The sequence below is a fragment of the Wocania ichthyoenteri Th78 genome (genome assembly GCF_000789235.1).
In the GTDB taxonomy this organism is placed as follows: Bacteria; Bacteroidota; Bacteroidia; order Flavobacteriales; family Flavobacteriaceae; genus Wocania_A; species Wocania_A ichthyoenteri.
In genome coordinates, this window is the sequence record NZ_KN525716.1 from 2,276,100 (window position 1) to 2,333,770 (window position 57,671).

Genomic DNA, 57,671 nt, shown 5'->3' on the forward strand with positions numbered 1-57,671 from the left:
TGGTACACCAATGGCCGCTACATTTTGCGAAAATAATTTAGTTGCAAATTCGCCTTTAGATTTATTAGGACAATTGACCGGAGAAGATGCAGGAGGAACATGGACAGATGATAATACATCAGGAGCTTTATCAGGAAGCGATGTTGATTTAACACTACTAACTATTGGTTCTTACAATTTCACTTATAGTATTACTGATGCAAACGGATGCTCAAATAGTAGCACCGTTACTGTTATAGTTGAAGATGCACCAGAATCAGGTACCGCTAACACACCAGCAGAATATTGCGAAGGTTCAGCACCAGCAAACTTTGATTTATTTACTTTATTAGAAGGAGAAGATCAGACTGGAACATGGAATGATGATGATGCTTCTGGAGCATTAACAGGTAATACAGTTGATTTATCAGGGTTAACACCAGCAACTTATAACTTTACATTTGATGTAGATGCTATAGGGAGTTGTGATGATGTTTTGGTTACAGTAAGCATAACAATAAATCCATTACCTATAACTGGTACACCTACGTCAGCCCCGTTTTGTGAAAATGATTTAGTAGCAAATTCGCCTTTAGACTTATTTGGACAATTGACCGGAGAAGATTCAGGTGGAACTTGGATAGATGATGATAGCACAGGAGCTTTATCAGGAAGCGATGTTGATTTAACATTATTAACTATTGGTTCTTATAACTATACATATAGTATCACTGATGCAAATGGATGCTCAAATAGTAGTACGGTTGCAGTTATTGTAGAAGATGCTCCAGAATCTGGGACACCTAACACACCAGTTGAATTTTGCTTAGCAGATGTAACCACGGCTCAAACTTATAATTTATTTGATTTATTAACAGGTGAAGACCAAACAGGAACTTGGAATGACGATGATGCAACAGGAGCAGTATCAGGAAACATAGTGACTTTAGATGGTCTTACAGATGGAACATACAATTTTACTTTTGATGTAGATGCTATTGGAACTTGTGATGACGTGGACGTAACAGTTAGTGTTATTATTAACGATACGCCTGCTCCAACAGCTTCATCTCCACAAGAATTTTGCGATACAGCTACTGTGGCAGATTTAGTTGCTACCGGAACTACTATACAATGGTATGATGTTGCAACAGGAGGAACTCCTTTAGCAGGAACAACAGCTTTGGTAGACGCGCAAATTTATTATGCAACTCAAACAGATGCTATAACTACCTGTGAATCTTCAGTGAGAACAGCAGTAACTGCTACAATTTATATATCACCAAATGCAGGAGAGCTTAATGGAACACCTATTATTGCTTGTAATGACAATAATAATATTGATTTATTTACAGGATTAGATGGTTCACAAGATTCGGGAGGAACATGGCAAGATAATGACGGAACAGGTGCTTTAGCAGGTAACATTTTTGATGGAGCAGCAGTTTTAGCAGGAACATATCAGTTTACATATTTAGTAACTGCGTCAGCACCTTGTATTGATGATAGTGAAACCATAACAGTAACCATTGAAGAACCATTAAATGCTGGGACAGATAATGTTCTAGATGTTTGTAGCAATAATGGGACAACAGATTTATTCACACTAATAGGAAGCGCTGATACAGGCGGAACTTGGTCACCAGCTTTAACAAGTGGTACAGGAGTTTTTGATCCGTTGGTAGACCCAGATGGAACATATACTTATACATTAACAAACGCCTGTGGAACATTTACTAGTGACGTTGATGTTACAGTTACTTTAGCTCCATATGCAGGTTCAGATAATACCGTTCCATTATGTATCATAGATGCTTCAACAGATTTATTTGTTTCATTAGGAGCAGGTGCTCAAAGTGGTGGAACTTGGTCACCAGCATTAACTAGTGGTACAGGGTTTTTTGATCCAGCTGTAGATACGGCAGGGATTTACACGTATACTGTTACTGCAGTGTCACCGTGTTCACCAGATTCAACTGCAGATATAACAGTTACTGTTGATGATACACCAACACCAACAGTTACAAATGACAGTCCTGAATTTTGCTTAGTTGATACTCCTATCGTTTCAGATTTAGACAGTACAATTAGCTCAACAGGAACAATTAACTGGTATGAAGATGCAGCTTTAACATTACCATTAACAGGTATAGAAGCTTTAGTAGATGGAGAAGATTATTATGCAACACAAACCAACAGTTCAGGTTGTGAATCTTCAACTTCAGCTCAAATTGATGTAACGGTGAACGATACTCCTACACCAACATTATTAGATGCTTCAGAAGAATATTGTATTAACGATGATCCAACAATTAATGATTTATCATTAAATATCACAGAGTATAATGCATCATCAAATAATGTAATATGGTACGATGCTTCAACTGGTGGTTCAACTATTTCAAGTAGTACTCCTTTAACAAATACAACTTATTATGCTATTTTAATAGACCCGGTAACAGGTTGTGAAAGTAGTGTGCGTTTAGAATTGACGCCAAATGTAACAGCCTGTGGCAAATTACAAATCCCTGATGGTTTTTCACCTAATAGAGATGGTATTAATGACACGTTTGATGTTGACAACCTAGCCATATTATATCCTAATTTCGAAATGGAAATATATAATAGAAACGGCAACATTGTTTACAAAGGAAACGCAAATACACCTCGATTTGATGGAACTTCCAACCAATCAAGAGTTATATCAAGCGGAGATTTACCAGTAGGTGTGTATTTCTATATTTTCAGATTTAACGATGGTGAAAACAAACCAGAACAAGGACGCTTATACTTAAGCAGATAATTTATATATAAAGCAAAATTTAGAAACGATGAAAAATTTAAATATATGTCATAAAATAGCTGCTTTGTTAAGTTTGACGTTCTTGTCATTACAAAGTACAGCACAACAAGACCCTCAATTTACACAATATATGTATAACATGAGTGTGATTAATCCAGCTTACGCTACTGCGGAAGAAGGCATATTAAACTTAGGAGGATTATATAGAACGCAATGGGTAGGTATAGTAGGCGCCCCAAAAACAGGAAGCTTTTTTGCCCACACACCAATAAATGATAAAATTGAGATGGGAATCTCTTTTACCAACGATAATATTGGAGATGTTGTTAACGAAAACAATATCTATGCAGATTTTGCCTATGTATTACCAGTAGGCTTAGAAAGTAAAATATCATTCGGTGTAAAAGCTGGTATAACACTTTTTGATACCAATTTTGATGGCTTTATGCTTCAATCTGGTGGAACAAATACCGATCAAGCTTTCGATGAAAATATTAGTAAAGCATTTCCTAATTTAGGAATTGGTGCTTTCTTTTTCACAGATAACTATTACTTAGGTTTATCAGCTCCAAATATGCTTTCAACAAAACATTTGGAAAACGAAAACGGGATAAAAGCAACAGGCGTTGAAAATGTTCATTATTTCTTTACAGGAGGTTTAGTTTTTGATATTAATCAAAAACTAAAACTAAAACCTGCATTTATGGCAAAAGCAGTTTCAGGAGCACCATTAGCGGTAGATATAACTGCAAATGTTTTAATTAACGAAAAATTAGAAGCTGGTTTAGGTTACCGATTGGGAGATGCTGTTAGTGCATTAGTTAATTTTAGAGTACGACCAGATTTAAGAATTGGTTATGCTTACGATTATACAACGAATAACTTAGGCAGTTTCAATTCGGGATCACATGAGATATTCATTTTATTTGATGTCGATTTATTCGGATTAAAAAGAGGTTACGACCGTTCACCAAGATTCTTTTAGAAATTTAATAATAGGAAAATATGAAAAAACATATATATATACTTGCAGGCCTTTTATTAGTTAACGGAATGGCATTTGCACAAAACAAGAACTTAAAACGTGTTAATAAGCTTTTCGAAATGCGTTCTTACACACAAGCTGCAGAAGTTTATGAAACAAAAGTACGCAACCAAGAGGTGCTTCAAAATTTAGCAGATAGCTATTATTACAACAGCAGTCTTCAAAAAGCAATTAAAACTTACAGAGAGTTGTTTGTAGAGTATGGTGATTCTATTGATATTGAATATCACTTTCGTTTTGCACAAGCTTTAAAAGGTGTAAAAAATTATAAGGAAGCCGATAAACATTTAAGTAGATATTTCAATAAACCAGTAAATACAATTGGGTTTATTGAAGCTAATGAAAAAACAACACCACATACTTTTGAATTAAAGCAAATAGAGAATAAAAATTCTAGTGGTGATTTTGGTTTATCGTTTTATGGTGATAATAAAGTAGCCTTTGCATCAGCAAGAAATACAGAAAACCCATCCTACTCGTGGAATGAATTGCCGTATTTAGATTTGTATAGCGCAACATTAACTAATGATAATGTGCTTGAAAATGTGGAGCCATTCTCTGATGCGATTAATACAGATTCACATGAAAGTAACGCTGTATTTACTAAAGATGGTAAAACCATGTATTTTAATAGAACCAATGCAACACGTAAAAAAACAGATAAAGAACATATTGCTCATATTAAAATATATAAAGCAGAATTAGTTAATGGTGTTTGGACAAATATTACTGCATTACCATTTACTTCAAATAGTTATAGTACGGAACATCCAGCATTAAGCAAAGATGAAAAAACACTTTATTTTGCTAGTGATATGCCAGGGACTATTGGTGGTTTTGATATTTATAAAGTGACTATAAATGATGATGGTACTTATGGTAATCCAGAAAATTTAGGGGAAACTATTAATACAAAACACCGAGAGCAATTTCCATTTATAAGTGAATACAATGTTTTATATTTCTCATCAATAGGTCATCAAGGTTATGGTGGTTTAGATGTATTTAGAAGTAATATGGTAAATGAAGGCTTTGATAAACCTGTAAACTTAGGAGGCTCAATAAATAGTAATTTAGACGACTTTGCCTATGTTGTTAGAGAAAAAAACAATATGGGTTATGTGTCTTCAAACAGAACGGGTTACGATAGATTATTTGGTTTTACAAGAGAAGAAAATCCTTTAACAAAATATCAGGTTGAAGGTATTGTACAAGATTTAAACAGTAAAGAATTATTAATTGGATCCTTAGTAACACTGTTTGACGAATCAGACACCGTAATTCAAGATACTATTGTTGGTGATAATGCGTATTATATTTTCAAAATAGAACCAAATAAAAAGTATAAAGTTCGCGGAACACGTAAAGCGTATATCCCTCAAGATGTTGAATTTTCAACGGATAGTAAAGGAAAAGTGCAACACGATATCTATTTAAGTTTAGAGTCTTTTGCAGATGCAGAAGAACGTGTTAAAGAAAACGAAAAAGGCGATGTACAAGTGCAGTTAGATAAAATTTATTTTGATTTTGATAAATCAGATATTCGTGAAGATGCAGCGGTAACTTTACAAGTATTGGTAGATTTAATGAAGAAATATCCATCTATGGAAGTAGAAGTTTCTGCACATACTGATGCTCGCGGACCAGATCAATATAATTTAGACCTATCTAAACGTAGAGCAGCATCTACTTTAGAATACTTAGTGTCTAAAGGCATAAACAGAAACCGATTAAAAAGCATAGGTTATGGCGAAATGCAACCTTTAAACAAGTGTGATAAAGAAGGTATTTGTGAAGATGAAGAATATGATATTAACAGACGCTGTGAATTTACAATTTTGAATTGATCATCTTTTATAATCAACCAAAATTTTTTGAGAAAGCCTTTCCATTTTAGAAAGGCTTTTTTTTAAATATCAGCAAGAAGCCTTCAATAAAAAAAAGACAATATTTAAGGTTTTTAATTAAACGAGGTTTATTGTTAGAATAGGTTTCTTAAATTAAATCATCGTTAATAAGATGTAAAAACAGGATTAAATGCCTTGTTTGTTTAAAACTTGTATTAAATTAGCCTCTTAAAATATTTTTAACCAAAACTAAAAACTAACTTTATGAAACAGAAATACGCTTTTAATTGTTTAAAGACAATATTAGTGTTGTTGATTACGATTTCCTCAACAAATAACTTAAATTCACAAACCGTTTTAACTGAAGGTGATATAGCATTTACACGAATTAATATGGATGACGAATCATTTTCGTTTGTTTTTTTAGTGCCTATAGCGAATACAACCCAGTTTATAATTACTGATGAAACTTGGAATTCAAGTAATGCTCTAGGTAATTCTGAATCTAAAATACGATTTACTGCAACATCATCTTTTTTAGCAGGTGAAGAAATATCTATCAGTTCAGCTACATTAAGTTTTGCTTCAACTGGTTCTGGAACAGCAACACTTACCAGTATTGGGGCAATTGATCCAGCTCTAGGAAATATGTTAGGATCGGCAGGGGATAACCTTTTTATTTATCAACCAGAAGGAACACCTAGCGTAAATGACTTTGTTGCTGGAATCAATGCAAATAGTGGAGTAAGTGGAACACCAGGTAATGCTTGGCAAATTGTTTCTACATCTTCAACTTCAAGTTCTGGTTTGCCAAGTGGTTTAACAAATGGAACAAATGCTCTTGGTATATATCCATTTGGTGGTGCTCAAAGTGAAGTTGATAATGCACGATATAAATCAACAGCTTTGCGTTCTGGTGATAAAGCAACGGTTTTAGCTGCAATTATGAACTTAAGTAATTGGGAGTATCATAACAGTGTGGTACAAGCACCAGTTGGAACATCTTTTACGATTACAGGTGGAAATGCAGCACCAACAGCATCAAATTTTACTGCTACTCCATCTCAAAATTCAGTTCATACGTTTGCAACGGCTGATTTTTCTTATTCAGATGGTGATAGTGATCCTATTGCCCACCTACGTATAACTGCTATACCAGGAAATGGAACACTTTACGTAGATGCGAATGCAAATGATGCATATGACTCAGGTGAACAACTTGCGAATGGAAGCGCAGTTTCTAAAGCAAATTTAGATGCAGGAAATCTACAATATTATAACACAGATGGCACAAGTTCTTCTTTTACATTTGATGTAAATGATGGAACAGAATATAGTGCATCAACATATACAACTACATTAACTGTAACAGCTACGGGAGCTACCGAACCAACATCTGCTGCATCATCAATAACATTTAGTTCTATCACAGAAACAGGAATGACAGTCGGTTGGACAAATGGTAATGGTGCAAGACGAATCGTTGTAGCAAAATCAGGTTCTGCAGTAAGTGCAGATCCAGTAGATGGAACAACAGGTTATTCTGCAAATGCAACTTTTGGTTCAGGAACAGATCTAGGAAGCAATAATTATATTATATATGATGGTACAGGAACGTCTGTAGCGGTAACTGGTTTAAGTACTGCAACGACTTATCATTATAAAGTAATCGAAGTAAATGGTTCTGGAGCAACAGCAAATTACTATTTAACTGGTGCGCCAACTTCTAATCAAGCATCACAAAATGCACCTGTAACAATAACATCAATAGTGAGACAAACCCCAACAGATGCTACAACAGATGCAGATCAAGTAGTGTTTAGGGTTACATTTGACAAGGGGGTAGAAAATGTGGATATCACTGATTTTGCTTTAAGTGGGACGTCTGCGGCTGATGGTACTGTTAGTACGGTTACGCCAGTAAGTGTTTCTATTTATGATGTGACAGTAACAGGTCTAACGAATTCAAATGGTACAATAAATTTAGATATAAAAGGTAATGATGGTGTTTCTGGTTCAAATAATATTGCAGAGCTAGCTGGGGCAGCTTTAAGTCAAACAACTACTGGTAATACTATTGCTCAACCAGAAATTGGGCAGTCGTTTACAGCTGCTGCAACTGGTGATTTCACAGATGTTACTTTTTATATGAATATTGCTGCAACTTATAGTGGTGCAGGAACCTTAGAGCTTCGTTCAGGAGAAGGATTAACTGGAACTGTTTTAGCAACAGAAACAGTGAATTTCGTAGATCAAGGAACAGCATATCAGCAAAAATTTACGTTTTCTACTCCTGCTACAGTAACTTTAGGAAATGTATACACGATTAGAATTTCAGGAGCATTTGGAAACTCACTTACGTTTGATGCTAAAACGGGTGATCCATTCGCTGGCGGAATGATATACATACCATCGCCACTTGCTTCTGCAGATTTAACTTTCGAAGCAACAATCTCAACAGGAGTTGGAGCACTATTATCTACGGTAGCGCCAACAACAGATGAAACATATACAATATCAAATAATGTTGCTCCTACTGTTACAAGTGTTACAGTTCCTGCAAATGCAACATACCTAGTAGATCAAAATTTAGATTTCATTATTAACTTTGATGAAAATGTAACTGTTAATACTGGTGGTGGTACTCCTCAAATGAGTCTTACTATTGGCGCTACTACGCGTCAAGCTACTTATCAAAGTGGCACAGGAACAAGTGGTTTGTTATTTAGATATACGATTCAAAATGGAGACTTAGATACCGATGGTGTAGTTGTGGGTACGTTAGCTGCCAATGGTGGAACTATACAAGATGCTGATAATGCAGATGCTACCTTAACCCTAAATAGTATTGGAGCTACTACTGCTGTTTTAGTGGATGCAACTGCAACTACTGCAACATTAACTACAGTTGATGCAAGTTCTGTAGATTCTGTTTCTGCAGCATTAGGAGGAGATGTGACTACTGATGGCGGAGATACTGTTACAGAAAGAGGAATTGTATACGCTATAACCAGCACAAATAATAATCCAACTATTGGTGATACAGGAGTAACCAAAAACGATAATGGTTCTGGTATTGGAACATTTAGTGAGTCTATTACAGGATTAACAGCTAATACACAATATTCTTATGTGGCATATGCTATAAATAGCCAAGGTACAAGTTACGGAACGGTAAAAACATTTATAACATCAGCATTGGGTGTAGAGACTGACTTTTTACAAAAATCGATTAGTGTTTATCCAAACCCGGTAGCTGATGCGTTATATATAGATGTTAATAATGCTATTGAAGTTGAAAACGTTAAACTATATGATGTTTCAGGGAAACTATTAAAAACACCAATGTTAATAAATAAAAAGATTGATTTTTCTGATATTAATAATGGTTTGTATTTTATAAAAATCAATACAAAACAAGGAGCTTTAACAAAACTCATTGTTAAAAAATAATAAAACTTTAAGTTTGTTAGCCTCAAAAAAAAGTTATTAAAAGCCTTTCTAATTTGGAAAGGCTTTTTGTTTATATTTGCTTATACTGATTTTCGTGATCTTTTTACAGGCACGAATCCATCTTTACTATAAATTAAAACTGAAACAAAATGTCACCCTGAGCATTACTGAAATGAAAATAATTTTCATTGAAAGTATAAAGCGAAGCTTTAAAGAAAGTCTCTAATATGAACGAAAACCTTGATCCAACAGATGAGCACTTTTCTCCAGAAGAATTAGATGTAGAAAGAAAGTTAAGACCGCTATCATTTGATGATTTTACGGGTCAAGATCAAGTATTGGAGAACCTTCAAATTTTTGTTCAAGCTGCAAATTTACGTACCGAAGCTTTAGACCATACCTTATTTCATGGACCTCCAGGGTTAGGAAAAACCACATTGGCACATATTTTAGCAAATGAGTTGAGTGTAGGCATAAAAGTAACATCAGGTCCCGTTTTAGATAAACCAGGAGATTTGGCAGGATTACTTACAAATCTAGAAGAACGCGATGTGTTGTTTATTGACGAAATTCATCGATTAAGCCCTATAGTTGAAGAGTATTTGTATTCAGCAATGGAAGATTATAAAATCGATATTATGATTGAATCTGGTCCAAACGCAAGAACAGTTCAGATTAACTTAAACCCGTTTACATTAATTGGTGCCACAACACGTTCGGGTTTATTAACTTCTCCAATGCGCGCACGTTTTGGTATTCAAAGCAGATTACAATATTATAAAACAGATTTGCTAACTACCATTGTACAGCGAAGCGCTACTATTTTAGATGTGCCAATAACCATGGAAGCAGCTATTGAAATTGCTGGTAGAAGTCGTGGAACACCTAGAATAGCAAATGCATTGTTGCGTCGTGTTAGAGATTTTGCACAAATTAAGGGTACCGGAAGTATAGATATTAAAATTGCTAAATATGCTTTAGAGGCTTTAAATGTTGATGCTCATGGCTTAGATGAAATGGATAATAAAATTTTAACCACTATCATTGAAAAGTTTAAGGGCGGTCCTGTAGGAATTTCTACTATTGCAACAGCAGTTAGTGAAAGTTCAGAAACTATTGAGGAAGTCTATGAACCTTTTTTAATACAACAAGGCTTTATTATGCGTACACCACGCGGACGTGAAGTAACCGAACAAGCTTATAAACATTTAGGAAAAGTTAAAGGGTCAATTCAAGGTGGGTTATTTTAAAAATAAACTTCTTAATCTCTACCAAAACAGATAAACGACTAAATAAAACCTTTCAACAGATTAACTAATATTTCGTTTAATTTAACAAAAAACTTGTAAGGTTTTTAAAGATGTTATTATGTTTGCGTTCAAAAATATAATAACCCAATTATAATGAAAAACCTACGAGTATTTAATATGCTTGCAATTTGTATAGCAGTCTTGTTTTCTTCTTGTGCTACAGATAATGATGATTATGTAGACATTACACTTCAAAACGACTTAGAAAAAAAAATTATAGAATTATATGGTTCAAAAGAAGCTTTAATTCTTCCGTCTTCAAATAATTACTTAGCTATTCCAAGCGATGTTAATAATCCTATTACTGATGCTAAAGTGGCGTTAGGTAAAATGTTATATCATGAAACAGGACTAGCTTTAAACCCTAAGCACTCAGAAGGTAAGAATACATATTCTTGTGCTAGTTGTCATCATGTAGCAGCAGGTTTTCAAAGTGGAATACTTCAAGGTATTGGTGAAGGTGGCATAGGCTTTGGTTCATTTGGAGAAGGAAGGCTAAAATCATCTGCTTATATTGAAGGAGATCTTGATGTGCAGCCGATAAGAAGTCCAAGTGTGTTAAATGTTGCTTACCAAGATGTTATGCTTTGGAACGGACAATTTGGAGCAACAGGAACTAACGTTGGGACAGAAGCTAATTGGACAGTAGGCACTCCAAAAGAAGTAAATTCTTTGGGGTTTGAAGGTGTTGAAACTCAAGCCATAGCAGGAATAGATGTACACAGATTAGTTATTGATCATGATTATATTGTAAATTCTGCTTACAAAGCGTTATTTGATAATGCGTTTCCAAATGTTAACGAATCAGAACGTTATTCTAAAATAAATGCTGGACTTGCAATAGCAGCATACGAAAGAATTTTGCTTCCAAATGAAGCTCCATTTCAACAATGGTTAAAAGGAGAAGAATTAGCAATGAGTGATGATGAATTACGTGGTGCTTCATTATTTTTTGATAAAGGGAAATGTTATACATGTCATTCAGGACCTGGTTTAAATGGTATGGATTTTCATGCTCTAGGGATGAATGATTTAGCAGGAGCTAATATTTTAACAGTAGTTGATGAAGCTACCAAAAAAGGACGTGGTGGATTTACAGGAAACAGTGAAGACGATTACAAATTTAAAACACCCCAACTATATAATTTAAAAGATGTTAGCTTTTATGGTCACGGTGGTAGTTTTGAAAGTGTAAAAGATATTATACGCTATAAGAATGAAGCTACTCATGAAAATGCAGAAGTACCTTCAGAAAAACTCTCTCCAATGTTTACTCCTCTTAATTTAACAGAAAATGAAGTTGATTTTATAACTATGTTTATTGAGAAATCTTTATACGATGAAAATTTAAAACGATATGTGCCAGAAAAGTTACCTTCTGGTAATTGTTTCCCAGTTGCAGACCCTCAGTCGCAAAAAGATTTAGGATTCAATTAAATTAGTTTAAAAACAAAATTGTAGTTTAGATGTTTTAATAGAAAAGGTGAACAAACTAAATTACTCAAATATCATAAAAACCGAAGCTAAACGCCTCGGTTTTTTGTCTTGTGGTATTAGTAAGGCTGATTTTTTAGAAGAAGAAGCACCACGTTTAGAAAAATGGTTGAACAAAAATATGCATGGGCAAATGCAGTATATGGAAAACCATTTTGATAAACGATTAGATCCAACAAAGCTGGTTGAAGACTCAAAAAGTGTAGTGTCTTTGTTGTTAAATTATTACCCTTCCGAAATTCAGAATGAAGATTCTTATAAACTTTCTAAATATGCATACGGAACCGATTATCACTTCGTAATAAAAGACAAGTTAAAATCACTTTTACATTTCATTCAAGATGAAATAGGTGAGGTGCATGGTAGAGCTTTTGTTGATTCAGCTCCAGTTCTTGACAAAGCTTGGGCAGCAAAATCAGGGTTAGGTTGGATTGGTAAACACAGTAATTTGCTAACCCAACAAGTAGGGTCTTTTTATTTTATAGCAGAACTCATTATCGACTTAGATTTAGAATATGATTCTGTAACTACCGATCATTGTGGTACGTGTACAGCATGTATTGAAGCTTGTCCTACAGAAGCCATTACCGAACCTTATGTTGTAGACGGAAGTAAATGTATTTCCTATTTTACTATAGAATTAAAAGAAAATATTCCAACAGAGTTTAAAGGCAAAATGGACGATTGGATTTTTGGTTGCGATGTTTGTCAAGATGTATGTCCTTGGAATCGATTTTCAAAATCACATAGCGAACCTTTGTTTAAACCGCATCCAGAATTGTTATCCATGACAAAAAAAGATTGGGAGGAGGTTACTCAAGAAACATTTAGTAAAGTGTTTCAAAAATCTGCAGTAAAACGCACTAAGTTTTCAGGATTAAAAAGAAACATCAATTTTTTAAAAGAGTAGTTGTTTAGCAAATAGGATTATTATATTTGTCGGTTGAAGATAAATTCTTTAAGGATTACTTAAAGAATTATTTTTTAAAATGTCATTCTCACTAAAAAGAGAATTTAACTAATAATTCATATGAGCGAAGAAAGTAAACGAAGAGAGGCCCTTATATATCATGCAAAACCAACTCCTGGAAAAATAAAAGTTGTTCCAACCAAAAAATATGCAAGCCAAAGAGATTTGTCTTTAGCCTATTCACCAGGTGTAGCAGAGCCTTGTTTAGAAATTGAAAAGGATAAAAATAACGCTTATAAATATACAGCTAAAGGTAATTTAGTGGCTGTAATTTCAAACGGGACTGCCGTTTTAGGTCTAGGTAATATTGGTCCGGAAGCCTCTAAACCAGTAATGGAAGGAAAAGGCTTATTATTTAAAATTTTTGCAGATATCGATGTATTTGATATTGAGGTAGATACTGAAAATGTTGATGAATTTATTCAAACTGTAAAAATGATTGCACCCACTTTTGGAGGCATTAATTTGGAAGATATAAAAGCACCCGAAGCTTTTGAAATAGAACGTCGTTTAAAGGAAGAGTTAGATATTCCTGTAATGCATGATGATCAACACGGAACGGCAATTATTTCGGCTGCAGCGTTAATTAACGCTTTAGAAATTGCTAAAAAGAAAATTGAAGATGTAAAAATTGTAATTAGTGGAGCAGGAGCTGCTGCCATTTCATGTTCAAGATTATACCAAGCTTGTGGAGCAAAGCGTGAAAACATGGTGATGCTTGATAGTAAAGGGGTTATTAGAGACGATAGAGAAAATTTATCTACAGAAAAAGCCGAATTTGCAACCCATAGAAAAATTGATACGCTTGATGAGGCCATGAAAGATGCCGATGTTTTTATTGGTCTATCTATGCCAGATATTGTAAATCCTGATATGCTTTTAAGTATGGCAGATAACCCAATTGTTTTCGCCATGGCTAATCCAGATCCAGAAATAAAATACAATATCGCGGTAGCAACTCGTAAGGATATTATTATGGCAACAGGGAGAAGTGATCACCCTAATCAAGTCAATAATGTTCTAGGTTTCCCATTTATTTTTAGAGGGGCCTTAGATGTACGTGCAACAAAAATTAACGAAGCTATGAAAATGGCAGCTGTTAAAGCTTTAGCACGTTTAGCTAAAGAACCCGTGCCAGAACAGGTAAACATTGCTTATGGCGAAACACGCTTAACCTTTGGTAAAGAATATATTATTCCAAAACCTTTCGACCCGCGTTTAATTGCCGAAGTGCCTCCTGCAGTTGCAAAAGCAGCTATGGAAAGTGGCGTAGCAAAAGAGCCTATTACAGATTGGGAAAAATATAAAGACATCCTTAGAGAACGTTTAGGTTCGGACAACAAATTAGTGAGGTTATTGCTTAATAGAGCAAAATTAAATCCTAAACGTGTAGTTTTTGCTGAGGCAGATCAGTTAGCAGTTCTTAAGGCAGCACAAATTGCTTATGAAGATGGTATTGCTTTTCCTATTCTATTAGGACGAAAAGAGACCATTCAAAATCTAATGAAAGAAATAGAGTTTGATGCCGATGTGCCAATCATTGATCCTAAAACAGAAGAGGAAAACCCACGTAAAGATAAATATGCAAAAGTATATTGGGAACAACGCAAACGTAGAGGTATAACTTATTATTCAGCACAAAAATTAATGCGAGAGCGTAATTATTTTGCTGCAATGATGGTTAGCGAAGGTGATGCCGATGCGCTAATTTCAGGCTATTCTAGAAATTACCCAACCGTGGTAAAACCTATGTTGGAGCTTATTGGTATGGCTAAAGGAGCTACAAGAATTGCTACTACAAATGTGATGATGACTAAAAGAGGGCCGCTTTTTTTAAGTGATACTTCTATTAATATTGACCCGAGCGCTAAAGATTTAACAAAGATAGCACAAATGACATCTCAAGTTATTAAAATGTTTGGTATGCAACCAGTTATGGCAATGACATCGTATTCTAATTTTGGGTCGTCACAACATATTAATGCATCAAAAGTACGAGAGGCTGTGTCCTATTTACATCGTCATTTTCCAGATATGATTGTAGATGGCGAGTTGCAAACCGACTTTGCTTTGAATGATGAAATGCTTCGTGAAAAATTTCCTTTTTCTAAACTAGTAGGTAGAAAAGTAAATGCACTAATATTTCCGAATTTAGATTCAGCAAATATTACCTATAAATTATTAAAAGAGTTAAATGATGCACAATCTATTGGGCCAATAATGATGGGTATGCGTAAACCTGTGCATATACTTCAATTAGGAGCTAATGTTGACGAAATTGTTAACATGACAGCTATTGCAGTAATTGATGCGCAGCATAAAGAAAAATGGGAATTGGAAAAGGCGAATGTTAAGTAGCCTAAAGCTATTAGATTCAAGCGGTAAATACTTTTAAATGCAAATAATTTTATTACATTTGATTGACTAAGATATAGGGATTTATGATAACACATATTCAAGGAAAGCTTACCGAAAAAAAACCAACCAGTGTTGTTATTGATTGTCATGGGGTTGGCTATATGCTTAACATTTCATTGCATACCTACTCTCAAATTCCAGACGGTGAACATTTAAAATTATACACACATCTTCAAGTAAAAGAAGATTCTCATACGCTTTATGGATTTTCGTCATTAGCCGAACGTGAGATTTTCAGATTATTAATTTCTGTAAGTGGCATTGGTTCTAGTATTGCACGCACCATGTTGTCCTCATTAACACCAAAACAGGTTAGAGAGGGCATTGCTGTTGGAGATGTAGCACTAATTCAATCTATTAAAGGTATTGGAGCAAAAACGGCGCAACGTGTAATTATAGATTTGAAAGATAAAATTCTAAAGATTTATGATATTGACGAAGTTTCTGTTTCAAAAGACAATACCAATAAAAATGAAGCGTTATCAGCATTAGAAGTTCTTGGTTTTGTAAAGAAGCAGGCAGAACGTGTTGTGGATAAAATTATAATGGCACAACCCGATGCCAATGTTGAAACCATTATAAAACAAGCTTTAAAAAATTTATAACAGATTTTGAATATAACTAACCCAAATTTTTATAAATTATTTAAAAAACGCTTTACTAAGTTTAATCAATTTGAGGTTGCTGAGCATAGTCGAAGCATTTTTTTAGTTTTTGTATTGCTATTTTCTCTCTCAGTTTGGTCTCAAGAGCCTGTACAAGATTCTGTAAAAACAGGATTTAGTTTAGGGGAAATAAAAGCTCCAAATCCTAATAGTGTTGAATCTAAATATACATTCGACCCTGTAACAAATCGTTACATTTATACCGAAAAAATAGGAACTTACAATATAAAATATCCAGTTATTTTAACACCAAAAGAGTATTATGCTTTGGTGGCAAAAGAAAACTTAAAAGCCTATTATAAAGAAAAAATTGATGCATTCGATGGTAAGAAAACAGGTGCTAAAGATGGGCAAAAAAACTTAATACCAGAGTTTTATGTAAAGTCCGATTTTTTTACCTCTATCTTTGGTAGCGATACCATTAGTGTGGTTCCGCAGGGTTCAGTAGAAATGGATTTAGGTGTGTTATTTTCAAAACAAGATAACCCTTCATTTTCACCAAAAAATAGAAATAATTTTACTTTCGATTTCGATCAGCGAATCAGTTTAAGTTTATTAGGTAAAGTAGGTACTCGATTACAAGTAACCGCTAATTATGATACTCAGGCGAGTTACGATTTTCAAGATATTATTAAATTAGAATACACACCAACGGAAGACGATATTATTCAAAAAATAGAAGTTGGTAATGTAAGTATGCCATTAAACAGCTCATTAATCACAGGCGCACAAAGTTTGTTTGGTGTTAAAGCACAGTTACAGTTTGGTAAAACAACGGTTACAGGGGTTTTTTCTGAACAAAAATCGCAGTCCAATAGTGTCGTAGCCCAAGGTGGAGGAACACTTGAAGAATTCGAATTATTTATAAGAGATTATGATGAAAACCGACACTTCTTTTTAGCACAATATTTTAGAGATACTTACAATACAGCATTAGAAACGTATCCGTATATAAACAATAAAGGGTTACAAATTACAAGACTTGAGGTTTGGGTAACCAATAGAAGCAACAGAACAGATAATGTTAGAAATATTGTTGCGCTTCAAGATTTAGGAGAAACAGATTTAATAGGATTACAATCGCCACCAGCAGGTTTTGTAAATGCAGGATTAGGTGCTATTCCAGATAATAGTAATAACGATTTTGATCCAACAGCTATTGGCTCAACAAGTGTGCTTACAGAAGCTGTTAGAGATGTAGCAACCGTTCAATCGGGTATTTTAGTATCCAATGTTAATGAAGGGTTCGATTATGCAAAATTGGAAAATGCACGCAAATTAATAAGCAATCAAGAATATAGTTTAAATAAAGATTTAGGATATATATCATTAAATCAGCGTTTAAATAATGATGAAATATTAGCGGTTGCCTTTCAATTTACAATTGGCGGAAAAGTGTACCAAGTAGGTGAATTTGCAAATGATGGTATTGATGCTACCGATGTTACAACAAATGGTTCTGGGGAAGTTACTGGAGTCACTAACAAAAACTTAGTGTTAAAATTATTAAAAAGTAGTATTACTAATGTAAATCAACCCGTTTGGAAGTTGATGATGAAAAACATTTACGATACGGGGGCTTATAATTTAAGTCAAGACGATTTTAAACTTAATATTTTTTATAACGAAGCCTCACCTTTAAATTTTATTTCGCCCGTTGGTTCAACAGCTTTTCCCGCGCCTGAACCAAATGACGATCCTTTAAACGAAACGCCTTTGCTAAGAGTTTTCAGTTTAGATAAATTAAATTTTAATAACGATCCGCAAACCAAAGGCGATGGTTTTTTTGACTTCGTACCAAACATAACCGTGTTGCCACAAACCGGGAAAATAATATTCCCTAGTGTAGAGCCTTTTGGAGAATATCTTTTTGATAAATTATCGCTAAATGCTAGTGAAAATTATGATAATGATGCGACGTATAACGAGAATCAAACAAAGTATGTATATGATATACTTTATAAAAGCACAAAAACAGCAGCTTTAGAAGAAGTTGAAAAAAATAAATTCAAACTAAAAGGACGTTATAAGTCTGCTGGCGGAGGCGGTATTGCTATTCCTTTTGGAGCAGCGAGAGGCTCTGTAACGGTTACAGCCGGTGGTCGTGTTTTAGTTGAAGGCGTAGATTACGTTGTAAATTATGCTTCTGCAAGAGTCGAAATTTTAGACGAAGCTTTAAAAGCATCCAATACACCTATTAATGTTTCTACTGAAAATAATGCGGTTTTCGGTCAGCAAACAAGACGTTTTACAGGGATAAATGTAGAACATAAATTCAACGAAAATTTTGTTTTAGGTGCAACACTATTAAATCTAAACGAGCGTCCAATCACTCAAAAAGCAAATTATGGTTCAGAGCCTATAAACAATACTATTTTTGGCTTTAATGGTAACTACTCAACCAAAGTGCCATTTTTAACACGATTGGCAAACAAATTACCAAATATTGATACCGATGTGGAATCTAATTTATCGGTTAGAGGTGAGTTTGCTTATTTAGCTCCGGGAGCTCCAAAAGGGACAAACCTTAACGGAGAAGCAACATCGTATGTTGATGATTTTGAAGGTTCACAAGGAAGTATTGATTTAAAATCGCAACAATCGTGGTTTTTGTCAAGTACTCCATTTGATCCCAGTTTAGGATATGTTGATGTTACAGATCCAAACAGTCCTTCAAATTTGCAAAATGGTTACCAAAGAGCTTTATTAAATTGGTATACTATCGACCCTATTTTTTATAGTGCTAGACGACCTGATGATATCTCGGATGATGATGTGTCTGATTTATTTACAAGTCGGGTATTTATAAATGAATTATTTCCAGAAAGAGATCTAGTTCAAGGTCAAAACTCAGTGCTTTTTACTTTAGATTTGGCGTATTATCCATCAGAAAGAGGACCTTATAACTTTAATCCAGCTGCAAATGGTAATACACTTAATAATCCGCAACAAAGTTGGGCAGGAATTACGCGTCAATTAACATCAACAGATTTAGAGCAAGCCAATGTAGAGTATATTGAGTTTTGGTTACAAGATCCATTTCAAGAAAATCCAACAAATCCAGGTGGTAAATTAGTTTTTAACTTAGGAAATATTTCTGAAGATGTTTTATCTGATGGAAGAAAACAATACGAAAACGGATTACCAGATTCTTCAAATAATGCCTTTACAACGGAAACCTCTTGGGGAAAAACACCAGGAAATCAATCTTTAATTTATGCTTTTGATTCTCAAGGGCAAGACAGAATACTTCAAGATATTGGTTACGATGGTTTAAATGATACAGATGAAAGCACTAAGTTTCCCGATTTTGCAGGATTAGAAGATCCAGCGAATGATAATTATAGTTATTTTTTAGATACAGAAGGCGATATTTTTGAGCGTTATAAAAAGTATAATGGGGTTGAAGGTAATACACCTGATACGTTTACAGATACTCAAAGAGCTGCTAATACACAACCAGATGCCGAAGATATTAATCGTGATAATACCATGAATACGATTAATAGTTATTTTGAATATGAGCTAGATATTACACGCCAAAATTTGCCTGAATCGGAAGCAGATTTTGATAATATACCAGATAGCAATCCTTTAAAAGATTTTTTAAGAGACTATAAAAACAGACCAAGATTGCTGCCAAACGGAGATACAAAAGATGTACGTTGGTATCAATTTAGAATTCCAGTTCAAGGAAGTCATGTAACTTCAATTGGAGGGATTAGTGATTTAAGATCTGTACGTTTTGCGCGTGTATTTCTGAAAGAGTTTTCAGAAAACACCGTCTTCCGTTTCGGAACTTTAGATTTAGTACGAAGCGATTGGAGGCGATATACCCAAGCTTTAGATAAAAATGATGCCACACCTGATGACCCTCAAACCGATTTTTCGGTAGGAGTTATTGGTACACTTGAAAACGAAGGAAGCTACCAAAGACCCCCAGGAATCGATCCTGAAGAGTTGTTTAATAATAACACGGTTATTCAACAAAACGAACAATCGTTAGTGGTTAATGTCTGTAATTTAGAGTCTGAAGATTCTAAAGCAGTTTATAAAAATATAAGTATTGATATGCGTCAATACAAACGTTTACGAATGTTTATGCACGCTGAAGCTGATGATTCTGGAAATTCTTTAACTAATGATGAATTAGTTGGGTTTATTCGTATTGGTAACGATTTAACCGAGAACTTTTATCAAATAGAAATCCCTTTGCAAGTCTCTACTTCAACAACAAGAGAAGGACTTTGGCCAAAGGATAATGAAATTAATTTACCAATTGATGTTTTAGGGCAAATTAAATCACTTGGAATATCAGATGGTACGTTAACCAATTTAGATCCTACATTTTATGATGTTATTAATGGTGAGGCAATCCCTATTACTGGTGATGAATACTCCAATTACGTAGCAGGTCAACACAGAATAGCCATAAAAGGGAATCCTAATTTTGGAGATATAAGAACGCTAATGGTTGGTGTTAAAAACGCTACGAATAGAGATGATATCTGTGCCGAAGTTTGGTTTAACGAATTACGTTTATCCGATTTAGATAACGAGGGAGGTTGGGCAGCCGTTTTAAGTGTAGATACTAATATTGCAGATTTTGCAAACATAAGTGCCACAGGGAGGCAAAGCACTTCGGGTTTTGGTACTATTGAGCAAGGTCCGAGCCAGCGAAGTTTAGAAGACGTTAAGCAATACGATGTGGTAACCAATGTTAATGTCGGTCAGTTATTACCAAAGAAATGGGGTATTCAAGTGCCGTTTAATTATGCACAAAGCGAAGAGTTAATTACACCAAAGTACGATCAGTTTTATAAAGATTTAACTTTAGAGTCTAGGTTGGATGCAGCAAATGATAGCGCAGAACGCGATAAAATAAAAGAACAATCTGAAGACTACACAAGACGCCAAAGTATCAATTTTATTGGTGTTAGAAAAATTAGAACAGGCGACTCAAAACCTCGTTTTTATGATGTTGAAAATTTAACACTTAACTATTCATATAATAAAGTAGAGCATCGCGATTTCGAAATTGAAAATTCAGTAAATAAAACACTAAGAGTTGGTGCTAATTATGCATTTAATTTTAATACCATTGAGGTTGAACCTTTTAAAAAGAACGACTCTTTGTTTACAGGTAAATATTGGAAAATTCTAAAAGACTTTAACTTCAATTTGCTACCAACAAGTTTCACCATTAATACCGATGTAAATCGACAATTTAATAGACAGAAGTTTAGAGAAATTGATTTAGGTGGAGCAAATATTGGTATTGAAGAATTGTTTAGAAGAAATTACACTTTCGATTTTCAATACACTATTAATTATAATTTAACTAAAGCTTTAAGCTTAAACTTTACAGCAGCAAATAATAATATTGTCCGTAATTATTTTAAAGATAATATTGTAAATGGAGAACAAGATCCAACCTTAGATGTTTGGGACGGATTCTTAGATTTTGGTGATCCCAATAGACAAAGTCAAAGTTTGGGTATTAATTATGAGTTGCCTATCGATAAAATTCCAACATTTAATTTTTTAAAAGCTACTTATCGCTACGATGGAGATTTTCTGTGGCAAAAAGGGTCAGATTTATATGGAGAAGTTTTAGGAGGGGAAGTTAACAGTATTCAAAACTCAAATGTTCATAGTCTAAATTCTACTTTAGATATGAAAAAGTTGTATAAATATATTGGTTTAGAGAAAAAACCTGTTAGAAATGTAAGATCCAGAACGCCACAGAAAGGCAGACCACCAGGAGCAAATCAAAAAACAAAGCCTGCAAAAAGTAAAAATAAATCGGTTACAAAACTATTAAATACTGGAATAGATATTTTAACAAGTATTAAGAGAATCCAATTTAATTATTCTGAAAATAACGGCACATTTTTACCAGGGTATACGCAAACTCCAGGATTTATAGGAACATTAAAGCCTACTTTAGGTTATACTTTTGGAAGTCAAAATGACATAAGACATTTGGCGGCAAGAAACGGGTGGTTAACGGTGTTTCCAGAATTTAATCAGCAATATACCGAAACACATACCAAACAATTGGATGTATCAGCAAATTTAGAACCCATAAAAGATTTAAAAATTGATATTGTTGGTAACAGAGCGCATTACGAAAACTACAATGAGAATTATAAAGTAGACCCAAATACATTAGAATATCAATCATTAACACCAAACACTTTCGGAAACTTTAATATATCTACCATTTTAATTAAAACGGCATTTGGTAATAGTGATGAAAATGTATCGGAGGCATTTAATGATTTTAGAGCCAATAGGTTAAAAATTGCTGAAAGACTTGCCGAGAAATTTTATGGTAATTCAACATACGCCAGAGATGGAGAAGGTTACCCGTTAGGCTTTGGTAAAAATAATCAAGCGGTGTTATTGCCAGCCTTTTTAGCTGCTTATTCAGGGCAAGATGCGAACAAAGTAAAAACCAGTGCTTTTAGAGATGTGCCAATTCCCAACTGGGATTTAAAATACACAGGTTTTATGAAGTTTAATTGGTTTAAAAAACGCTTTAAACGATTCTCTGTAACTCATGGGTATCGTTCTACGTATACTATTAATCAATTTAGTACTAACTTAAATTTGAACTTAGATGCAAGTGCAAACGAAGCCCCGGTTCCTGGGTTGGATTATGCAAGTCAGCCACCAGAATCTAAAGATCAATCAGGGAATTATAAAAACGGAACTTTATTTAGTAACATCAATTTAACCGAATTATTCAGTCCGTTAATTCGAATAGATTTCGAAATGAAAAATTCAATAAAAATTCTTGCTGAAGTTAGAAAAGATAGATTGCTGTCGCTTAGTTTTGATAATAATTTAATGACTGAGATTCAGGGTAATGAGTATGTTATTGGTTTGGGTTATAGAATAAAAGATGTGCGTATTCGTTCGCAACTTGCAGGTCCAAAAAAGCGTATTGTGAGCGATTTGAATATGAAAGCAGACATATCGGTTAGAGATAATAAAACGATTATACGTTATTTAGACTTAGAGAATAACCAAGTAACAAGTGGACAAACTATTTGGGGCTTAAAATATTCAGCAGATTATGCGTTTAGTAAAAACTTAACAGGTATTTTCTATTTCGATTATGCGTTCTCAGAATATGCTATTTCAACAGCATTTCCGCAAACAACTATTCGCTCTGGAATTACGCTCAGATATAATTTTGGGAATTAACTCGAAAAAGGATTTCTCGATTTTTTATCGAGGTTTCAAATAAAATTGTCATTCTCGCGAAGGCGGGAAACTAATAATAAAAAACAAATTGATTACTTTAAAGCAGTCAGAATATTAGTAATCAATTTGTTTTTTATTATGTAATCAATTTGAAATTATAATTTGAATAAATACATTTGCCAAAAGATATTAACGAACTTAAATTATTATAAATGAATATTCCATCAGAATTAAAATACACTAAGGATCACGAGTGGATTCGTATTGAAGGCGACATTGCAACCATTGGTGTTACAGATTTCGCACAAAGCGAATTAGGAGATATTGTGTATGTTGAAGTTGAAACCGTAGACGAAACCCTTGACGCTGAAGAAGTTTTCGGAACAGTTGAAGCTGTTAAAACAGTGTCAGATTTATTTTTACCATTATCTGGTGAAATTATTGAGTTTAACGAAGCTTTAGAAGACGAGCCAGAAAAAGTAAATAGCGATCCTTACGGCGATGGTTGGATGATTAAGCTTAAATGCTCAGATCTTTCTCAAGCAGAAAACCTTATGTCTGCAGACAACTATAAAGCACTTATAGGTGCTTAAAAGGTATGCGCTTATAATTGCAGTATTTTATTCAATTGCATTAGCAGCAGTAAGTTTAATTAAAATTAATAACTTACCAGATGTTGGTATTTCTTTTGCCGATAAAATATTCCATTTTTTAGTATATAGTGTGTTAGCCTTTTTATGGGTTAACACATTTTTTTTTAAGTTTAAATACAAAAAAACGAAGGCAATAATTTATGCTGCTCTATTTTCAATAATATTTGGTATAATAATTGAAGTATTACAAGGAAGTGTTACTGCATCAAGACACACTGATGTTTATGATGCTATAGCGAATACTTTGGGTGTGTTATTTATGGTGTTATTACTGTTAATTAACAGAAAAACGTATATATAAAATTTATAAACGCTTGCTTTTTTGACAAATAAATGGTTATTTTAGCAATCTTCTAAAAACAATTAAATTATGGAACCTAAAAAAAATCCTAAAGCAAATGTAGGACGTAACAGTTCGCTATATTTTGCAATTGGCTTAGCTTTAATGCTATTCTTAACAAATTATGCGATTAATTACAAAACGTATGATAAGTCTAATATTGATATAGGACAGTTAAATTTAGATGACCTTGATGAAGAAGAAATTCCACTTACAGAACAAATAAAAACGCCACCACCACCGCCACCGCCACCAGCAGCTCCAGAAGTTATTGAGGTTGTAGAGGATGAAGAAGAGGTAGAGGAAACGGTGATTGAATCTACAGAAGCCGATCAAGAAACCGAAATTGTTGAGGTTGAAGAAGTAGAGGTAGAAGAAGTAGAAGAAGATATAGAAGTCCCTTTTGCAGTTATTGAAAACGTACCAGTTTTTCCAGGATGCGAAAAAGGAAACAATGCTGCTAAAAAGCAATGTATGTCTGATAAAATAGCAAAATTTGTAAATAAAAAGTTTAATACAGATTTAGCTGGAGACTTAGGTTTGTCTGGAAGACAACGTATTAATGTAATATTTAAAATTGATAAAACGGGTAATATAATTGGTATACGTGCAAGAGCACCGCACCCAGGTTTAGAAAAAGAAGCTAAACGTGTTATTGGGTTGTTACCTAAAATGAAACCAGGAAAACAAAGAGGTAAAGCAGTAACTGTTCCATATTCTTTACCAATTATTTTTCAAGTACAAGATTAAGTTTAAAAATAATAAGCTGAGTAATATTGGTTGCTGAGCGAAGTTGAAGTATAAAATCCCGTTACAAATTTTGTAACGGGATTTCTTTTTTGGTATGCTTATTGTGATTTTATCATAATATTAACATATAAACTATAATTATTATGAAATGAGCATAAACAAAATTGTGTTTATATTCCTGGAAACAGTAAATTTTGTTTTGCGAATTGCATTTGACCTTAGTTTGAAATAAAACATTAACAAATGAAAATTCCAAAAAAGACTCACGAACTCATTCGGCAAAATGAGCAAATCGTGAAAAAATCACAAAAGCATGATGCAAATTTACAAAAAAACTCAACCCTTTACTTTCAAATTGGTTTAATTGTATGTTTACTTGCCGCCTATGGCTTGTTTGAAATGAAGTTTGAAACAAAAATTTCTACCTATGCAGATTTGCCTCCTATTGATCCTCCGACTTATATTGATGTACCAATAATTAAAACGGTAAAACCAACTTTTGATGAGCCAGTTGAACGGAAGCAAAGCAAATCACATGAGTTTGAAGAAGTGACAAATGATACACCAGATGATTTGTTTAAAGATAACCTAATTGTAAACCCTTCAGATGATGTAAATCCACCAATTGACCCAGGAGATATTGATGTTATCCCAGAACCTAAAGATTTAGATGTTCCTATTGCTTTTATTCAAAATGTACCTATCTATCCAGGATGTGAAAAAGCAAAAAATAATAATGATAGAAGAAAATGTATGTCTGAAAAAATTACTAAACTTATACAACGAAAATTTCACGGTGATGATATCGCCTCAGATTATGGTTTAACAGGCATGCAGAAAATAGATGTACAATTTACTATTGATAAAACTGGTAAAGTAAGCAATATTAAAACAAGAGCTCCACATCCAAAGTTAGAAGATGAAGCAATTCGAGTTATTAATTTAATGCCAGAAATGACACCAGGTAAACAAAATGATAAAAATGTAGGAGTTATTTATACATTGCCCATCAAATTTAAAGTACAATAAGAGCTTTATAATTTAAAGTATTTAAAACCGTTATCAATTTAATTGATAGCGGTTTTTTATTAATCAGAACTTGTTTCAGATTCTCAAAATCAACTATTCATGTTTAGAAATTGAAATCGTATGTTCTATTAAGAATAGGAATCTTAAAAAATATAGTATCTTTCTGCTCAAAATTAATTCTTATCAAATCCTATGAAGCAATTCGTTGTCCTACTTATACTTTTGGTTCAATATAATGTATGCGCGCAAGATACTTTTCTTTATGAAAAACCACCAGTTTTCCCCAATTGTGAATCTGTAGAAATTGATGTTTTGCAACAGTGTTTTAACAATAATATATTCACCCATATTTACGAGAACTTTAAAATACCACAAAAGGCTTTAGATGAAAATTATAAAGGAGACATCGCCGTACTTTTTGAGGTTGATAGAACAGGTTTATTCAAGGTGATTTATATTGATGCTATTTATAATGAATTAAAAGACGAAGCAAAGCGTGTTTTTGCACTGTTGCCAAAAGTAAAACCGGCAACTTATAATGGAAGAACGACTTATAAGCAATATTCCATTGCGATTAAAATACCATTGGTAAATCAATCAAAGATTTTAATAAATGTTACAAAAGTTAGCGAAATATCTAAATTAGAAGACGCAGCAAAAACAGAATTTGATAGTATAAACGCAAGCTTGAGAACTTTTGAAAACAAAGGGTATGCGAGTCAACTAAATATTCCTTTTACACATAGTGATTATTCCAAGTTTGATAGAAATATGAATCTTGTCGGAACCAATAGTCACACGGCATCAAAACCATTTGTTTATGAGGAAGTTTCAAACTATTACGATTTTAAAGCTGAAAACCAAAAGCTTAAAAAAGAAGCCAATACTTGGGCCGGTAAAAAGCTTTGGAATGAGCATTTAGTGCAATTACAAGGAGAAGATTATTGGTTTACTATCGATCCTATTTTCGATTTACAAGTTGGTAAAGATACCGATGCGGATTTTAGTTCTACATATAACAATACTCGTGGGTTTTTAGTTCAAGGTGGTTTGGGTAAAAAGCTGAATTTTTATGCTTCGGTTTTTGAGAGTCAAGGACGATTTGCACAATATGTCAATCAATATGCTGAAAGTTTAAAAGCCTTTGGTCCAGACCCAGCCATTATTCCTGGGCGTGGTATTGCAAAACGTTTTAAAAGTGATTCTTATGATTATCCGGTTGCCGAAGCGTATTTATCGTATGCACCAGCAAAATTTATAAACATTCAATTTGGTCATGGTAAAAACTTTATTGGGGATGGTTATCGCTCGTTGTTGTTAAGTGATGTGGCGAGTCCACACCCATTTTTAAAATTAAATACTAAGTTTTGGAAAATAAAATACACCAATACTTGGATGTGGTTAAAAGATGTGCGACCAGAAGTTACTGAGGATGGTGCGTTTTTAACCAAATACATGGCAAGCCATTATTTAAGTTGGAATGTATCCAAACGCTTTAATTTAGGATTATTTGAATCGGTTATTTGGGCTAATACCGAAAACAGAGGTTTCGATGTCAACTATTTAAACCCAATCATATTTTATAGAGCTATTGAATTTGAAACCGGGCAAGATGCTGGTAATGCTATTATTGGGGCGTCTGCAAAATACAAATGGAACGATAATATAAATATTTATAGTCAGTTTGTTTTAGATGAATTTTCGCTGAGTGATATAAAAGGCGGTGAAAAAAGTTGGAAAAACAAATACGGTTACCAAATAGGTGTTAAATATTTTAATGCCTTTAAGGTTGACAATTTAATGCTTCAATTTGAATATAATCGCATACGGCCTTATACATATTCTCATAATACGATTGCGACAAATTACGGACACAACAATCAGTCAATGGCGCATTTATGGGGCGCAAACTTTAGCGAGGCGATTTTGATTGGGCGTTACCATTACAAGCGTTGGTTTGCCGATGCGAAATTAATTTTTGGTGTTCGCGGATTAGATTTTAATGATGGCACCGATAATTTTAGTTACGGCGCAGATATTTTTAGAAATTACAACGACCGTCCTTTTGATACTGGTGTTGAAGTTGGCCAAGGTATAAAAACAAAAACATTTAATGGAAACGTGCAAGCAGGTTATATCATTAATCCTGCGTCAAATTTAAAGGTGTTTACCGATATTAGTTTTAGAAATTTTAATCCTGAAGCTATTACAGCGTCTACTTTTAAAAGTAACACGGTCTGGTTTAATTTTGGATTAAGAACCGATTTGTTTAATTGGTATTTTGATAATTAACCAATTCCTGCGAAAGCAGGAATCTTACGGATTAAATCTAAAATTTAAGTTGCTTAATCTGACTTTTTTCACGTTAGGGATTGCAGCCCTTCGACAAGCTCAGGATGAACTCATCCTTTTTTGAGGCAGGATTAATTATATAACCCTTCGCGCTCAGGATAAATTCAAGCCCGACCCGATAGGGTAACGCCCAAATAATGAACTTACTTTTCTTTCAAACTCCTATAAAAAGTACGTCGTATTTTTTTAGAGGTAATAAAATTCCAACTATAATTTAAATCATCATACTTTTTAGTAAGTGAAGTGTTATTAGCAACTTCATCTTCCGTCTTTTCAGAGTCTATTTCATCTAAAACAAGAGTCTTTAAATTTTCAAGCATGCTTAAGAAAAATTGATACTCTTTTTTATTAGATAGTTTTCCGTGTCCTGGAATTATCTTTGTATTATCATCAATAAGTATAAGTGCGCTTTTAACAGCGTTGATATAGCCATCTATACTTCCACCAGAGTTTAAATCTATATAAGGGTAGCGTTCATTAAAATATGTGTCTCCAGTATGTAATATATTGCTTTCTGTAAAATATAACATGGCATCTCCATCGGTATGGGCATTTTCAACATGAAAAATAAGTACTTGCTCTCCATTAATATGAATACTTAACTTGTTATTAAAAGTAATAATAGGGAGTGATTTGTCTAATTGGTTATCATTTGCTTTAACACGTTTATAGACATTATCGTGTGCCATAATATGAGTTCCTGTTTTTGATATGTTAGCATTTCCGCCAGTGTGGTCTCCGTGGTGATGCGTGTTAACTAGAAATTTAATGTCTTTTTTACTTATATTTTTAATCGCAGCTAAAATTTTTGGTGTTAATCTTGCAAACTGGCTGTCAATCATTAAAACACCATCTTCTCCAACCGAAACCCCAATATTACCACCTTGACCTTCTAGCATATAAATATTTTTGGAAAGTTTATTAGTTTTTATAACAACCTCGTTGTTTTGTCCGCAAGCTATAAATACAATTGAAAAAGCGAAAAATGAGCAAATGGTTTTAAGTGTTTTCATTTTTAATGATATGTGAAGCATTAGTAATATTATAAAAATACAAAATTATGAGTGAAGCTATATTTTTTAATTCCGAATAACTTTTGCGCTTGAAATTTTAGCATTAAAAAGCATTGCTCAAATTGCTTTAATAAAGTATCTTTGCACTCGCATTATAAAACGATCAAGAAAAGGAAACATTGAGTAATTCAAAATCTTCAATAGCAACACATTCTGTAATTTCAGATTTCAAAGAAATCACTAAAATGCGATTGGCATTAAGTGTGGTTTTTTCATCACTTGCAGGCTACCTATTAGGCGCAGAAACGGTAGATTTTAAAACTTTAATTTTATTAGCATTTGGTGGCTACTTTATGGTTGGTGCATCGAACGCGTTTAACCAAATTATTGAAAAAGATTTAGACGCGTTGATGAATCGCACGAAGGACAGACCTATTCCAGCTGGACGTATGTCGGTTAACACTGCATTTATTATTGCGTCAATTTTCACATTGTTTGGCATCATTATATTGTACACCATCAACAAGCAAACTGCTATGTTTGGTGCAATTTCTATATTTTTATACACTTGTTTTTATACGCCTTTAAAAACTAAAACACCATTAGCTGTATTTGTTGGTGCCATCCCAGGAGCTATTCCGTTTATGTTAGGTTGGGTAGCTGCAACAGACGATTTTGGTATAGAACCAGGAACTTTGTTTGCATTACAATTTTTCTGGCAGTTTCCTCATTTTTGGGCAATCGGGTGGTTTTTATTTGAAGATTATAAAAAAGGCGGATTCTTTATGTTGCCAACAGGAAAACAAGATAAAGGTACTGCGGTGCAAACTATTATGTATACCATTTGGACACTAATAGTATCTATAATTCCAGTATTTGGATTTACAGGAAAACTGCAACTATCAATAGTAGCGGCAGTAATTGTATTGCTTTTAGGGTTATGGATGCTGTATTATGCCATTCGCTTATTTAGATTAATGACTGAAAAATCAGCAAAACAATTGATGCTAGTTAGTGTATCTTACATTTCATTGGTGCAAATTGTTTATGTAATCGATAAATTTATTAGATAACTATGGATTTAACTCAAGGTACTTTAGAAGAAAAAAATAATAGAGCAAAAAAAATGATGCTTTGGTTTGGTATTGTTTCACTTATTATGTCTTTTGCAGGATGGACAAGTGCATTTGTAGTTAGTAGTTCTCGACCAGATTGGTTAAAAGATTTTCAATTACCAAGTGCTTTTATTATTAGCACAGTTATTATTTTAGTAAGTAGTGTTACATTTATTTTGGCTAAACAAGCTTTAAAAAAGGACAATAGACAATCTACTACAATGTGGTTGTTAGTAACATTAGTATTAGGAATTATTTTTATTTTCTATCAATTTAAAGGCTTTCAACAAATTATAGATTTAGGCTATAATTTTACAGGACCAACTAGTAATGTAACTATGTCTTACATTTATTTAATAGCTATTGTACATATTTTGCACGTGGTTGTTGGGTTAATTTGTTTATTGGTCGTAATTTATAATCATTTTAAACAAAAGTATAACGTATCGAAAATGCTAGGTTTTGAACTCGCAGCTACCTTTTGGCATTTTATAGATATACTATGGGTGTATCTCTTTTTATTTTTATATTTCATTAGATAAATAAAATGATTATTTTTGTGCAACTTTTAAAAAACAACCAATACATATGAGTACTACAGTTGTAAATACTGGAACAGAAGGAAAAACTTGGGGTGGAGGTAACCAACCTCTTAAAGCAAGTTATGGCAAAATGATGATGTGGTTTTTCATTGTTTCTGATGCCTTAACATTTTCTGGGTTTTTAGCAGCCTATGGATTTTCAAGATTTAAGTTTATAGATTCATGGCCAATAGCCGACGAAGTGTTTACTCACTTTCCGTTTTTACACGGTGTAGATGCACCAATGTATTATGTGGCTTTTATGACGTTTGTACTTATTATGTCGTCTGTAACTATGGTTTTAGCGGTTGATGCTGGACATCATATGAATAAAACTAAAGTAACTTGGTACATGTTTTTAACCATTATTGGAGGTTTAATTTTCGTGGGCTCTCAAGCTTGGGAATGGAACACGTTTATTAAAGGTGATTATGGTGCTATTCAAACCAAAGGAGGAAACATTTTACAGTTTGGAGAGTATAAAGACGTTGATGGCGAGCAAGTTTTCAAACGTGTAGCCTTAAGAGACTTTGTTGTGGCTGGAGAAAATGATAGAACTGTACACGAGCGTAAAAACGGATTGTGGTTTGTTGATGAAGGTACATTACCAACATATACAGTAGAAGAAGTTGTTTATGGCTTAGAATCTCATGATAATGTATTAGTGAGAACGCAAATTATAAACGAAGCTGGCGAAAAAACAGTACTATCTAGAGCTGAATCTTTAAGACAAATTAAAGAGAATGGAAGAGCGGTTGTAGAAGGCGCTAACTTACATGTAAACGAATACGGTTCACCATTATTTGCAGACTTCTTTTTCTTTATAACAGGGTTTCACGGTTTCCACGTATTTTCAGGAGTACTTATTAATATCATCATTTTCTTTAATGTGATATTAGGAACTTACGAGCGTAGAGGAAGTTACGAAATGGTTGAAAAAGTTGGTCTTTATTGGCACTTTGTAGATTTAGTTTGGGTATTTGTATTTACATTCTTCTACTTAGTTTAATTGAATTAAAATATATTTTCATTTCCTTGAAGAAGGAAATCTAAAAGCATTATAAAATGGCACACGAGCATAAATTAGAAATATTTAGAGGTTTAGTAAAGTTTAAATCAAATACTCAAAAAATTTGGGGTGTTTTAGTTTTTTTAACCTTTGTAACAATAATAGAAGTAGTATTAGGTATAATTAAGCCAGAAAGTTTAATGGGACAAGTTTTAGGCATGAAAGCTTTAAACTGGATATTTATTATCTTAACCATTGTAAAAGCCTATTACATTACTTGGGATTTTATGCACATGCGAGATGAAACTAGAAGTTTAAGACGTATGGTGGTTTGGACAGCAATCTTCTTGATTTTATACTTAATATTCATTTTATTAAAAGAAGGCGAATACGTTTTTGATGTATATAAAGATGGATTTATAAAAAATGATTTTTAAAAGATTTTATTTGAGTTTGCACTGAGCGCCTGTGCTGAGCGGAGCCTAAGTAAGTCGAAGTGTTAAATAGATATATAAAGGTGGTTTTTAGACTGCCTTTTTTTATTTTTGCAAACTAGTTTTTTATTTTAAAAAAAACATAAATATTAATGGATTATAAGAAAGTCAGTCGCTATGTTGTTTTAGGAGTTTTGTTCTTTCTTCCTGTAACCTTTTTATTGTTTTTATACCCAGCAACGCACAATTACGAGCCATTAGATGTTGTAAATAAAGATGTATTGGATTTACAGGCGTTCTCGTCAGATTCTGAAGATTCAATCATTTTAAAAGACCATATAACTGTACTTGGGTTTGTAGGAAATAAACCCATGGATAAACTTATTGCAACTTCTAATTTAAAAGAATTAGTATACGATAAATTTAAGGGTTTTAAGCGTTTTCAAATCGTAATTGTAGCACCAAAAGGAACAGAAGAAACTGTTGAAAAACTTAAATTAGAAATAGCATCATACGAAGATTTGCGGTTTTGGCATTTTGTATTTGGTGAACCAAGCGACATTCAGCGGTTGTTTTACAGCTTAAAATCGAAATTGAATCTTAATGAAGATTTATCATCAAATAATGTGTTTGTTATTGATAAAGATTTAAGTCAACGTGGAAGATTAGACGATAGAACTGATAACGAGTTGGAAAAAAACAAACCTGTTTACGAATTAAATTCATACGACTGTATTGAGGTTGCCGAAATTAAAAATAAAATGAGCGATGATTTACGCATCTTATTTACAGAATATAGGCAAAAGCGAAAAGGCGAATTTAATTCTGATACGCGAAGAGCAAACGATTTAAAAAACTGAAACAAATTAAACAGTTTGTCACACTGAGCGCAGTCTAAGTGCCAAACTTAAAGTATAAAAAATGATGATTCTCTCCTTCGAGGGAATGAAAAAAGAGTTGAAATGAAAAAAACTAATTATTCATATATAGGAATAGCATTTATAGTTCTTGTTTTCGGAATCATATTCATTCCTAAAATAATAGACAGAATTTCTAATGATGATGTTATACGAAACGAAAGTAGAAGTGATTTAGCAGGTGACAAAAAAGTGCCACTTTCAGATTTGGCATTCATCGAAATTAATGGTGAACCTAAAAAAGTGCCAGCGTTTTCGTTTACAAATCAAAATGGAAAAATCATTACTCATAAAGATTATGAAGGAAAGGTTTATGTTATCGAGTTTTTCTTTACAACCTGCCCAACCATTTGCCCTCGAATGAATGCAAATCTCATTCAAATTCAAAATACATTTAAAGATTTTGAAGATTTTGGTGTGGCATCATTCACTATAAACCCAGATTATGATACGCCAGAAATTCTTAAAGCTTACGCAGAACACTACGGTGTAATAAACCCAAATTGGCATTTAATGACAGGTGATAAAAACTCAGTTTATAAATTAGCTAACGAAGGATTTAATTTGTACACAGGAGAAAATGCAGAAGTTGAAGGCGGTTTCGAGCATTCGGGTAATTTCGCTTTAATTGATAAAAATGGATTTATTCGCTCAAGAAAAGACGGTTTTGGAAACCCAATAATTTATTATAGAGGGATAGTTTCTGAAGCAGAACAAGTAGATGAAGATGGTGTAAAAGAAGAAATTAGTGCTTTAAAAAAAGATATTAAAAAGTTACTTAACGAATAGTTTTGTCATTCAATGTGCACACTGAGCGCAGTCGAAGTACGAAGCAAAAATCTTTTGAAAAATGAATAATCAAGACCCTATTTTAGACGATAAAAAATACAACACACTAATAGTTATTTTATCCATAGTTATACCCATTATTGTAGCTGTATTGTTTAGTGTAAAAATACCAAATGTAGAGCCTCTAAGCTTTTTACCTCCAATTTATGCTACCATAAACGGATTGACAGCTGTTATTTTAGTTATAGCTTTTTTCGCCATTAAAAAGAAGAATATAGTGTTGCATGAAAATTTAATGACTACTGCTATTTGGTGTTCAGCTGCCTTTTTGCTTATGTATGTAGCCTATCATATGACGAGTGATTCTACTAAATTTGGTGGTGAAGGTGCTATTAAATATGTTTATTATTTTATATTATTAACACACATAGTGCTATCTATTGTAGTTATACCATTCGTATTAATTACATACGTTAGAGCAATTACAAACAATTTTGAAAAACATAAAAAAATAGCTAGAATAACATTCCCGTTATGGCTTTATGTTGCTGCAACTGGTGTTATAGTTTATATTATGATTTCACCTTACTACGTATAAAAATGAAACATAGAATTGTCTTTATTTTCTTTTCTCTTTTCTCCTTTCTAAAAACGAATGCACAATGTGCCATGTGTCGTGCTGTATTAGAAAGTGAAGAAGGGCAAGCTACCGCAGAAGGTATTAACGATGGTATTGTATATTTAATGGCAATTCCATATATACTTGTTGGAGGTATTGCATATTTTATTTATAAGAAATTCAATACGTTAAAAAAGTAATAAAAATTTTTAGGTACAATTTTTGTAACATTTCTTTGTCTTTTAAGTCTAACTACAAAGCCTTAGCTTTATTAAATCAATCAAGAAAATGTTAAAAATTAGCCAGCTTCACAAGTCCTATCCTATAGGCGATTCCAGTTTACATGTTTTAAAAGGTATTGACCTCTCTGTAGAGGAAGGAGAAATGGTTGCTATTATGGGGTCTTCCGGATCTGGAAAATCGACATTATTAAATATTATTGGTATGTTAGATGAAGCCGATGAAGGAGAATATATACTAGATGGATTACCAATAAAAGATCTTACCGAAAAAAAAGCAGCTGTTTACAGAAATAAGTTTTTAGGATTCATTTTTCAATCTTTCAACCTTATAAACTATAAAAATGCACTTGAAAATGTAGCATTGCCATTATATTATCAAGGTATGAAACGTAAGCAACGCCAAGAATTGGCCATGTTTCATTTAGAAAAAGTTGGATTAGCAGATTGGGCGCAACACTTACCAAAAGAGCTTTCTGGTGGTCAAAATCAGCGTGTGGCTATTGCAAGAGCATTAGCTGCAAACCCTAAACTACTTCTAGCAGATGAGCCTACAGGTGCACTTGATACACAAACCTCGCATGAAATTATGGCTTTTATTCAGCAATTAAATGATGAAGGCAAAACCATTTTAATGGTAACACATGAGGAAGATATAGCAAATATGTGTAAGCGTATTGTAAGATTGCGAGATGGTGTTATAATGGAAGATAAAAAGGTAGAACAAGTTAGGGCAGAGCAGTATGTTTGATATAGACCTTTGGCGCGAAATATTTCAAAGTATTAATAAAAATAGAACCAGAAGTTTGCTTTCTGGTTTTACTGTGGCATTTGCCATACTATTATTTACTATTCTTTTTGGTATCGCTAATGGATTAAAAAACACATTTGCCGAAGCGTTTGTTGATGATGCTAACAACTCTATTTTTATTCGATCAGGACAAACAACAAAGGCTCATAAGGGGTTGCAAGCAGGCAGGCGCATTCAGTTTAAAAACGAAGATTTTAATTATGTAAAAGATGAGTTTGGTAATAAAGTTGAATTTATAACAGCAAGAATTTATAGGAATGTTCAAGCTTCTTTTAGAAACGAACAAAATAATTATAGTTTAAGAGCTGTACATCCAGATCATCAGTATTTAGAAAAAACAAAAATAAAAGAAGGACGATATATTAATCAAAACGACTTAAAAAACAGAACAAAAGTTGTTGTTATTGGCAGGCTTGTTGAAGAAGATTTGTTTTTAAAAACAGCTGCTATAGGGAAATATATAAATCTGAATGGCATACAATATAAAGTGGTTGGTGTTTTTACAGACGATGGAGGCGATAACGAAGAACGTTTAATATATATGCCAGTAACAACGGCACAACATTTATATGGGAATAATGATTATATAGATCAAATAAATTTAACCTATAATCCCGAAATGGATTACGATCAAGCATTAGCATTTAGCACTTTGTTAACTAGAAAACTTAAGGATCGTTTTTCTGTAGCAAGAAGCGATCAAAGAGCTGTTAGAGTTCGTAATCGTGCAGAAGGCACAAAGCAAGTAGATGCTATGACAGGGGGGTTAACCGTTATTATACTAGTCATTGGTTTTGGTACTTTAATAGCAGGTATTGTTGGCGTTAGTAATATTATGATTTTTATAGTAAAAGAACGTACCAAAGAAATAGGTATTCGTAAAGCTTTAGGCGCATCACCACGGTCAATCGTATCAATAATTTTAATTGAGTCTATTTTAATAACAGCTATTGCTGGTTATGTTGGTTTAATACTTGGTATCGGTGTTTTAGAGCTTGTAGAACCAAGCTTAGAAGAATACTTTATAAAAGATCCAGGTGTAAGTAATAGTCTTGTAATTGGTGCAACCATTACATTAGTAACAGCTGGGGCTATTGCTGGATATTTACCTGCAAAAAAAGCATCGAGAATTAAACCTATTGTAGCATTAAGAAACGATTAATTATGTTTAAATTTTTATTCGATAGAGATACATGGCAAGAAGTTTACGATAGCTTTAGTAAAAATAAACTAAGGTCTATACTTACTATGGTAGGGGTTTGGTGGGGCATTTTACTATTAATAGGATTATTGGGGTCAGCAAGAGGATTAGAAAACTCATTCAATAGATTATTTGGAAGCTTTGCAACAAACAGTGTTTTTGTATGGGGTCAAAGCACAAGTAAACCATTTAAAGGATTTCAAGAAGGTAAACAAGTACGATTAACTTTGTCTGATGCTAAAAAAGTAGAAGAAAATGTTGAAGGCATCGAGTTTGTTGTGCCTAGAAATCAAAATCAAGCACAAGTAGTTAGAAAATTCCTTTCAGGAAATTTCGGAATAAATGGAGACTATCCATTATTAGACCAAGTTCAAAAGAAAAAACTAATTCATGGCAGGTTTATTAATCAGAATGATATTGACGATAATAAAAAAATAGCCGTCATATCAGAAGAAATTTATAAGCAATTATTTGATAAAGACGAAGATGTTATTGGCGAATACATTCAAATTAATAGCATAAACTTTAAAGTTGTTGGTATGTTTGAAAACGGCAATGTTAATATGGGACCAACATCAGATATTCATATTCCATTCACAACATTTCAACAGATATACAATCAAGGCGATCAAATTGGTTGGATGATGATAACGGGGAAACCAGAAAACGACATCAAACAAATTGAAAACGATGCTAAATTATTACTTAAAAACTTAAATAGTATTCACCCTAAAGATAAAAGGGCTTTTGGTAGTTTTAACTTAGGAAAAGAGTTTGCAAAAGTTACCGGATTTTTAACAGGTATGCAATTTTTAACATGGTTTGTAGGTATAGCAACATTAATAGCAGGCGTATTTGCCATTGGTAATATTTTATTAATTACAGTAAAAGAACGTACTAAAGAAATTGGAGTACGTCGTGCTTTAGGTGCCACACCATTTGAGATTAAAAGACAGATAGTAGTTGAGGCAGTATTTTTAACTCTAGTTGCTGGATTATTCGGAATTATATCTGGCGGATGGATTTTAATTGCATTAGATGCCGCTTTCGGGCAAGGAGACGATGCTGCCATAGTAAACGCATCCGTGTCAATAGCAGTGGTATTTATAGCATTAGTAATATTAGTAATATTAGGAACTTTAATAGGATTAATTCCTGCATTTAAAGCCACAAGTATAAAACCAATTGAAGCATTAAGAGAAGAATAAACAATCAAAAAAATGAACAAAACAGTAAAAATTATTTTAGGAATCGTTGTTTTAGTACTATTAGTATTTGTATTAAAGTATTTTAAAGATGCCAACTCAAAAGATGTCGTAGACTATAAAGTTGAAGAGCCTTTTTACACATCAATCAACACAAAAGCTGTGGCAACGGGTAAATTAAATCCAGAAGAAGAGATTGAATTAAAACCGCAAATCTCTGGTATTGTAGATAAAATACTTGTTGAAGAAGGCGATATTGTTAAAAAAGGCGATTTAATTGCAAAAATTAGAGTAGTGCCTAACGAGCAAAGTTTAGTTAGTGCAAAAAGTAGAATATCATCATCTAGATTGTCATACGATAACTCAAAAACATTGTATGATAGAAATAAAACACTTTTTGAAAAAGGTGTAATTTCTCAACAAGATTTTGAAAATAGCGCACTGTCATTTAACCAAGCAAAAGAGTCGCTAACTCAAGCACAAAACGATTACCAAATTATAAAAAGAGGGTCTATTTCTGGTGGAAGTTCTGCAAACACAAATATTGTAGCACAAATACCTGGTACAATTTTAGAGATTCCTGTTCGAGAGGGCGATCAAGTTATTCAAAGTAACAACTTTAATGCAGGTACAACCATTGCTACTATTGCAGATATGAGTCTTATGATTTTTGAAGGTAAAGTTGACGAAGCAGAAGTTGGTAAACTTCAAGAAGGTAAAGAAATTAAAGTGTTATTAGGAGCTATTAATGATAAGGAATTCCCAGCAAAATTGACTTTTGTTGCACCTAAAGGTATAGAGGAGAATGGAGCAGTACAGTTTACTATAAAAGCAGACGTACAAATAGAACAAAGCACAAATATTAGAGCAGGTTATAGCGCTAATGCAGAAATTGACATAGAAAGTAAAGATAGCGTTTTAGCCATTAAAGAAGCCTTATTGCAATACAATAGAATTACAGAAAAACCTTTTGTAGAAATACAAAAAGAAGATGGTAAGTTCGAGAAAAGTAATGTAACTCTTGGTTTGTCTGATGGTATTAATGTAGAGATAACCGAAGGAGTTAAAGAAGGCGACAAAATTAAAGTGTGGAATAAAGCATCAAAAGATAACGAAGATGATGAGAATGATTAATTTCAGTATTATAAATATGAAAAATAACTTGTTAGTATGTTTGCTGTTAATTATAGCATCATCTTTTGCTCAACAAAAAAAATGGACGCTGCAAGAATCAGTAGCACATGCACTAGAACATAATATTTCTGTAAAGCAAACGGAGAACACATTGCTTATAAACGAACAAGATATTGTAGCTGCAAAAGGACAGTTTTTGCCATCAGTAAGTGGTAGTGTTTCTCAAGGTTTAAGTTTAGGGACTAGTTTGGTAGCACAAGGTATATTTGCAAATAGAACAAGTCATTCCACAAGTTTAGGCTTAAGCGTATCGCAAAATGTTTTTAGTGGATTTAGAACTTTAAACAGTTATAAACAATCTAAATTAAATTCAGAGCGAAGTCAATTAGAATTAGAGCGCTTAAAAGATGATATATCTTTAAATGTTGTTGATGCTTATTTGAATATCTTATTTAATAAGGAAAATTTAGAAACAGCAAAAGCACAATTCGATTTTAGCCAAAAACAACTCAAACAAGTACAAGATTTGGTAGATGCTGGCGTACAACCCAAAGCTAATATTTATGATGCTGAAGCAACTTTAAGTAGAGATGCACAACAAGTTACTATTGCTGAAAACAATTTTAATTTGGCATTACTTACATTGTCACAATTATTACAAGTACCTTTTAATGGGTTTGATGTAGAAATGATAGATGTTAATACACCATCAGAAGCTTTGCTGTATAAAGATGCCACTCCAATTTTAAACTATGCGTTGCAAAATAGGAACGAAATTAAAATAGCTGAAAAAAATATTGAAAGCGCTCAATTAAGCACGAAAATTTCTAAAAGCGGTTATTTACCTAACGTTTCATTAGGTTATGGTTTTGGTACTAATGCATTCTATTCAAATTTGGCTAATAATGAAGCTGCTTTTTTAGATCAATTAAATGATAATAAAGGACATAGTTTTAACCTTAATGTTGGAATTCCTATTTTTTCTAGATTTCAGAATAAAACGGCAGTAGCAAAATCTAAAATTCAAGAAGATAACAGTAAACTGCGTTTACAACAAGCTAAGTTAGATTTAGAATCTAATATTCAAAGAGCTTATACAGATGCTCAAGCTGCATTTAAAGCTTATGATGCAGCAAAAAAATCTTTAGCCTCTCAAGAATTAGCATTTAACAATTCTCAAGAGCGTTACAATATTGGTAATATGACAGCTTTCGATTTGGAACAAGCCAGAGTGCAGTTTATAAATGCACAATCGTCTTTAATAAATGCTAAGTACGATTTTGTTTTTAAGACAAAAGTTTTAGACTTTTACATGGGGAAATCTTTAACTAATTAATTAAAGAAATAATTCCTTGAAGTAAAGATTTCAAGATTTAAAAGATTGTCATTCCCGCGTGTCATTAAGCTTAGTCGAAGTGAAGGCTGGAATCTATTAAAAAGAAAATGAGTACATATATCCTAAACATAGAAACCGCAACAACCAATTGCTCAGTCTCTCTTTCAAAAGATGGAGAGACTTTGGTTTTAAAGGAAGATTACGATAAAAATTATTCGCATGCCGAACGACTTCATGTGTATATTGATGCTGTTCTAAAAGAAGCGAAAATCAGTTCAAAACATTTAGATGCAATTGCCATTAGCAAAGGTCCAGGTTCTTATACAGGGTTACGAATTGGAGTTTCGGCAGCAAAAGGGCTTTGTTTTGCTCTAGATAAGCCATTAATTTCTGTGCCAACTTTAGAGGCTTTAGCTCGTCAAGTTAAAACAAATGATGGCGTTATTGTAGCCATGTTAGATGCCAGACGCATGGAAGTATATTCTGCTATTTTTGATTCCAATTATAATCAAATAAGAGAAACCCAAGCACAAATTTTAGATGAAACTTCTTTTAAAGACTATTTAGAAAAACAAAAAATCTATTTTATTGGGAATGGTGTTAAAAAAACTAAAGCACTTATTAATCATCCAAACGCAATTTTTATCGAAGGCAAACTGCCTTCTTCAAGAGAAATGGGAATATTAGCTTATAATAAATACAAAAAAAGCGACATTGAAGATGTCGCCTATTTTGAACCATATTATTTAAAAGATTTTGTGGCGTTAAAGCCTAAATCAAAATCTTAATTAATTATCCTTTCTTTTGAATTTCAACTTGATGTGGATAAGGAATATCAATTCCAGCTTTATCAAGTGCTTCTTTTACATCTTCAGTAATTCCAAAATAAACAGCCCAATAATCATCGGCAGTACTCCACGGTCTTACAGCAAAATTTATCGAACTATCTGCTAATTCAGATACATTTACAGTTGGCGCAGGTTCTTTTAAAACCTTAGGATGAGATGTTAAAACTTGCATTAAAACATCTTTGGTTTTTTTAATATCAGAATCATAACCAACACCAAAAGTTAAATCGACTCTACGTGTGCCTTCTGTAGTGTAATTAATAATGTTCCCGTTTGATAAAGACCCGTTAGGAATAATAATTTCTTTATTAGATAGTCCCGTTAATTTGGTTGTAAAGATTTCAATTTCTTTAACAACTCCTATTTCACCTTGTGCTTCAATTAAATCACCAATTTTAAAAGGCTTAAAAATCATAATTAAAACACCACCGGCAAAATTACCTAAAGAACCCTGTAATGCTAAACCAATGGCTAAACCTGCTGCAGCTAAAATAGCAGCGAATGATGTGGTTTCTACGCCAACAGTACCAAGTACTACAACTATTAAAATAATTTTTAAGATCCAGCCTAAAAGGTTTACTAAGAATTTTTGTAAACTCTCATCATAATTTCTTTTAGACATTATTTTTTTAGTGGTTTTTAGTAATTTTTTAATGACCCAAGACCCAATAATCCAAATAAGAATAGCACCTATCATTTTCGGTCCAAAATCCATAATTAGATCATAGCCTTTGTCAATCCATCTTTCTAAATCCATATTGTTATTTTAATTTTTTAGTTGATAAATATTGTGATTAGCGCAAATATAGCAGGAATACTTTGCACATAAAACAGTTTAATTTGCTTTGTAGAATAAGACCCATAAATACCAGCAATGGTCACACAAACAAGAAAAAATATGGCAGCATTTATGTCTTTTTGAATAATTGAAAAAACTAGTCCAGCAGACAAAAACCCATTATACAGCCCTTGATTTGCAGCTAATACCTTTGTCTCTTCGGCAAATGTCTTCGACTTTAGCCCGAATGCTTTAATGCCTTTTGGTTTGGTCCATAAAAACATTTCTAATATTAAAAAATAGAAATGCTCAAAAGCTACAAAAGCAATTAATATTATAGTTAGTGTACTCACTCTTTTAAAAATTTAATAGCATCATTCACTTCGGTAACAGGTAGCTTACAGGCTTTATTAACACATACATAGATAAACGTATAATCTGGGTTGTAACGATTTTCTAATAAAGGCATGTTGTTTTCTGATGTGCTTGCCGCAATAAGTTTATTAGGCAAATAGGTTTTGTTTAATGCTGCTATTTTTTGTTTAGCCTCAACTCCAACAATGGCAACTTCGTAAAAGGGGTGTGCATAATTAAGCATTAAATCGAACCAATTGGAGTACCCTGACGGGTATTCCAGCATTTCTGGCTTTACATTATTAAGCATGCTCATAGCAGTTTTACTGTAATGTTCGTTATCAAAATAATGCGATAATTTAAATAGGTTTTTCGCCATAATGGAATTGCTTGCAGGAATAACATTATCGCGGTACTCAATGCTTCTAGATACCAACGATTCATCTTCGTTTGATGTGAAATAAAACATTTTACTTGTATCATCGAAAAAATGATCGAAGGTGTAGTTCGCCAAATCTCTTGAAGTGGTTAACCAAGTTTCGTTTAACGTGCTTTCATAAAGTGCTAAAAACGCATCAATGGCAGCGGAGTAATCTTCAAGATAACCGTTGATATTACTTTTTTCATTTTTGTAATTATGGTCTAATCCACCATCTTCGCGTAGCATATTATTAATAATAAAGTTGGCGTTTTTTTCCGCGGAAGCGAGGTAATCTTTATTACCAAATACACGGTATGCATCAACATAACCTTTAAGCATAATAGCGTTCCACGATGTTAAAGTTTTATCGTCTAATCTTGGTTTTGCTCTTTTATTACGCTCTTTTAAAAGTATGTTTTTCCAATTACTTTTCTTTTTATTTAAAGCATCAATGGTAATATTATGCTTTTTAATAATGGATGCATTATCGTCTTTTCTAATTAAAACATAATTATCGTGTTCCCAAAAGCCGTAATTATTTATATTGTAATAATCTGAAAATAATTCAAAATCATCTTTTAAAATTGTTTTGAGTTCTTCCTTTTTCCAAACATAAAAAGCACCTTCTTCGAGTTCACCTTCAGGGGTATTGCTATCGGCATCAAGCGATGAATAGAAAGCTCCATTTTCAGTTGTCATATCTCGCTTAATATATTCTAATGTTTCGGTAACAATATCTTTATATAATTCGTTTTTTGTTGTGAGGTAAGCATCTGCATATAAACTTACTAACTGTCCATTATCGTAAAGCATTTTTTCGAAATGAGGTACATGCCATTTTGTATCGACAGAATACCTAGAAAACCCACCTCCAATTTGATCGAAAATACCACCATAAGCCATTTTTGTTAGCGTAAGATTTACATAATCTTGAAGTTTTTTATCGTTAGTTTGGTAAGCATACCGAAGTAAAAAATGATAGTTATTAGGCATCATAAACTTAGGAGCTTGATTCATGCCGCCTTGATTGTTATCAAAGTTTTTTGACCAGTTTTTTAAAGCATCGTCTATATAACTTTTTTCAAAAATTGGTTCATCAGTATTTAGGGTAACCACATCTAAAGCCTTAATACCTTGTTCTAATTTGTTGGCGTATTCGTATAGTTTCTTAGGCTTTTCAACATAAAGTTTAGAGATTTGCTCTAAAGCGTCCATCCATTGTTCTTTTTTAAAATAAGTACCACCCCAAACTGGTCTGCCGTCGGGTAAAGCAATAACATTAAGTGGCCAACCACCACTTCCCGTCATAAGTTGTACAGCACTCATATAAACCTGGTCTACATCTGGTCGCTCTTCTCGATCTACTTTTATATTGATAAAATTTTTGTTCATGACTTGAGCCACCAAACTATCTTCAAAACTTTCATGCTCCATAACATGACACCAATGGCAAGCGGCATAACCTACACTTATAAGTATAAGTTTATTTTCTGACTTTGCTTTAGCTAGTGTTTTAGGATTCCACGGATTCCAGTTTACAGGATTATGGGCATGTTGTAGTAAATACGGACTAGTTTCGTTTATAAGGTCGTTGGTGTATTGATGTTTCATAGTTTCAGAATTCTGACCTTTACAGCTTATTAATGTGATAATAAATAGGGATAATAAAATAGATTTCATATTTCAAAGTTAGCGAAAATTGATCATAAAAAAAGCGTTCAATTAATGAACGCTTAAATTTTAAAATAAATGTAAATTTAACTTACTTCGAAAGTGATTTTTAAATTTACTCTAAATTCTGTAACCTCGCCATCTTTTACACTTGCGCTTTGGTCTTGAACGTATACCGAACGTATATTCTTAACACTTTTTGATGCGTGTTTTACTGCTTTTTTAGTTGCGTCTTCCCAACTTTTATCTGAGTTTGATAAAATCTCGATTACTTTTAATACTGCCATGATTTATTTTTTTAAGATTAAAATTCAACTACCAGTTTAAAGATAGTTGTTTTTTTGACACAGAAAAGTTAAAAAAGTCACCTAAATAAATTGAATATTGCAATCTAACCGTTTATAGCTTCAACCATATTTACTTTTCCAGGAAGCATTTCTTTTAGCATATTTTCTATACCACTTTTTAAAGTATAAGTTGACGATGGGCAACCACTACATGCCCCTTGAAGCATAACACTTACATTTTTAGTGTTTTCATCATAAGATATAAATTGAATATTCCCGCCATCGCTAGCTACGGCAGGTTTTACATATTCTTCAAGAATATTAACAATTTCTTTTGAGATGTCGTCTAAATTTTCAAAATGCGAGTCTAATTGCGAGTTCGATTTTTTTAAAGTTTCAACAGCTTCTGGCAATACAACGTCTTTTCCGTTCTCAATATAACTTCTAATAAATTCACGAAGTTCGATATTAATATCTTGCCATTCTGCCATATCGTATTTGGTGATTGACACATAATTTTCGTCAATAAAAACACTTTTCACAAACGGAAAGTGAAATAATTCAGTAGCTAATGGCGATAGTTTAGCATCGTCAATTGAGGTAAATTCAAAAAGAGCAGTTACTATTTTTTTGTTAGCAACAAATTTCATTACCGAAGGGTTTGGTGTGCTTTCAGCATAAACGGTTACAGGTACTTTTTTAGGTGCAGTAGTTTCTTCAACTACAACGCCACCATCGTTCAAATAGGTTTCAATCTGTTCTGCCATTTCATCTTTAACATCGTCCCATTCCACAATATTGTAACGCTCAACAGCCACAAAATTACTTGTAATATATACCTTTTTTACAAACGGCAAATAAAATAGTTGTTGTGCTAAAGGCGATGATTTTGCTTCATCAATATTATTAAATTCAAAGCTTTGGTGCTTTGTTATAAATTGATTTAACTCAAATTTTACTATGGCATTATTGGTTGTTTCTTGCACTGAAACCTTAAAATTGTTCATTTTAGCTAATTTTTTGTAAAAATACGAAAGAAACTTTGAGTTATATCTATATTTGATGCTTTGCTTTTAAATATTTAGGCTTTAAAAAACGTTACATCGAAAGTAAAAGATTGCTTTAATATGATTAACGAGTATTTAGCTGAAAATTGACTATGAAAAATTTTTCACTAATTGCATTTATATTTTGTATATCGGTTACAGGCTATGGACAAATTATAAAAGTAAATAATGCTGCTGATGCTCAATCAAGTTTTACTATAGAAAAACTTGTTGAAGATGTTTTAATATCTAGTAAATGCTCTACAGTTGATGCTTTTTCATCGCAAGTAAGCGGAACCCCAACTCAAACGACCACAAAAAGTTATGGTTATTTTAAGCGGCCAACTGGAAGTACTTTTCCATTTGGAGAAGGTATAATTCTAACTACAGGGCAAGCATTTCCCGCTGGAAATACAATTAATTCGGCACGTATTGATAATGTAAATAGCTTAACAGGGGATACAGATTTGCAAGTAGCTTTACGACAATCTAATACGTTTGATGCCACTTATGTTAAATTTAACTTTGTACCTTTAGTAAACACGATTAGCTTTCGTTTTTTAATGGCATCTGAAGAGTATGATGGTTCAACTGAATGTTCTTTTGCTGATAGTTTTGCTTTTTTATTAAGAGAAGTTGGGACAACAAATTATCAAAATTTAGCTGTATTACCAGATGGAACCCCAGTTAGTGTTAAGAATATTAATAATGCTTTTGCTTGTAGAGCAAATACAACTTTTTTTGAAGGATACAACATACCAGATACTAATTATGGTGGACGAACAAAAGTGTTAACAGCCTCTGCGCCAGTAATACCAAATACAGTTTATGAAATTAAAATTGTAGTTGCAGATCAGGGAGACTCAGAATGGGATTCGGCTATTTTTTTAGAGGCAGGTAGTTTTAGTATTGGAGGTAACCTAGGGGTAGACAGAACTATTAAATCAGGAAACCCAGGATGTGGTGGAAAGCCTTTGGAGTTAGATGCTACTTTAGCATTGCTAGGTACAACTTATAAATGGTTTAAAGATGGGGTTGAACAAACAGGAAAAACAGAGGCTACTTTCGATGTTACCACTAATGGAATTTACCGTGTAGAGATTGATGTTGCTGCAGGGTGTAGTTCAAGCGATGAAATTATAGTGCAGTTTACAACTAATCCAATAATAGCTGCTCCACCAGAAGATATGGTGCTATGTGAATCGGATAGTGATTTAAAAGAAGTTTTTGATTTTTCAGCAAACCAAAATTTAGTATTAGGCAGTCAAGCAGCAGCAGATTATCCAATTAGTTTTCATATAAATCAAACCGACGCTGAAACCAATCAAAACCCTATTATAACACCAAATGCTTATACCAATACATCACAAAACGAAACCATTTGGATTCGTATTGCAGATGTAACACAAACCTGTTTTGAAGTAGCAAGTTTTAATATAGCAGTAGATAAAGAAGCGATTGCTAATACACCTATAGATTATGAACTTTGTGATGATGCTAGTGGTGGAAACGACGCTGATGGTATTTCTACTTTTGATTTATCTACTAAAATAAATGAGGTTTTAGGATCTCAACTAGCATCAGATTATGAGGTGAAATTCTACAGCTCTCAAGCTGAAGCTGATGCTGCAGTTTCTGGAACAGAAATCACTTCATCAATTCAAAATAATAATAATCCTCAAACTATATATGCTAGAATAGAAAATAGAGTCAATACGAGTTGCTACGACACTGCTAATTTTAAATTAGTAGTAAACCCATTGCCTGTGGTGAAGAGTATAGTAAATATGAATCAATGTGATTCTGATACAGATGGAGTGACACTATTTAATTTAACCGAAGCTAATAGTACAATATCTACAGACTATTTAAATGAAACGTTCACCTATTATGAAACAAAGGTTCAAGCTGAAGCAGGTTTGCCTGCAGATGAAATAGTTGATTTTATTAATTATTCCAATGATGTTTTGAACCCATTTAATGATATAGTTTATGCAAGAGTTGAAACTGTGAATGGGTGTTATAGAACGACCCAAATAAACTTAACAGTTGGTACATCGCAAATTCCTGCTGTTGGATTTGATTTTACATATTATGCCTGTGATGATAAAGTAGATAAGGGTAATACCGATGGAATTGCATCATTTGATTTTAGTGATGCTGATGTTCAGTTTAGAGCAGCATACCCATTATCTACAGTTGCATACTATATTAATGAAACTGATGCCTTGACTGAAACCAATGCGATTCCAGATATTACTGATCATCGAAATGATAAGTCTGCTGGAACACAAACAATATATGTACGTATTGATAGTGATACAGTTAATGGTTGTGAAGGTTTAGGCCCACATATTACTTTAACGGTAAATCCATTACCAGTACTAAATACAATTGATGATTATGTGTTGTGTAGTGATACAGATTTTACTGTTTTTGATTTGCCAACAAAAGATATTGAAGTTATTGGAACACAAACCAAAGCTATTTTAATAAGCTATCATCTTACTGAGCAAGATGCAATTGATAATATAGCGATAGCTAATAGTAGTGCATACTCAAATACAAGTAATCCGCAACCTATATTTGTTCGTGCTCAATTTGATGAAAATGGAAATGGTATAAGAGATGCCGATGAATGTTATAGTACTGATATGAGTTTTAATCTTGTTGTAAATCATAATCCAACTATATTTCAACCAGATACTATACGTATTTGTAGTGATATTATACCAACAGATTACGACTTAACAATAAGAGAAAGTCAAATTACTGGTGGTGATGCATCAATTATATTATCATACTTTGAAACCCAATTAGATTTAGATAATAATAAACCTATTCCGTACCCTACAACATATACTAATACACTTTTAGATAGAGATATTCTGGTTTTAGCCACAGGTTCTAACACATGTACTTCTATAACAACACTACCTTTAAAAATAATTATTTATGAAGATTTAAACCAAAAGCCATTACCTATTGAAGAATGTGAGGTTGATAATAATGGGTTTGATTTTTTCGATGTAACGAGACGAGAAACAGAAATTTTAAATGGACTTGACACTAATGATTTTGAACCTTTTATTTATTATGAAAATAAAGCTGATGCCATTGCAGGAAATAGTAATACAATTTCAAACAGCATCAGTTTTGAAAACACACAATCTTATACTCAAACTATATATGCCAGAGTAAAACCACATGCAAACGAATGTTTTATTGTAGTTCCAATAAACTTAATTGTAAATCAATCTCCAGAAATAGGTATTGACGAAGAATATGTCATTTGTTTAAATAGGAATGATGATGTTATTAACCCAGAAAATACACCATTAATAAGTGTACCCCCAATCGACACACAATTAAATACTACAAATTATACATTTCAATGGTATAATGGGACAGAGGCAGAGGTGAATGCAGATCCTACAGGTACAGCAATAACCGGAGCTACAGGTGCTCAGTATACACCTGCTGTAGTTGGCAATTATACGGTATTTGCAACTAATATTACTACGGGTTGTAGAATTCCTGCAAGTACTTTGGTAGTGGGGTCGTATCCACCAGAAAGTATGTCGGTAGAATTATTAAGCACTTCTTTTTCAGACAATAATATTATAGAAGTAACAGTTATAGGGGTTGGTGAGTATGAATATAGATTAGATTCTGGTTCGTGGCAGAGTTCAAATGTATTTGAACGAATAACAGGAGGAGAACATACAGTATATGTTCGCGATTTGCTAAATTGTAACGAAATTTCTGAAATGCAGATTGTGATTGACTATCCTAAGTATTTTACACCTAATAACGATGGTGTACATGATACATGGAATATTAAAGGAATAGCAACACAACCTAATTCAGAAATTTATATATTTGACAGATACGGGAAGCTAGTAAAACAGTTAAACCCTAAAGGAATTGGATGGGACGGAACATTCAACGGACAAGAATTTCCAACTGGTGATTATTGGTTTATAGTAAAATATAACGAACCACTTGATGGTACACAAAAGGAGTTTAGGTCGCATTTTACTTTGAAAAGATAAAATAGAAGATGAAATTAAAACATATTTTTATGGTAATGATAAGTGTATTATGCACTAATTTATCAACTTCACAAGAAGGGTTACCAATATATACGGATTATTTAACAGATAATTATTACCTCATCCACCCATCAATGGCTGGTATTGCTAATTGCTCTAAAGTTAGACTAACATCACGTCAACAATGGTTTGGACATGAAAATGCTCCAAGGCTTACTACATTAAGTTTAAATGGAAGAATTGGTGATACGCCATCTGCAATAGGTGGTATTTTGTATACCGATAAAAACGGGTATCACTCACAAACAGGAGCTTATGCAACCTATGCACATCATCTGATGTTTTCTAGAAGTGAAGTCGATTTAAATATGCTATCTTTTGGATTAAGTGCTGGATTTATTCAATATAAATTAGATGAAACTACATTTTTGTTTGATGGACCCGATATAATAATTGATGGAATTGTGCAAAACGAAACAAATTTTAATATCGATTTAGGGTTTTCATATCACTATTTAGATTATTACGCACATGCTACAATAAAAAACGTATTAAAAAATGCGGGTGTAAATAACGATGTTGAAATTACAAGTAATTTAAGACGCTATTTGCTTTCTGTAGGAGGTGTGTTTGGTAAGTTGGGAAGCGATTGGAGCTACGAACCTTCAGTAATGTTTCAATATAAAGATGGCACAAAAGAAGCTTCGATAGATTTGAATGGAAAAGTTTATAAAAACATGGAATTTGGTAAACTTTGGGGTGGAATTTCATACAGACAAAGTTTTGATGGTGCTGAGTATTTAATCAATTCGAATACTGTAAAAAGTCAAAAGCTGAAACAAATCACGCCTATATTGGGAGTTGATTATAAACAATTTATGTTTGCTTATACCTATACGTATCAAAATAATTCGGTAGTATTTACAAATGGTGGTTTTCATCAATTAACATTAGGCTATAATTTTGCTTGTAAAAGAAAGAAGTACGAATGTAGATGTCCTGCTGTAAATTAGTTTCGAAGTAATAATTTTGTCATCACGAAGTAGGTACGACGTGGCAATCTGTTTAATCTAATCGACTTCTTTTATATCAACAAGTTTTGAATTTATAAGATTACTTCAGTCATACTCCCTTCTTAATGACAAGTTTTTAGTTTTTAATCCCAAGTATATTTTTTCTTTTTGGCTTGCTCTTTTATGGCTTTTGTCATTGCGTTTTCCAGCCCATTTGAGTTTTCTTTTTTATGATCTAGAATATAGAGTTTTCGTTTTTTATTTAACTCTTGAATTTTGTTTTGAATGCTTTCCCGTTCTTTTCGTTTTTTAGCAACATAAGCTTTAATTTCAGTTTCCGATTTGCCTTTTAAAACTTCTGGTAATTGACTTTTTTCTAAATCATCATATTTGAAATTTTCTTCTCCCTCTGCGTCGACTAAATCCCAAGATTTATTTTTATATAAATGTGAGCTTTTGCTTACTGTTCTACTAACAGCATTAGCTTTGCTGTATAAACCAGCATTAGTATCCTGCTCAGCTTGAAGAGCCATTTTTTGTCTGCCAGCATGTCCATAAATAACATAAGTTTTATTCAGTTTTTGATTTAAAATTAAAATATCGTCATCATAAGGCGATGCTATATGCACCGTGGCATTGTTTTGGTTTATAGCCATATAATCGCCGTTAGTTAAGCTTGCCCCATCTCTCCAACGGCTAGAAATACCTTGTTGGTAATCGCCACAAAAAATGGTGTTAATGGTCACGTCTTTTTCTTTTGCGTTGGTCGAAGCGTCTTTGTAGTTTATTTTACCTTGTGTAAAAGGCTCATTTCCTGCGATAAAAATAAGTTTTAAATCGTCTGGATTATCGCCCCATTTTAATTGATTTAATGAGGTTTGAATGACTTGTCCGCAGTATTCTTCACCACCATTTGTGGTTAACGAAAACAGCTCTTTTGAAATCTCGTCAAGATCTTCGCTAAAGCTTAAGACTTGTCTAATATAACCTTCATCACTGTTTAATCTGTCGTTGCCGTATTCATACAAAGCGATTTGTAAATTAGGCTTACTGTCATGGCATTTGGCATAAGACAATTCGTTTACAATATCCCAAAGTTGTGCTTTGGCTTGGTCTATTAACCCGTCCATGCTATTGCTAGTATCTAGTAGAAGGGCTACTTTAATGTATTGATTACTTGGATTGTGTTCTGTAATTTGGACTTGTGCTAGGGCTGTGTTGGATTTTTTATTATTAGCATTACAGGCGGTAAAACTAATGAGCACGACGCTAAAAAGGAGTGTTTTTAAATAAGTTTTCATAATATTTTCGTTTTTTTAATTTAATGATGTCCATTAAGGACTTTTGATTAGCGTAAAGCTAAAGCCACCTTTTTTCTTAAAAAAACCAGAATGAGTTAAGTGATATATTGAATGCGTAAACTGAACGATTGAATGCGTAAACCATTCCTTTTCATATTAAAAATCAGTAGAATTGTAAAACCTCCATTTTATTATAACAAAGAAAGTGTGTAAGTTTATCTATTATAAAGTAGCACATGAAATTATTAGTTAAATACCTTCTTTTTTTATGCTTTTCCTTTAGTGTGAGTTTTATGCTTGCACAAGAAAAAAATGATGTTATAAACTCAGAAAAACGATTTACGGTTCACGGTTCTGTGATTGAAAGCGATACTAATAAACCAATTCCCGATATAAATATTGAAGTTAGCGGAGGTGCATATACCACAACCAATACTTTTGGCGAATTTAGAATTGAAGCCAAAAAAGGCGACGAGCTTATTATAAGACACAAAGATTTTGAAACCGTTTACTACATTATTCAAAGTAGCGAGCGGATTAAAGTTGAGGTACAACCCAATAAATTCGATGAATATGAAAGTAAACTTTTTAAGTCGAGAGCAACTACTCAAGTCTTTAAATCACTTATAGATTCTGCTGAAGTGTATTTAAAAAAGGATGCTAAAAAGAGTATTCAATTTATAGCTGATGCTTTAAAAGGTAGCAGGTCTGTTAAAGAAAACAGTGAAGCTTACGAGGTTTTAGGCGATGTTTATATGTATTGGAAACAGTATGATTTAGTAGTTTCTAACTACAGAATAAGTATTCAAAATAGAGCAACTAATGCTGTTAAAATTAAACTAGCAAAAGCCTATCAGCTCAATAAAAACTACCAAGAAAGTATAGCCACTTATAATGAAATTGATAAAAAAGAACTCTCTAATTGGCAACTGGTTATACTTTATGAAGGTATTGGAGATGTGCATCAAAACACCAAAAATTTTGGTGCAGCAATCAATGCTTATACCGAAGGTTTACAAGTGGCACAAAAGCATTTGATAACACCAAAAATTACTGACTTGAATTCAAAATTGGCTCAAGTATATAACGAAAAAGGTGAGCCACAAAAAGCCAAAGGACTTTTTAAAGAGTCTTTAAGATTGGCCAATACTCAAAATAAGAGAAGAGGTGTAGAGGAGAAAATTAAAGTTGCCGATTTTCAAAACAATTTAAGCGATTATTCCAGTGAAATAGAGTTACGAAAACAAGCCTTGGATGATATTAATGAAATAGAAAGTGATTCGGTTTTCGATAACGAAAGCGCATTAACACCTCAAAAACAAAACTATAAAATTGGTAATGCTTATGCGTTACAGAAAGATTTTGGACAAGCCATAACTTACCTTGAAAAAAGTATTGAAGAAGCCGATGATAAGGAAGATTTAATTGTTCAAAAAGATGCGACTAGAAAATTATCTGAGGTATACCGGGATGCTGGGGAGTTTAATAAAGCACTTATAGCGTATCAAAATTATGTAGATTTAGTAGATAAAGTATATTCAAAAAAAGAACAGGACATATCGCAAGCAGCACGATTTAGTAAAGATATTGTTAGCAAACAAAACCGAATTTTAAGCTTAGAGAGCGACAGAGCACTTTCAGAAAGCAAATATCAACTCAATATTGAACAAGCGCGTACACAAAAACTTATTATCTATTCGTTAATTGGTGGTGTTTTATTGTTGTTAATCACGGCATTTTTAATGTTTAAATATATTAAACAACAGCGATTAGCTAATAATTTATTGGCATTAAAAACGCTGCGCAGCCAAATGAATCCGCACTTTATTTTTAATGCTTTAAACTCTGTAAATAGTTTTATTGTATCAAATGATGAACGGACAGCTAATAAATATTTATCAGATTTTTCATTGTTAATGCGAGCCGTTTTGGAGAATAGTGAAGAAGATTTTATTCCCTTGGAAAAAGAAATCGAGCTTTTGGAACTTTACACCAAATTAGAGCATTTTAGATTTAAAGATAAATTTGATTACAACATAAAGGTCGATAAAAATATTAAAGTCAGTGATTTTGTAATTCCGCCCATGCTGCTGCAGCCCTATATTGAAAATGCCGTTTGGCACGGGTTGCGGTACAAGAAAACAAAAGGGCATTTAAACATCGAAATCACTCAAAATAAAGTAGATGAAATAAAAATTACCATTACCGATGATGGCATTGGAAGAGAAAAATCTAAAGCCTTAAAAACCGAAAATCAGCAAAAGCAAAACTCAAAAGGGATAGGCAATATTAAAAAGCGCGTATCGATTTTGAATGCTATGTACAAAGATAAAGTAGATGTTTTTATTGACGATTTTCAAAATAAAGAAGACAAAGGGACCAAGGTAATTGTAAAGCTTAAAAAGGATTAAAATGAAAATTAAATTATTAGGGTTTGTATTAATTACTTTATTGGTTTCTTGTCAAAATGAAATCATAGATAATCGTGAGGATTGGGTTAAAGAGATTGATGAAACTATTATGGCGTATGAAAAGACAGCTAAAATAGAGTCAACAAAAACTTTAATGGAAAACGGAATTGAATCTGTTTTTGATTATTATCAAAAAGATTCAAATGGTTTCCAAAAAATCAAAGGAACCTATAAAGATGAATTTAATTTAGTAGATGCTATCCTTGAGCTTTATGTGCTAAACGAAGAAATAGTTTTAGAAAAAATGAGCGGACTTTTTCCTTTGCTTTACAAAGGTGAAAAGAAAGAAATCGATCCTTGTTGTGAACTGTTTAACCGATTTATTTATTATAAAAATAGTTTAGAAGGAAAAGCATACACAAAACAATTAAAAATAATGAATGGTAAGGATAAAGAAAAATATATAAATGATTTGAATATGCTACCATTGATTGAAGAAGAAGGATTTAATATTGCAAATGAATACTGGCGAACAAAAAATCAGATAAAAGAATTGAAAGAAGAAATAAAAAACAATTAGTGAATTTGTGGCAAATTAAAAAAATATGAAATTAACCTCAATCATAGTCGAAGACGAAGAAACAAGCAGACAAATTTTAAATAATTACCTCAAAAAATACTGCCCAAATGTTACGGTTTTGGGCGAAGCAGAAAATGTTGAAGAAGCCTTGGTGTTAATTAGAAACAACGATTTGGATTTGGTATTCCTCGATGTGGAAATGCCCTATGGCAACGCCTTCGATTTGCTCGATAAAGTAGGCGATATCAATTTTGAAACCGTATTTGTAACCGCGTACAATCATTATGCGATAGACGCTTTAAACGCCCACGCCTCCTATTATTTAATGAAACCTATTTCCATCGACGAGCTCATCAAAGCCGTCGATTACGTTACCGAAATAAAAACGAAAGAAGAGGCTCTCCAAAACCAAGTATTGGTTCCAAAAACTAATACGGTTAACGGAAAAATAACCATTCCGCAGCAAAACGGTTTCGAGGTTATCGACACTTCCGATATTCTGTATTGTAAAGCCGACGATAACTACACCGAAATCTACCTTAATGCCAATAAAAAGAAAGTGGTAAGTAAAACACTTAAATATTTTGAAGATATTTTAAAGGATAGTGGTTTTGCACGCGTGCACAAATCGCACTTGGTCAATGTAAACGAAGTGGTAAAATACATGAAAGGCAAAGGCGGAAGCGTAATACTTAGCAACGGTAAGGAGATTATGGTTTCGGCATCAAAAAAATCAGCTTTGTTATCATATTTTAAATAACAAATTCCTGCGAAAGCAGAAATCTCATAAATTTGACACCTTACTAAAACAACTAAACGAATTAACAACTAAACAATACATAGATGCCAATAATAAAACCAGTAAACGGAAAATCACCACAAATACCAAACGATTGTTACGTTGCCGAAAATGCCACTATTGTTGGCGATGTTGTTATGGGCAACCAATGTAGTGTATGGTTTAGTGCCGTAATTCGTGGCGATGTCCATTACATAAAAATGGGCAATAAAGTCAACGTACAAGACGGCGCAGTTATACACGCCACCTATCAAAAATCGCCCACTACTATTGGTAATAATGTGTCCATTGGTCACAATGCTATCGTGCACGGATGCACCATTCACGACAATGTTTTGGTAGGTATGGGTAGCATTATTATGGACGATTGTATTGTAGAAAGCAATAGCATTATTGCAGCTGGCGCGGTTGTAACGCAAAACACAAGAGTAGAAGCGGGCAGTATTTACGCTGGCGTTCCAGCAAAGAAAGTGAAGGATATTAGCCAAGAACTCATTTCGGGCGAAATAGACCGTATTGCTAACAATTATATAAAGTATTCGGGTTGGTTTAAAGAGTAGCTTTTCGTCATCCTGAACTAGTTTCAGAATCCCATCATTTCATGTTTTAGGGCGTTACCACACCCTTCTACTTCGCTCAAGGCGAATGGTCGCGCTTGAGTTTATCCTGAGCGAAGTCCGAAGGGTTATATCTTTTTTTACGTCATAGTGAGGATACATAATGTGGCAATCTGTCAATCAATCATGAGATTATCACGTCGTTGGACTCCTCATAATGACATTCTAATTAAAAATCCAGATAATCCACATTAAATTTTCCATCTAAAAGCGATTGCATCACATCAGGATTTCCATTAGTAAAGAGCTTATTTTTAGAATGTAATGTTTCAGTATTTAGCAAACCACGCTGTTCTAAAACAGCTTTAGTTTGTCTTGCAACCGCTTCACCAGAATCTATAATCCTAACATGATTTGGTAGTAATTCAATCAATATGGGCATAAAATACGGGTAATGCGTACAGCCTAAAACCAAGTGATCAATGTGAGCATCAAGCATGGGTTGTAAGTACAGTTTCAATAAGGTTCGCATTTCCTCCGAATGTAATTTTCCGCTTTCAATAAGTTCTACAATACCTTCTCCAACTTGTTCAAGCACATTAATATTACTGGCAAATAACCCCGAGGTTTTCGAGAATAACGTACTGCTTAAAGTACCTTTGGTAGCTAAAATCCCAATCGCGTTAGTTTGGGTTTGCAAAGCCGCCGGTTTTATGGCAGGGTCAATGCCGATAAATGGCACAGTATAGGTTTTGCGTAAATAGTCAATGGCATTGGTGGTTGCGGTGTTACAAGCTACAACAATAAGTTTACAGTTTTTGCTC

The 57,671-nt window shown here is 33.1% G+C and carries 43 protein-coding genes (1 of these 43 only partly in view); 35 read left to right on the forward strand and 8 right to left on the reverse strand.

Annotated elements, in window-relative coordinates; all coding sequences use genetic code 11:
* The 15 genes from RG22_RS18005 to RG22_RS09990 all read left to right on the forward strand — a co-directional run.
* Nucleotides 1-2,782 (forward strand): gliding motility-associated C-terminal domain-containing protein (locus RG22_RS18005; protein WP_204244183.1); only part of this gene is annotated, 2,782 nt, incomplete at its 5' end.
* A 28-nt stretch (nucleotides 2,783-2,810) separates the two neighbouring features.
* Nucleotides 2,811-3,767 (forward strand): PorP/SprF family type IX secretion system membrane protein, encoded by a 957-nt coding sequence (locus RG22_RS09925; RefSeq protein ID WP_034042879.1) that lies wholly within the window; start codon nucleotides 2,811-2,813, stop codon nucleotides 3,765-3,767.
* A gap of 20 nt (nucleotides 3,768-3,787) precedes the next feature.
* On the forward strand, nucleotides 3,788-5,674 hold the full coding sequence (locus RG22_RS09930) for an OmpA family protein (RefSeq protein ID WP_034042882.1): 1,887 nt from the start codon (nucleotides 3,788-3,790) through the stop codon (nucleotides 5,672-5,674).
* A gap of 264 nt (nucleotides 5,675-5,938) precedes the next feature.
* Nucleotides 5,939-9,127 carry a T9SS type A sorting domain-containing protein gene (locus RG22_RS09935; RefSeq protein WP_034042884.1) on the forward strand — a complete coding sequence of 1,063 codons (3,189 nt, stop codon included), beginning with the start codon at nucleotides 5,939-5,941 and terminating at the stop codon, nucleotides 9,125-9,127.
* A gap of 227 nt (nucleotides 9,128-9,354) precedes the next feature.
* Complete coding sequence (gene ruvB, locus RG22_RS09940; RefSeq protein WP_034042887.1) at nucleotides 9,355-10,377, forward strand: Holliday junction branch migration DNA helicase RuvB; 1,023 nt, start codon at nucleotides 9,355-9,357, stop codon at nucleotides 10,375-10,377.
* A gap of 153 nt (nucleotides 10,378-10,530) precedes the next feature.
* Complete coding sequence (locus RG22_RS09945) at nucleotides 10,531-11,874, forward strand: cytochrome-c peroxidase (protein WP_034042889.1); 1,344 nt, start codon at nucleotides 10,531-10,533, stop codon at nucleotides 11,872-11,874.
* Nucleotides 11,875-11,920: 46 nt separating this feature from the next.
* Nucleotides 11,921-12,841: a tRNA epoxyqueuosine(34) reductase QueG gene (gene queG, locus RG22_RS09950; RefSeq protein WP_034042890.1), complete on the forward strand. Its 921-nt coding sequence runs from the start codon at nucleotides 11,921-11,923 to the stop codon at nucleotides 12,839-12,841.
* Between the two features lie 120 nt (nucleotides 12,842-12,961).
* Complete coding sequence (locus RG22_RS09955; RefSeq protein WP_034042891.1) at nucleotides 12,962-15,259, forward strand: NADP-dependent malic enzyme; 2,298 nt, start codon at nucleotides 12,962-12,964, stop codon at nucleotides 15,257-15,259.
* Nucleotides 15,260-15,342: 83 nt separating this feature from the next.
* Entirely contained in the window at nucleotides 15,343-15,924 is a 582-nt protein-coding gene (ruvA, locus tag RG22_RS09960; RefSeq protein WP_034042893.1) for a Holliday junction branch migration protein RuvA, read from the forward strand.
* Between the two features lie 6 nt (nucleotides 15,925-15,930).
* Nucleotides 15,931-23,199, forward strand: coding sequence for a T9SS outer membrane translocon Sov/SprA (gene sov, locus RG22_RS09965; protein WP_420804774.1), 7,269 nt, complete (start codon nucleotides 15,931-15,933; stop codon nucleotides 23,197-23,199).
* A gap of 212 nt (nucleotides 23,200-23,411) precedes the next feature.
* Nucleotides 23,412-23,792, forward strand: coding sequence for a glycine cleavage system protein GcvH (gene gcvH, locus RG22_RS09970; RefSeq protein WP_034042894.1), 381 nt, complete (start codon nucleotides 23,412-23,414; stop codon nucleotides 23,790-23,792).
* Entirely contained in the window at nucleotides 23,785-24,153 is a 369-nt protein-coding gene (locus RG22_RS09975) for a VanZ family protein (RefSeq protein WP_052143696.1), read from the forward strand. The genes gcvH and RG22_RS09975 overlap by 8 nt, the downstream gene beginning before the upstream one ends.
* 69 nt (nucleotides 24,154-24,222) lie before the next feature.
* Nucleotides 24,223-24,942 (forward strand): energy transducer TonB, encoded by a 720-nt coding sequence (locus tag RG22_RS09980; RefSeq protein ID WP_034042895.1) that lies wholly within the window; start codon nucleotides 24,223-24,225, stop codon nucleotides 24,940-24,942.
* Nucleotides 24,943-25,185: 243 nt separating this feature from the next.
* Nucleotides 25,186-25,971 (forward strand): energy transducer TonB, encoded by a 786-nt coding sequence (locus RG22_RS09985; RefSeq protein ID WP_052143697.1) that lies wholly within the window; start codon nucleotides 25,186-25,188, stop codon nucleotides 25,969-25,971.
* A 192-nt stretch (nucleotides 25,972-26,163) separates the two neighbouring features.
* Nucleotides 26,164-28,263 (forward strand): gliding motility protein RemB, encoded by a 2,100-nt coding sequence (locus RG22_RS09990; RefSeq protein WP_034042897.1) that lies wholly within the window; start codon nucleotides 26,164-26,166, stop codon nucleotides 28,261-28,263.
* Nucleotides 28,264-28,466: 203 nt separating this feature from the next.
* On the opposite strand, the gene RG22_RS09995 is transcribed toward RG22_RS09990, so the two are convergent.
* Nucleotides 28,467-29,336 carry an MBL fold metallo-hydrolase gene (locus RG22_RS09995; protein WP_034045966.1) on the reverse strand — a complete coding sequence of 290 codons (870 nt, stop codon included), beginning with the start codon at nucleotides 29,334-29,336 and terminating at the stop codon, nucleotides 28,467-28,469.
* A 179-nt stretch (nucleotides 29,337-29,515) separates the two neighbouring features.
* Between RG22_RS09995 and cyoE the strand changes: the two genes are divergently transcribed.
* The 14 genes from cyoE to tsaB all read left to right on the forward strand — a co-directional run bounded on the left by cyoE (nucleotide 29,516) and on the right by tsaB (nucleotide 41,514).
* Entirely contained in the window at nucleotides 29,516-30,409 is an 894-nt protein-coding gene (gene cyoE / locus RG22_RS10000; protein ID WP_034042898.1) for a heme o synthase, read from the forward strand.
* Nucleotides 30,410-30,411: 2 nt separating this feature from the next.
* Nucleotides 30,412-30,993, forward strand: a complete 582-nt coding sequence (locus RG22_RS10005; protein WP_034042899.1) for a cytochrome c oxidase subunit 3 — start codon at nucleotides 30,412-30,414, stop codon at nucleotides 30,991-30,993.
* A gap of 46 nt (nucleotides 30,994-31,039) precedes the next feature.
* Nucleotides 31,040-32,041 (forward strand): cytochrome c oxidase subunit 3, encoded by a 1,002-nt coding sequence (locus RG22_RS10010; protein WP_034042900.1) that lies wholly within the window; start codon nucleotides 31,040-31,042, stop codon nucleotides 32,039-32,041.
* Nucleotides 32,042-32,097: 56 nt separating this feature from the next.
* Nucleotides 32,098-32,478 carry a cytochrome C oxidase subunit IV family protein gene (locus RG22_RS10015; RefSeq protein ID WP_034042901.1) on the forward strand — a complete coding sequence of 127 codons (381 nt, stop codon included), beginning with the start codon at nucleotides 32,098-32,100 and terminating at the stop codon, nucleotides 32,476-32,478.
* A 149-nt stretch (nucleotides 32,479-32,627) separates the two neighbouring features.
* Entirely contained in the window at nucleotides 32,628-33,335 is a 708-nt protein-coding gene (locus RG22_RS10020; RefSeq protein WP_034042902.1) for a hypothetical protein, read from the forward strand.
* Nucleotides 33,336-33,437: 102 nt separating this feature from the next.
* Complete coding sequence (locus RG22_RS10025) at nucleotides 33,438-34,181, forward strand: SCO family protein (RefSeq protein ID WP_034042904.1); 744 nt, start codon at nucleotides 33,438-33,440, stop codon at nucleotides 34,179-34,181.
* 61 nt (nucleotides 34,182-34,242) lie between these two features.
* On the forward strand, nucleotides 34,243-34,779 hold the full coding sequence (locus RG22_RS10030; RefSeq protein ID WP_034042905.1) for a DUF420 domain-containing protein: 537 nt from the start codon (nucleotides 34,243-34,245) through the stop codon (nucleotides 34,777-34,779).
* Nucleotides 34,780-34,781: 2 nt separating this feature from the next.
* A complete protein-coding gene (locus RG22_RS10035; RefSeq protein ID WP_034042909.1) occupies nucleotides 34,782-35,000 on the forward strand; it encodes a membrane protein in 219 nt (72 codons plus the stop codon).
* Between the two features lie 88 nt (nucleotides 35,001-35,088).
* A complete protein-coding gene (locus tag RG22_RS10040; protein WP_034042910.1) occupies nucleotides 35,089-35,790 on the forward strand; it encodes an ABC transporter ATP-binding protein in 702 nt (233 codons plus the stop codon).
* The gene (locus RG22_RS10045; RefSeq protein WP_034042911.1) at nucleotides 35,783-37,012 is read left to right on the forward strand and encodes an ABC transporter permease; all 1,230 of its coding nucleotides are present in this window, start codon (nucleotides 35,783-35,785) and stop codon (nucleotides 37,010-37,012) included. The genes RG22_RS10040 and RG22_RS10045 overlap by 8 nt, the downstream gene beginning before the upstream one ends.
* Before the next feature lie 2 nt (nucleotides 37,013-37,014).
* Nucleotides 37,015-38,259: an ABC transporter permease gene (locus tag RG22_RS10050; protein WP_034042913.1), complete on the forward strand. Its 1,245-nt coding sequence runs from the start codon at nucleotides 37,015-37,017 to the stop codon at nucleotides 38,257-38,259.
* A 12-nt stretch (nucleotides 38,260-38,271) separates the two neighbouring features.
* Complete coding sequence (locus RG22_RS10055) at nucleotides 38,272-39,390, forward strand: efflux RND transporter periplasmic adaptor subunit (RefSeq protein ID WP_034042914.1); 1,119 nt, start codon at nucleotides 38,272-38,274, stop codon at nucleotides 39,388-39,390.
* A gap of 16 nt (nucleotides 39,391-39,406) precedes the next feature.
* Nucleotides 39,407-40,726, forward strand: coding sequence for a TolC family protein (locus RG22_RS10060; protein ID WP_034045967.1), 1,320 nt, complete (start codon nucleotides 39,407-39,409; stop codon nucleotides 40,724-40,726).
* Between the two features lie 107 nt (nucleotides 40,727-40,833).
* On the forward strand, nucleotides 40,834-41,514 hold the full coding sequence (gene tsaB / locus RG22_RS10065; RefSeq protein ID WP_034042915.1) for a tRNA (adenosine(37)-N6)-threonylcarbamoyltransferase complex dimerization subunit type 1 TsaB: 681 nt from the start codon (nucleotides 40,834-40,836) through the stop codon (nucleotides 41,512-41,514).
* A gap of 4 nt (nucleotides 41,515-41,518) precedes the next feature.
* Here tsaB and RG22_RS10070 read toward each other — a convergent pair whose 3' ends face one another.
* The 5 genes from RG22_RS10070 to RG22_RS10090 form a co-directional block, all read right to left on the reverse strand.
* The gene (locus RG22_RS10070; protein WP_034042916.1) at nucleotides 41,519-42,331 is read right to left on the reverse strand and encodes a mechanosensitive ion channel family protein; all 813 of its coding nucleotides are present in this window, start codon (nucleotides 42,329-42,331) and stop codon (nucleotides 41,519-41,521) included.
* A gap of 17 nt (nucleotides 42,332-42,348) precedes the next feature.
* A complete protein-coding gene (locus RG22_RS10075) occupies nucleotides 42,349-42,705 on the reverse strand; it encodes a DUF1304 domain-containing protein (RefSeq protein WP_034042918.1) in 357 nt (118 codons plus the stop codon).
* Nucleotides 42,702-44,807, reverse strand: coding sequence for a thioredoxin domain-containing protein (locus RG22_RS10080; protein ID WP_244462140.1), 2,106 nt, complete (start codon nucleotides 44,805-44,807; stop codon nucleotides 42,702-42,704). Before RG22_RS10080 ends, RG22_RS10075 begins: the two co-directional genes overlap by 4 nt.
* Before the next feature lie 77 nt (nucleotides 44,808-44,884).
* A complete protein-coding gene (locus RG22_RS10085) occupies nucleotides 44,885-45,085 on the reverse strand; it encodes a dodecin family protein (RefSeq protein WP_034042920.1) in 201 nt (66 codons plus the stop codon).
* Between the two features lie 104 nt (nucleotides 45,086-45,189).
* On the reverse strand, nucleotides 45,190-46,092 hold the full coding sequence (locus tag RG22_RS10090; RefSeq protein WP_034042922.1) for a NifU family protein: 903 nt from the start codon (nucleotides 46,090-46,092) through the stop codon (nucleotides 45,190-45,192).
* Between the two features lie 152 nt (nucleotides 46,093-46,244).
* Here RG22_RS10090 and RG22_RS10095 point away from each other — a divergent pair, with 152 nt between their 5' ends.
* Both RG22_RS10095 and RG22_RS10100 read left to right on the forward strand, forming a co-directional pair.
* Complete coding sequence (locus RG22_RS10095) at nucleotides 46,245-50,186, forward strand: T9SS type B sorting domain-containing protein (protein WP_034042923.1); 3,942 nt, start codon at nucleotides 46,245-46,247, stop codon at nucleotides 50,184-50,186.
* Between the two features lie 8 nt (nucleotides 50,187-50,194).
* The gene (locus RG22_RS10100; RefSeq protein ID WP_034042925.1) at nucleotides 50,195-51,199 is read left to right on the forward strand and encodes a PorP/SprF family type IX secretion system membrane protein; all 1,005 of its coding nucleotides are present in this window, start codon (nucleotides 50,195-50,197) and stop codon (nucleotides 51,197-51,199) included.
* Between the two features lie 143 nt (nucleotides 51,200-51,342).
* Here RG22_RS10100 and RG22_RS10105 read toward each other — a convergent pair whose 3' ends face one another.
* Nucleotides 51,343-52,500, reverse strand: coding sequence for a vWA domain-containing protein (locus tag RG22_RS10105; RefSeq protein ID WP_034042926.1), 1,158 nt, complete (start codon nucleotides 52,498-52,500; stop codon nucleotides 51,343-51,345).
* Between the two features lie 236 nt (nucleotides 52,501-52,736).
* On the opposite strand from RG22_RS10105, the gene RG22_RS10110 reads away from it, so the two are divergent.
* The 4 genes from RG22_RS10110 to RG22_RS10125 all read left to right on the forward strand — a co-directional run bounded on the left by RG22_RS10110 (nucleotide 52,737) and on the right by RG22_RS10125 (nucleotide 56,850).
* Nucleotides 52,737-54,911: a tetratricopeptide repeat-containing sensor histidine kinase gene (locus RG22_RS10110; protein ID WP_034042927.1), complete on the forward strand. Its 2,175-nt coding sequence runs from the start codon at nucleotides 52,737-52,739 to the stop codon at nucleotides 54,909-54,911.
* 1 nt (nucleotide 54,912) lies between these two features.
* A complete protein-coding gene (locus tag RG22_RS10115) occupies nucleotides 54,913-55,491 on the forward strand; it encodes a hypothetical protein (protein WP_034042928.1) in 579 nt (192 codons plus the stop codon).
* 25 nt (nucleotides 55,492-55,516) lie between these two features.
* Nucleotides 55,517-56,251 (forward strand): LytR/AlgR family response regulator transcription factor, encoded by a 735-nt coding sequence (locus RG22_RS10120; protein ID WP_034042929.1) that lies wholly within the window; start codon nucleotides 55,517-55,519, stop codon nucleotides 56,249-56,251.
* 83 nt (nucleotides 56,252-56,334) lie between these two features.
* Nucleotides 56,335-56,850: a gamma carbonic anhydrase family protein gene (locus RG22_RS10125; RefSeq protein WP_034042930.1), complete on the forward strand. Its 516-nt coding sequence runs from the start codon at nucleotides 56,335-56,337 to the stop codon at nucleotides 56,848-56,850.
* A 226-nt stretch (nucleotides 56,851-57,076) separates the two neighbouring features.
* On the opposite strand, the gene murI is transcribed toward RG22_RS10125, so the two are convergent.
* A protein-coding gene (gene murI / locus RG22_RS10130; protein WP_034042931.1) for a glutamate racemase crosses the window boundary here: on the reverse strand, nucleotides 57,077-57,671 show its 3' portion. Its footprint extends 185 nt past the window's final position; 595 of the gene's 780 nt are visible here — the last part of the coding sequence; its start codon lies off the right edge, out of view; the stop codon is at nucleotides 57,077-57,079.

Coding starts and splice junctions, on each gene's coding strand:
- RG22_RS09980 (WP_034042895.1), top strand. CDS start 24,223: ATGGAACCTAAAAAAAATCCTAAAGCAAATGTAGGACGTAACAGTTCG.
- RG22_RS10045 (WP_034042911.1), top strand. CDS start 35,783: ATGTTTGATATAGACCTTTGGCGCGAAATATTTCAAAGTATTAATAAA.
- RG22_RS09945 (WP_034042889.1), top strand. CDS start 10,531: ATGAAAAACCTACGAGTATTTAATATGCTTGCAATTTGTATAGCAGTC.
- RG22_RS10025 (WP_034042904.1), top strand. CDS start 33,438: ATGAAAAAAACTAATTATTCATATATAGGAATAGCATTTATAGTTCTT.
- RG22_RS10070 (WP_034042916.1), bottom strand. CDS start 42,331: ATGGATTTAGAAAGATGGATTGACAAAGGCTATGATCTAATTATGGAT.
- RG22_RS10005 (WP_034042899.1), top strand. CDS start 30,412: ATGGATTTAACTCAAGGTACTTTAGAAGAAAAAAATAATAGAGCAAAA.
- RG22_RS10055 (WP_034042914.1), top strand. CDS start 38,272: ATGAACAAAACAGTAAAAATTATTTTAGGAATCGTTGTTTTAGTACTA.
- RG22_RS09990 (WP_034042897.1), top strand. CDS start 26,164: ATGAAGCAATTCGTTGTCCTACTTATACTTTTGGTTCAATATAATGTA.
- RG22_RS10110 (WP_034042927.1), top strand. CDS start 52,737: ATGAAATTATTAGTTAAATACCTTCTTTTTTTATGCTTTTCCTTTAGT.
- RG22_RS09925 (WP_034042879.1), top strand. CDS start 2,811: ATGAAAAATTTAAATATATGTCATAAAATAGCTGCTTTGTTAAGTTTG.
- RG22_RS10040 (WP_034042910.1), top strand. CDS start 35,089: ATGTTAAAAATTAGCCAGCTTCACAAGTCCTATCCTATAGGCGATTCC.
- RG22_RS09995 (WP_034045966.1), bottom strand. CDS start 29,336: ATGAAAACACTTAAAACCATTTGCTCATTTTTCGCTTTTTCAATTGTA.
- RG22_RS10030 (WP_034042905.1), top strand. CDS start 34,243: ATGAATAATCAAGACCCTATTTTAGACGATAAAAAATACAACACACTA.
- RG22_RS09955 (WP_034042891.1), top strand. CDS start 12,962: ATGAGCGAAGAAAGTAAACGAAGAGAGGCCCTTATATATCATGCAAAA.
- RG22_RS09930 (WP_034042882.1), top strand. CDS start 3,788: ATGAAAAAACATATATATATACTTGCAGGCCTTTTATTAGTTAACGGA.
- RG22_RS10080 (WP_244462140.1), bottom strand. CDS start 44,807: ATGAAATCTATTTTATTATCCCTATTTATTATCACATTAATAAGCTGT.
- RG22_RS10050 (WP_034042913.1), top strand. CDS start 37,015: ATGTTTAAATTTTTATTCGATAGAGATACATGGCAAGAAGTTTACGAT.
- RG22_RS10015 (WP_034042901.1), top strand. CDS start 32,098: ATGGCACACGAGCATAAATTAGAAATATTTAGAGGTTTAGTAAAGTTT.
- RG22_RS10105 (WP_034042926.1), bottom strand. CDS start 52,500: ATGAAAACTTATTTAAAAACACTCCTTTTTAGCGTCGTGCTCATTAGT.
- RG22_RS10125 (WP_034042930.1), top strand. CDS start 56,335: ATGCCAATAATAAAACCAGTAAACGGAAAATCACCACAAATACCAAAC.
- RG22_RS10010 (WP_034042900.1), top strand. CDS start 31,040: ATGAGTACTACAGTTGTAAATACTGGAACAGAAGGAAAAACTTGGGGT.
- RG22_RS10020 (WP_034042902.1), top strand. CDS start 32,628: ATGGATTATAAGAAAGTCAGTCGCTATGTTGTTTTAGGAGTTTTGTTC.
- ruvB (WP_034042887.1), top strand. CDS start 9,355: ATGAACGAAAACCTTGATCCAACAGATGAGCACTTTTCTCCAGAAGAA.
- RG22_RS10095 (WP_034042923.1), top strand. CDS start 46,245: ATGAAAAATTTTTCACTAATTGCATTTATATTTTGTATATCGGTTACA.
- RG22_RS10115 (WP_034042928.1), top strand. CDS start 54,913: ATGAAAATTAAATTATTAGGGTTTGTATTAATTACTTTATTGGTTTCT.
- gcvH (WP_034042894.1), top strand. CDS start 23,412: ATGAATATTCCATCAGAATTAAAATACACTAAGGATCACGAGTGGATT.
- RG22_RS10090 (WP_034042922.1), bottom strand. CDS start 46,092: ATGAACAATTTTAAGGTTTCAGTGCAAGAAACAACCAATAATGCCATA.
- RG22_RS10035 (WP_034042909.1), top strand. CDS start 34,782: ATGAAACATAGAATTGTCTTTATTTTCTTTTCTCTTTTCTCCTTTCTA.
- RG22_RS10100 (WP_034042925.1), top strand. CDS start 50,195: ATGAAATTAAAACATATTTTTATGGTAATGATAAGTGTATTATGCACT.
- RG22_RS09985 (WP_052143697.1), top strand. CDS start 25,186: ATGAAAATTCCAAAAAAGACTCACGAACTCATTCGGCAAAATGAGCAA.
- RG22_RS10060 (WP_034045967.1), top strand. CDS start 39,407: ATGAAAAATAACTTGTTAGTATGTTTGCTGTTAATTATAGCATCATCT.
- tsaB (WP_034042915.1), top strand. CDS start 40,834: ATGAGTACATATATCCTAAACATAGAAACCGCAACAACCAATTGCTCA.
- RG22_RS10085 (WP_034042920.1), bottom strand. CDS start 45,085: ATGGCAGTATTAAAAGTAATCGAGATTTTATCAAACTCAGATAAAAGT.
- ruvA (WP_034042893.1), top strand. CDS start 15,343: ATGATAACACATATTCAAGGAAAGCTTACCGAAAAAAAACCAACCAGT.
- RG22_RS10120 (WP_034042929.1), top strand. CDS start 55,517: ATGAAATTAACCTCAATCATAGTCGAAGACGAAGAAACAAGCAGACAA.
- RG22_RS09935 (WP_034042884.1), top strand. CDS start 5,939: ATGAAACAGAAATACGCTTTTAATTGTTTAAAGACAATATTAGTGTTG.